Below are 57,671 nucleotides of genomic sequence, written 5' to 3' on the forward strand. Positions count from 1 at the left end.
GCTCTCCCACGGGCTTGGTGTCCCAAAGGTGCATCGGTCTTCCATCCGCCACCGCAACAGGCATTACAGCGCCAGGAGCGGGTAAAGGGAAGTTACAAAGGTGCCCGTAGGGCGGATGAGGGGGCCGGCGAAGCTGGCCTTCCCGAGCAACGCTCATACGAGCTTCGACCGCGCTGTCGTCATCTCGACTAGGTTCAGGTAGCTGTGACGTGGCGCGGCGAATAGGATAATGGGACGGATGTGCCGCGCGGCCCCCTCATCCGCCTGCCGGCACCTTCTCCCCGAGGGGAGAAGAGGACATGCAGCAACCTCTCCGTTCCTCACGCGCCTTTTATAGCGCGTGTTCTGGCCTTCTCATTCTTCTTGAAGTTGACCTATTCGGAAAGCAACTCGTCCGTCTCAGGACCGTTCTCGGTCTTGCGCAAGGGCCTGAAGCTCATCCGGTGCAGGGAGCAGGGGCCGTGCTTCTCGATGCCGGCGCGGTGCTGTGCCGTGCCATAGCCCACATGCGCGGCAAAACCGTAATCCGGAAACACGCTATGTGCTCGCGCCATCATCCGGTCACGCGTCACCTTGGCGACAATCGAGGCGGCGGCGATCGAGACCGAACGGGCATCGCCCTTGACCACGGCCTGTCCGGGGCAATCGAGGCCGGGCGGCACGTCGAGCCCGTCGGTCAGCACGTAGCTGGCCGGAATGGCGAGGCTGCAGATGGCGCGGCGCATGGCGTCGAGGCTTGCCTTGCGGATATCCGTCTCGTCGATGCGCGTCGAGCTGGAGGAGGCGATGGAGACGGTCGCGGTCGCCAGAATCTGCACGAACAGTTCCTCGCGCCGTTGCGCCGACAGCTGCTTGGAATCGTTCAGACCCTCAGGGATGCGCTTTGGATCGAGAATGACGGCAGCAGCAACGACGGGTCCCGCCAGCGGCCCGCGGCCTGCCTCGTCGGCGCCGGCGACCGGCCAGTGGCCGGCCTTGCGGGCTTTGAGTTCCAGTCGGAAATCCGGCACGAGCGGAACTGTGTCGAAAAGCAGGGGAGAATCGGGTGACGTGCGAGGTTTCATGCGGCTGAACCTCGCACGCCAACCCGATTGCCCGCAAGTCCCCGGATCAGGGCGGCGGCCGGGGACGCTCCGGCGGATGGTGGCGGTCAGGGCCATCCGCGGGAATTGCGCTCGGGCTCGAAAACAGGCGGTTTCTCGAGAGCCGATGCGCAAGCTCAAAAATCAAAGAAGCGACAGCTGCACGCCGCTGCCATCGGGCGGCACGAACAGATCGTCGCGCAGCGGCATGCTGCGGCGCGTCAGCTCGAAACGTCGGGCGGCCATTTCAAAGCGCCGGGCGATCTGCCAGGCATAGGGACCGGCGCCCTTCATGCGCTTGCCGAACTCGGCATCGTAATCCTTGCCGCCGCGCATCGAGCGTACCAGCGACATCACATGCCGGTAACGATCGGGGTAGTGCTGCAGCAGCCAGTCGCGAAACAGTGGGCTGACCTCGAGCGGCAGCCTGAGGATGACATAGCTCGCCTCGGCAGCACCGGCAGCCTTCGCCGATTCGAGAATACGCTCCAGCTCATGATCGTTCAGTGCCGGGATGAGCGGGGCGGCCAGCACAGCCGTCTGGATGCCTGCTTCGGCAAGCGTGTGGATTGTCTCCAGCCGCCGCGGCGGCGTGGCGGCACGTGGCTCCATCGTCCGGGCAAGCTTGCGATCCAGCGTGGTCACCGAGATGCCGACGCGCACCAGGTTCTTGCTTGCCATCTCCTGCAGAATGTCGAGATCACGCAGGATCATCGCCGACTTGGTGACGATCGACACCGGATGGTTCGCCTTGTTCAACACCTCGAGAATGCCGCGCATGATGCGCCATTCCTTCTCGATCGGCTGATAGGGATCTGTATTGGTGCCGATCGCGATCACCCGCACCTTGTAGCCGGGTTTGGCGAGTTCCCGCTCCAGGAGTTTTGCCGCATCGGGCTTGGCAAACAGCTTCGTCTCGAAATCGAGCCCTGCAGAAAGCCCCATATAGGCGTGCGTCGGCCGGGCGAAGCAATAGATGCAGCCGTGCTCGCAGCCGCGATAGGGATTGATCGAACGATCGAAGGGAATGTCCGGCGATTCGTTGCGGGTGATTGTCGTGCGCGGTTTCTCGACCTGCACTTCCGTCTTGAACGGCGGCAGTTCTTCCCACGTCTGCCAGCCATCGTCGACGGTCTCCCGCTGCAGCGCCTCGAACCGCCCTGTCGGGTTCAGTCCCGCCCCACGCCCGCGCCGCCGATCGACCTCGACTCTCAGACCGGAGGAAACGATCATCGCATCGGCAATATCTGCCGTATTGGCAGGCGCGAATGCGGCCTGCCCTGCCAGGGACTGCTCTCTCATCGGATTCTCCCGCGGCGGAAAGCCATCGCTCCCGCCCGTTTTGCTGATTAAATTCCTATCCGCAAAATGAGAACAATGCAAGAACAAAATGAGGAAAACGGCGCTGGCAAAAATTTGTGCGGCGCATTATAAATAGTCAATGTTGACGGTTGTTCTCGAATGTCAGGATCAGGAATCTGAGCTGGCACAGACCTTATCGGTATTGGTGGCAGGCGCGGTGGAGGGGCTTGTGAGCGATGTGATCGTGCTCGATCACGGCTCGCGCGACGGCACCTCGCGGGTCGCCGACGCCGCCGGCTGCCGCTTCCATTCGCAATGGGATATCAAGGACATCGTCCGCGCCGCCCGCGGCGAATGGTTGCTTTTCGTCGAGCCGGGTGCAAGACCCCAGGCCGGCTGGATCGATGAGGTCGCCGAATATGTGGCGCTGAACAAACTGCCGGCGCGCTTCACCGCATCGCGTGGCTACCGGCGCCCGTTCTTCCAGCGTGTCGGCCGGGCCGTGCCGCCGCTGGAACTCGGCTTTCTCCTGCCGAAGAAGCAGGCACTCGCCATCGCCAAAAGCGGCATGCAGCTGACCGAATTCGTCAAGGGCCAGAAGCCGCGCCGGTTGGCGAGTGAACTCATTCCCTCCTGGGTCGCCCGCGCTGCGCGGTAGGTGTCGCGCCCCTCTCCATAGTTCGCGCAAAAGATGGCGCCCAATAGGATTTTGCGCTATAATTCAAACATGGCGCCGTCGAAGCGCCTCGCTTCGCAACGGAATGGCCATGGAATGCCGGTGAACGGCAGAACAGGTCAGCGAAAATCTCCTCTTCTGCCGGGGTCCCGGCGAAAGGAGGTGCGTCATGGTACGCAGTATGGTCTACGGCCTCATCGCCGTCATATTGCCGACATTGGTGATCGCGCATCCGCATTCGGCAGCATCGCAGATGATGCGCAGTTGCGCAGGCCGACCCGAAATCGTCAATTTCCTGGACAAGAACTTCGCGGAAAAGCTCACGGCAGTCGGACTGATCAACCAGAACGCCATTCTCGAGGTCTATGCCGCCGAAAGCGGCACCTGGACACTCATCGTCACGGATGTTCACGGGATAAGCTGCGTCCTGCTGTCGGGTGATAGCTGGGACACGATGCCCATCTTGCCGGGCCTCGCGACATAACGCATGTCGCGCAAAAGTGTGCGGCGGTTTTTGCGATAACGACATGCGTAAAAAAAAGACCTAAAGCGCAAGGAGCGAATCTGAAAGATTGCGACGCGCTTTAGGGAATGCCGTTGTTGCCGCAGTCTATTTCGTCGCGCCGCGTTTCAGGTGCTCGTCCAGACGCGGCATGATCTCGACGAAATTGCACGGCGCGCTGCGATAGTCGAGCTGTCCTTTCAGAATGCCGTCCCAGGCATCCCGGCAGGCGCCGGGTGAACCCGGCAGCACGAAGATGAAGGTGGCGTTGGCAACGCCTGCCGTGGCGCGCGACTGGATCGTCGCGGTGCCGATCTTCTCGTAGGAGATCCGGTGGAAGATGGCGGAAAAGCCGTCCATCCGCTTTTCGAACAAAGGCTCCAGCGCCTCGGGCGTCACATCGCGGCCGGTAAAGCCGGTGCCGCCAGTGGTGATGACGACGTCTATGTCTTCGTTCTCAGTCCAGGCCTTCACCCGCGCGGCAATCGCGGTGCGATCATCGGGCACGATTCCCCGGTCGACCAGCCTGTGGCCTGCCTCCGTGATCCGCGCCGCCAGCGTGTCGCCTGACTTGTCCGTCTCCGGCGTGCGGGTATCCGAGACAGTCAGAACCGCAATGCCGACCGCGATGAAGGGCCGCTTTTCGTCCAGACCTGCCATCATGCGCCTCCCGAAACCGTTTCCGTCGCCTGGAAATACCAGTCAGGGCGCGCGTCGTGAAGAGCTGCCGCCGCATCTTCCGCGTCAGTCATGGCCGCAAAGATGCCGAAACAGGTGGCGCCGGAACCGGACATGCGGGTCAGAAGCGCGCCGTTCGCTTGCAGCATCGCCGAGATCGCCGTGATCTCGGGCACGAGTTCGCGCGCCGGCGGCTCCAGGTCGTTGCGGGCAGCAGCAATTGCCGCGAGCCAGTCGGCAGTCTGAGGCCGGCTCGGTGCCAGGCGCAGAGCCGGATTGTTTTTCTCCGCCAGCCGGCGGAAAACCTCGGGCGTCGAGACGCCCTTCAGCGGATTGGCGAGCACCATGGCAAAGGCCGGCAGCTCCGGCACGGGCTCGAGCTCTTCGCCGATGCCGCGGGCAATCAGCGGCCGGCTCTCAAGGCACATCGGCACGTCTGCGCCGAGCTTCAGGGCGAGAGCTGCAAGCGCCTCCTCGGGCAACGTCGCGCCCCAGAGCCGCATCAGCCCGCGCAGCGTCGCAGCCGCATCCGCCGAGCCGCCGCCGATGCCGGAGGCGATCGGCAGGTTCTTTTCCAAATGGATGCGGATGGGGAAGGCGAGGGGACCGATCGCCCCGCGTAGGAGGTCGCGGGCCTTCAGCACCAGGTTGGTGCCGCCGTCGCCGGCAAGTGTTCCGCCAAAACGGCCCGACAGGGTGAACTCATCGGTCGGCGACGGCACGAAGTCCAGCCGGTCGCCGTGATCTGCGAAGGTCACCAGCATATCGAGCAGATGATAGCCATCCGGCCGCTGGCCCGTCACATGCAGGGCCAGGTTGATCTTCGCGCGAGCTTCCTCGGTGATGCTGGAGCATGATGCCGAAAAGTGTGAGCGGTTTTCGGACGACATCATGCTCTATTTCTTTGATCTGTATCCGGCCAAGTCCTTTTCAGGCATGCCTCCCGCCCGTCAGGATTTCTTGTCGACCGGCGGCGGGATAACGGGTGCCGGATCCGGCTGCTTCTTGTCGGCCGCCTTGGCATCGTCGCTGGCGGGGGGCAGGCCGTTGGCGACCTTGTCCTTGATCTTCGGGATCTCGGCAGCTTCGGGCTCGGAGCTGAGCGCCCGGTTCCACTGGTAGACGGCCTCGAGCTTGCGCCCGACGCGCCAGTAGGCGTCGCCGAGATGGTCGTTGATCGTCGCGTCGCCGGCCTTGATCTGTGCGGCCCGCTCCAGCTCGTCGACGGCATCGTCGAAGCGGTTGAGGCGGAAATAGGCCCAGCCGAGCGAATCGATGATGTAGCCGTCGTCAGGGCGAAGGTCGACGGCCTTCTTGATCATGCCGAGACCTTCGTCGAGGTTCCGGTTCATGTCGATCCAGGAATAGCCGAGATAGTTCAGCACCTGCGGCTGGTCGGGATTGAGCTCCAGCGCCTTGCGGAAGTTCGGCTCCGCCTGATCCCACTTCTTCAGCCGCTCATAGGCAATGCCGCGCTGGAAGAAGACGCTCCAGTTGGCGCGGCCGGGAATGGGGCCGATCGCTTCGACGGCCTTGTCGTAATTGGTGGCCATCGCCGCGTAGTCCTTGGCGTCGGAGAGCACGCTGCCATAGGCGAGGTAACTGCGGATGTCCTTCGGGTCGGAGGCGATCAGCGCCTGCAGGTGCTTGCGCGCCTCGTCCACCTTGCCGCCCTGGGCAAGGGCAAGGCCGAGCTGCAGCTCGGAGATGCGCCGCATCGGCGAATTCTCCGGCACCTTCTTGTAGAGCGCGATGGCGCGGTCCATCTGGTTCTGCTTCTCGGCGATGCCGCCGAGCAGCACCAGCGTATCGGCGCTGTTCGGATCGAGCGCATTGGCCGTCTGCAGGTACAGCGAGACGATGTCCTCGGCGCCGTCGCGGTTCAGCGCGCCGCCGACGGAGAAGAGCACGCCGGCAGCCCCTTCTTCGGCCGTCTTGACCTGCTGTTCCTGCTTCTCGTTCTTTTCGATGCTGTCGCGCAGCGCGTTCAGCGGCGCATAGTTCGGCAACAGGTTGTCGCCGACGGAAACGGCGTCGAGCGCCTTCTGCTTGTTGCCTTGTGTTGCTTCGAGGCGGGCAAGCGCCATCACCGCGCGCATGAAGGTATCCGGCGCCGTCGCGCCGCCTTCCTTGTCGAGCACGGCATCGTTCAGATGCTGGCGGGCGGATTTCACGTCGCCGGCGACGATGGCGATCGCGCCAGCATTATAATTCTGGAAGATGCGGAACCAGTCCGGCCCCTTCATCTTCTCGACCATGGAAAGCGCTTCCTTGCCGCGGCCGGCGCCGACACGGGCCCAGGCCAGCAGCAGGTCGTTCATCATCCGGTCGAGATCGTTCGGCCCCTTATATTTCAGGATGGACTCGGCGGTCTTGTAGTCGTCGCGGCGCACGGCATCCATGCCGCGCACGATCGTGGTGATGCGCTCGACGGAAGGATCGCCCTTCAGGTCGTTGGCGTATTTGACGCCCTCCTTGATGTCGCCATTGAGCAGCAGCGAGATCATCAGCCGCTGGCGAATCTCGGGATTGCCGGGCTCGATCTGCAGCGCCTTCTTGTAGAGTTCGATCGCCGTTTCGTAGTCATGGTCGACATCGGCGGTGCGCGCCGCGAGGAAGGCGCCGGAGAAAGTGGTCACGCTGTCCGCATCAAAGTGAGCGGCCGTGCCGGCATCGTCTGCCTTGGCCGCATCCTCGGCGTTCACGCCGCCGACACCGCCCAGCGAAAGGACAGCTGCAAGCGCTGCGCTCGTAAGAAGACGGATGGCAAGTCTCTGCCGCATTAGGAAACCTTTCTTCGACAGCGTCCCGACAAATGGTGTCGGTCGCAAAACCAGTTGCGATCACTGATTCACAACAGGATGGCTTTTTTGAAGCGGCGCTGCAAGAAAATCAGCCTGCGATCAAGGACGTTTGATCAATTGACGCGCTCGATGCAGAAGTCGATCACTTCCATCAGGGCGGATTTCCAGACCGTATCGGGAAGGGGCGCAAGCGCGTCCCGTGCGATCGTTCCGTAATGGATCGCGCGGCCGATCGTGTCGCTGAGCGTGCCATATTTGGTGATCAGCCCCAGCGCTTTTTCGAGGTTGGCGTCGGTGCTGTTGCCGGCTTCGATCGCATCGCGCCAGAAGGCGCGCTCGTCCTCGGTGCCGCGGCGATAGGCCAGAATGACGGGCAGGGTGATCTTGCCTTCGCGGAAATCGTCGCCGACATTCTTGCCGAGATCGGCCGCCTTGCCGCCGTAATCAAGCGCGTCGTCGACGAGCTGGAAGGCGAGCCCAAGATTCATGCCGTAGGATTTCAACGCATTGCGGCCGGACCGGCCGACCTCGGCGACGATCGGCCCGACTTCGGCGGCAGCGGCAAAGAGGGCCGCCGTCTTGGCGCGAATGACGGAGAGATAATCGTCCTCCGTCGTCTCCATGTTCTTGGCGACGGAAAGCTGCAGCACTTCGCCTTCCGCGATCACGCAGGCGGCGGAAGACAAGACGTCGAGCGCATCGAGCGAGCCGACATCGACCATCATGCGGAACGCCTGGCCGAGCAGGAAGTCGCCGACCAGCACGCTTGCCTGGTTGCCCCAGATCATCCGTGCCGTCGATTTGCCGCGGCGAAGATCGCTCTCGTCGACGACGTCGTCATGCAGCAGCGTCGCCGTGTGCATGAACTCGACTGACGTGGCGAGTTTGACGTGGTTTTCGCCCCTGTAGTCGAACAGCGAGGCGGAAGCCAGCGTCAGCATCGGCCGCAGCCGCTTGCCGCCCGATGAGATCAGATGGTTCGCCACTTCGGGGATCATCTGCACGTCGGAGCCGGCCTTGGACAGAATGAGCTGGTTCACTCGCTCCATGTCCGCCCTGGTGAGATCGACCAATGGCTTGATGGATGCCAGTTTGTTTTTGCTTTCTTCAAGCGGTATGACCACGCCCAACGACCCGGACTCCTGTTCATTCTTTGCACCTGACAATAGAAAGGGGCGATGGACGCGGCAAGGGGTGAATTGTCGCGCTGAGCGAAATTGGAAGGAAAACGACGGCAAATGCATGAGCTTATCCGCGCCAACGACCCCGTTCTTCTCTCCTATGCCGAGAGTTTGATGAAGGATGCGGGAATTCACTGCTTCATCGCCGATCAGGGCATGAGCGTGCTGGAAGGCTCGCTCGGCATGCTGTCGCGCCGCCTGCTGGTGGATGAGGAGATGGCCGATCAGGCGCGCCGCATCCTCATCGATGCGGGTCTCGGTGGCGAGTTGCGCGAGCGGAAGTGAGCTCCGATGACCGGGGAAACCACTGACACCATCGATGCCTTTCATCGCGGCGCCTTCCATGTGATGCAGCCGAAGGGCAGGGGCCATCGCTCCGGCATGGATGCGATGCTGCTTGCGGCTCTGGTCGCCGACGATCGCCCGGTCAGGGTTGCCGATCTCGGCGCAGGCGCCGGCGCCGCCGGTCTTGCCGTCGCCTCGCGGCTTGCCAATACGCAAGTGGTGCTCTTCGAGCGTTCGGCCGAGATGGCCGATTATGCCCGCCGCAGCATCCTCTTGCCCGACAATGCCCATGTCGCGGGCCGCGTCAGCGTCGTCGAGGCCGATGTGACGCTGACCGCCAAGGCGCGCAACGATGCGGGGCTCACCGATGAGAGCTTCCACCACGTCATCATGAACCCGCCCTTCAACGACGCCGGCGACCGGCGCACGCCGGATGCGCTGAAGGCAGAAGCCCATGCGATGACCGACGGCCTGTTCGAAAGCTGGATCCGCACGGCCGGCGCCATCATGATCCCAGGCGGGCAAATGTCGCTGATCGCCAGGCCACAGTCGATCGCCGAGATCGTTGCCGCTTGCGGCCGGCGTTTCGGCGGCATCGAGATCACCGCTATCCACCCGCGTCCGGGTGAAAATGCCGTCCGTATCCTGGTGACTGGTATCAAGGGATCGCGGGCGCGGCTGTCGCTGCGTGCGGCCCTCATCATGCACGAAGAGGGGAGCCACAAGTTCTCCCCTCTCGTCGATGATTTCAACAATGGCCGGGCGGCCTACGCCAGGCTCTAGACTGGCGCCACACTTTTCCTGGAATTGCTTCAGCCGGTGACGAAGTCGAAGAGCAGCTTGACGTTTAGCCCGGCGATGACGACCGCGATCAGATAGGCGATGCCGCTCAGCCAGCGGGGCGCCACCAGTTCGCCCATCTTGGCCTTGCTGGCGGTAAACATCACCAGCGGGAAGACGGCGAAGGAAAGCTGCAGGCTGAGCACCACCTGTGTCAGGATCAGCAGCTGTGCAGTGCCCTGATCGCCGTACCAGATGGTGACGATCGCCGCAGGCACGATGGCGATGGCGCGGGTGATCAGCCGGCGTACCCACGGCTTCAGCCGGATCTTGAGGAAGCCTTCCATGACGATCTGGCCGGCAAGCGTTGCCGTCACCGTCGAGTTGAGGCCGCAGCAGAGAAGCGCGATGCCGAAGAGCGTTGGCGCGATGGCGAGGCCGAGCAGCGGCGATAGCAGTGAATGGGCCTCGCCGAGTTCGACGACGTCGGTCTTGCCGTGCGCATTGAAAGCGGCCGCCGCAAGGATCAGGATCGAGGCGTTGATCAGCAGCGCGAAACACAGCGCCACCGTGGAATCGATCGTCGCAAAGGTCAGCGCCTCCCTCTTCTCGGGAACGGTATGGCCGTAGGCCCGCGTCTGCACGATGCCGGAGTGAAGATAGAGATTGTGCGGCATGACGGTCGCGCCGAGAATGCCGAGCGCCAGATAGAGCATCTCCGGATTTGTGACGATCTCGGTGGTCGGGAAGAAGCCGGTGAGGACGGCGCCCCATTGCGGGTCGGCAAGCAGGATCTGCACGCCGAAACAGACCGCGATGACGCCGAGCATCGCGATGATGAAGGCCTCCACCCAGCGGAAGCCGAGCTTTTGCAGGAAGAGGATCACGAAGACATCGAGCGCGGTGATCAGCACGCCGAGTTCGAGCGGGATACCCATCAACAGGTTGAGGCCGATCGCCGTGCCGATCACCTCGGCGATATCGGTGGCGATGATGGCGATTTCCGCAAGGGCCCAGAGCGGCACCGAGACATATCTCGGAAAAGCGTCGCGGCAGGCCTGCGCAAGATCGCGCCCGGAAGCGATCGCCAGGCGCGCACAGAGCGCTTGCAGCACGATCGCCATAAGGTTGGAAAGCAGCGCGACGGTGAGCAGCGCGTATCCGAATTTCGAGCCGCCGGCGAGCGATGTCGCCCAGTTGCCGGGGTCCATGTAACCGACGGCGACCATGTAGCCCGGCCCGGCGAAAGCTGCCGCCCTTCGCCATGTCGAGCTGTGACGCCCGGTTCCGACGGTGCGGTAGACATCGGAGAGCGATCCCTCTCCGCGTTCGTGCCGCCAGCCGCTCTTTGCATTCGGATTGAGGACGTCCATGCGATTTCCACCTGTTTTATCGTCAGCGCAATATGACGGATTAGAATGATAATGCAAGTCATTCGCAACAACAAAATCAAACCTGATGTTTTCAGGCCCAATGTTTTCAAGAACGCCGCCATTGCGTTTGCCGTTCCAGCGCATACATGGATGCCGATCGCAAACTGCGATCCTGCGACCCGAAGCGAAGGATGGAAAATGGCCGGATTCTTGAGAAAACTGATGCCGAAACGGTTCCGCAAGGACGGCATCACCATCCCGGTCGTCCGGCTGCAGGGGGCGATCATCAGCGGCGGCGGCCAGTTCCGGCCGACCCTCAATCTCGCCAATGTCTCTCCGGTTCTGGAAAAGGCCTTCGCCATGAAGGACGCGCCGGCGGTTGCCATCTCCATCAATTCGCCGGGCGGCTCGCCCGTCCAGTCGCGCCTGATCTTCACCCGCATTCGCGAGCTCGCCCGCGAGAAGCAGAAGAAGGTTCTGGTCTTCGTCGAGGACGTCGCCGCCTCCGGCGGCTACATGATCGCGCTCGCCGGCGATGAGATCATTGCCGATGCCACCTCCATCGTCGGCTCGATCGGCGTCGTCTCCGGCGGTTTCGGCTTTCCCGAACTCTTGAAGAAGATCGGCGTCGAACGCCGCGTCTATACGGCGGGCGAAAACAAGGTGATCCTCGATCCTTTCCAGCCGGAAAAGGAAAAGGATATCGAGTACCTGAAGAGCCTGCAGCTCGAAATCCACCAAGTCTTCATCTCGATGGTGCGCGAGCGTCGCGCCGGCAAGCTGAGGGATGATGCGACGGTCTTTTCCGGCCTGTTCTGGAGCGGTACGCGCGGCCTCGAGCTCGGCCTCATCGATGGCCTCGGCGACATGCGCCAGGAATTGAAGAGGCGCTACGGCCAGAAGACCAAGCTGGAGCTCGTCACTGCCGGCCGAGGCCTGTTCGGCCGCCGAATTCCAGGCGTGTCGCCGGTTTCGCTCGAGGGCGCTGCATCCGGTCTCGCGACAGGGCTTGTCGAAGCGGCGGAAGAGAGAGCATTGTGGAGCCGTTTCGGGCTTTGAAGGGAGCAAGAGAGGGGCATGCCGCAGTTAATTACCATTCTGATCCTAGTCTTCTCAGCTTGGTGGCTTTACCGCCGCTTCGTCTCTGATGCCCGCAAGCTCGCCGAAAAGTCGCGCCGTGCTGAAAAGGAGCGCCAGACCGGCGCGATCGGCACGCTGGTCAAGGACCCGGCAACCGGAGAATACCGGCTGAAGCGCGAGGGCGAATAAGAGGAGTCGCCATTGCCTCTCACCCAGCGCTTGCCCCTCATCCGGCGGCCGCCATCGACCGGGGTCGAGCCACGGGTCTCGACCCGTCCTTCGGACTCCCGCCTGCGGGGCGAGGGTTAGGTGAGGGGCAGCGGAATTCCTCTCCCCTATCGGCATTCGACGCTTCTCCGCCGCCGCAGGAGTCCGCTATAAGGTAGCAATTGCCACCAAACGCTGGTTTCTCGAGTTGTCAACGGCGCGGCCGAATCTAGCACCGCCCGAACCGTACCCATCGCCATCATCGTTGCGTCTCGACTGCCATGCGGCCTCAGCCTCACGCACCGTGTGAAAAAACGGAGCTGCGTCACGCTGTCGTAAACCGGTGAAGCAAACGGAAGACCAAGACCCAACTCCCTGGGATCGACTCTGCGGCCGCGCGTGAAACATGCGGCAAAATCATGTACATTGTTTAGCGCGGAATTCCTGTTGGGAGCTAAGACATGGAACGCAGATTATCTGCAATCCTGGCCGCCGACGTAGTCGGATACTCCGCGCTTATGGAGCAAGACGAAGCGGGCACCTTTGACCGCCTTCGAGCGCGACGCACTGAGCTTTTTGAGCCCGAGATTGCGGGGCATCATGGGCGGGTCTTCAAGCTCATGGGCGACGGCCTCCTCGCAGAGTTCGGCAGCGTGGTCGACGCTGTCGAATGTGCGGTGTCTCTCCAGCGCGGAATGGCAGAGCGCAACGCCTCTGTCGCAGAGGAGGAAAGGTTCAACGTCCGCATCGGCATCAACATCGGCGAAGTGATCGTAGATGGCGACGACCGCTATGGCGAAGGCGTGAACATCGCGGCCAGGCTGGAGCAACTCGCGCTTCCCGGCGGTATCTGTATTTCAGGTAAGGTGGCGAGGGAGGTCGACAAAAAGCTCGCGTTTCGCTTCGACTCCGCGGGGCGGCAGAAGGTTAAGAACATCGAGGAGCCAATCGACGTCTACCATGTGCGCATCGACGCCCCGTTCCGCCGACGCATTCTGCACAAGCGCGGGATCGGTCGACTGTGGTGGGCACTTGGAATCCCGGCAGCCGTGGTGGCCGTACTGGCCGCCTGGATGGCGCTATACTATCCGGTGACGATGACCTCTCATCCAGTCTCAAGTACGATCCCATCTGTCGCCGTGCTTCCCTTCAAGGATCTGAGTGCCGACAAGAGCCTAGGGTACTTGGGAGAAGGCGTGGCGAACGACGTCATCGCCATCCTCTCGCGCTTCTCTGACATTGCCGTGGTCTCGCGAACCTCGTCGTTTGCGTATGAGGACAAGCAAGGCGACATCCGCCAGATCGGCACGGAGCTGGGCGTTGGCTATGTCGTCGAGGGCAGTGTGCGCAAGGAAGGCGATAGGGTGCGCATTGTTGCGCAACTTATCAATGCCAAGACGGGGGACCATGTTTGGGCAGACCGCTTCGACAAGTCCGGAACCGACCCGTGGGCGCTCCAGGATGAGTTGACCGCCAAGATCGTGGGGGCGATGACTGGTGAATTCGGAGCCATCCGCAAAGCAGATTATAGTCAGGCTTGGGGGAAGGACAGCACCAACCTCGCGGAATACGACTACTACCTGCGCGCCGAAAGCCAGTTGAACCTTTACACGAAGGAAGGTCTCGAGCGATCAGGTGAAATTTCACGACAGGGATTGCAGGTGTTCCCAGGCTCCCCCTTGCTGACCGTGGAGCTAGGGTGGTCTCACTGGTTAATAGTTGCATTGCTCTACAGTTCTGACCCACAGAAAGATCTTCAGGAGGCGGAGCGGCTGGTCAATCAAGTCCTCGCAGACAAGAACCTTAGTCCGCAGGTAACGAGACTGGCAAACTGGCTTAACGCCTGGCTCCTAACGCTGAAGCGGGATCATGATGGGGCTGTTGTGGCGATGAACAAGGCTATCGCGGCGGCACCATATAACGCCTTCACGCTCACGGATGGAGCAAGTATTTTCCTACAGGCCGGCCAGCCGGAAAAGGCGCTGGAGTTGACCGACGCTGCCGCCGCGCGGGATCCGGGATTGTCGTGGTTCGTGAACTACGTGCGAGGTTTCATCTTTATCGTGCTTGGCAAAAACGAAGACGCAGTTGAGGTGCTGAAGACCACGGAATTCGCCGACGCTCCATTGCAGCTAGCCGTCGCCTATATGCGTCTTGGGCGCCAGGCAGACGCCCGAGCTGCCGTCGAGAAGATGCTCAAGTCAACGCCGGCTGCGACGATCCAGTCGTGGCGGCAGGCCTGGAACTTCCGAGATCCCTCCATTCTCGATCAAGCCGCCGCAGACCTTGCGCGCGCCGGTCTTCCAAGTGGCCGCGCTCAATAGCCAAACGGATTGATGTTCAGCATTCGACGCCCCTACGTCGGTTATGCATCTGGCTCTGCGATAAGTCCCCTTTCCACCCACGGCGTTCTCAATCAGCCCAAAAGGCGAAGCTGGTGGCTGTTGCTCCCGAATAGCGCAAAAGTCTTGACCCCTGCCGCCCTCCATGGCACCTGTCGCGCCGATAAATCCCATGCAATCGGTGCCGTTCGATGTCAGCTATCCCAGACCATATGAACCCGAAGCGCTCCTTCCAGGCGCTGATCCTGACCCTGCATAACTACTGGGCGGACAAGGGTTGCGCGGTGCTGCAGCCCTACGACATGGAAGTCGGCGCCGGTACCTTCCATCCGGCCACCACGCTGCGCGCCCTCGGCCCCAAGCCCTGGAAGGCCGCTTACGTCCAGCCATCCCGCCGGCCGTCCGACGGTCGCTATGGTGAGAACCCGAACCGGCTGCAGCATTATTACCAATACCAGGTCATCCTGAAGCCGAACCCGCCAAACCTGCAGGAGCTTTATCTCGGCTCGCTGGCGGCGATCGGTCTCGATCCGCTGCTGCATGATATCCGCTTCGTCGAGGACGACTGGGAAAGCCCGACGCTCGGCGCCTGGGGCCTCGGCTGGGAATGCTGGTGCGACGGCATGGAAGTCTCGCAGTTCACCTATTTCCAGCAGGTCTGCGGTATCGAATGCTCACCGGTCGCCGGCGAACTGACCTATGGTCTCGAACGCCTCGCCATGTATGTCCAGGGCGTCGACAATGTCTATGACCTGAACTTCAACGGCCGCGACGGCGACGAGAAGATCAGCTATGGCGACGTCTTCCTGCAGGCCGAGCAGGAATATTCGCGCCATAATTTCGAATTCGCCAATACCGAGATGCTGCATCGCCACTTCGTCGATGCCGAGAAGGAATGCCGGGCGCTGCTCGATGCCGGTGCCCCCGGCGACAACGCCAACCAGCGCCTGCACAAATGCGTCTTCCCGGCCTATGACCAGTGCATCAAGGCAAGCCACGTCTTCAACCTGCTCGATGCCCGTGGCGTCATCTCGGTCACCGAGCGCCAGAGCTATATCCTGCGCGTACGCACGCTCGCCAAGGCCTGCGGCGAAGCCTTCCTGCTGACTGATGCGGGCGGCATCAACCTGGGCAAAGAGGCGGCATAACGCAACAGCTCTCCAGCCGTATCGTCCATATAAACGGCTGGTCGGGCACCCCGAATCCTCGGAGATATCGGCGTTTGACGGCAGCCGGCAAAACCGCTTAGTGTCCGCCCGGACATTACTTCGCTGCGGGGGATTCGCGATGTATATTGCACTTGGCGTCATCGTTCTGGTCGCGCTCTATCTCATCTTCGTCTACAACGGCCTGGTTCGCGCGCGGCAGATGGCGGAAGAGGCCTGGTCGGGCATCGATGTCCAGCTCAAGCGCCGTGCCGACCTGATCCCGAACCTGATCGAGACGGTCAAGGGTTATGCCGCCCATGAAAAGACCACGCTCGAAGAGGTGGTTGAGCTCCGCAACAAGGCGCAAGCCGTGCCATCAGGCGATGTTGCGGGCAGGGCGCAGGCGGAAGGTCTGCTCGGCCAGGCGCTCGGCCGCGTCATCGCGCTCGCCGAGGCCTATCCCGATCTCAAGGCCAACCAGAATTTTGCCGAGCTGCAGGCTTCGCTGGAAACCATGGAAGGCGAGCTGCAAATGTCGCGGCGTTATTACAACGGCGCTGCCCGCGACCTCAACGTCAAGGTCGAAAGCTTCCCGTCCAATCTCGTTGCCGGCCAGTTCGGTTTTGCCAAGCGGGAATATTTCGAGATCACCAACGAGGCCGACCGCGCCGTCCCCACCGTGAAATTCTGACGATCCGGCATTTTGCCTTTGCCAGAAAGCGATTAAGAGCAAGGGCAGATCGCGACGCGCTTTAGGGTCGCCTTATGGACGGAAGAACAGCATGACACGCACAGCCAAACTCACGATCATCCCGCCGGGAAAACCGCTTTCGGGCCGCGCCATGCCGCCGGGCTCCAAGTCGATCACCAATCGCGCCCTGCTGCTCGCCGGCCTTGCGAAGGGCACGAGCCGGCTGACCGGGGCGCTGAAGAGCGACGATACGCGCTATATGGCCGATGCGCTACGCGCCATGGGTGTCGCGATCGACGAGCCTGACGATACCACCTTCGTCGTCACCGGCAGCGGTAGGCTTCTGCCGCCGAAGGCGCCGCTCTTCCTCGGCAATGCCGGCACGGCGACACGTTTCCTGACGGCCGCTGCGGCTCTGGTCGACGGCACCGTGATCGTCGATGGCGACGAACATATGCGCAAGCGCCCGATCGGTCCGCTGGTCGAGGCGATGCGCACGCTCGGCATCGACGTGACCGCAGAGACCGGTTGCCCGCCGGTCACCGTCAAGGGAACCGGCCGCTTCCAGGCCGACCGCATCCGCATCGATGGCGGCCTGTCCAGCCAGTATGTTTCGGCGCTGCTGATGATGGCGACCGGCGGCGACCGGCCGGTCGACATCGAACTCGTCGGCGAGGATATCGGTGCGCTCGGCTATATCGATCTGACCACGGCGGCGATGAAGGCTTTCGGCGCCAAGGTCGAGAAGACCAGCCCCGTCACCTGGCGCGTCGAGCCGACCGGCTACCGCGCCGCCGATTTCATCGTCGAACCGGATGCCTCGGCTGCGACCTATCTCTGGGCCGCCGAAGTGCTGACCGGCGGCGCGATCGATCTCGGTGTTCCCTCCGACGCCTTTTCGCAGCCGGATGCGCGCGCCTACGACATGATCGCCAAATTCCCGCATCTGCCGGCAGAGATCGACGGCTCGCAGATGCAGGATGCCGTTCCGACCCTTGCCGTGCTTGCCGCCTTCAACGAGACGCCGGTTCGCTTCGTCGGCATCGCCAATCTGCGCGTCAAGGAATGCGATCGCATCCGGGCACTCTCGACCGGCCTCAACCGCATTGTTTCAGGGCTTGCCCGCGAAGAGGGCGACGATCTGATCGTGCAGTCGGATCCCGCACTTGCCGGCAGGCATCTGCCGGCGGAGATCGACAGCTTCGCCGACCATCGCATCGCCATGAGTTTCGCGCTGGCGGGGCTGAAGATCGACGGCATCACCATTCTCGATCCCGATTGCGTCGGCAAGACCTTCCCCGCCTATTGGCGGACGCTGGCGGCACTCGGCGTGACCTATCAGGACAATGATTGACGAAACGCAGCCGAGGCTGCCGGCGGGGAGACAGGGATGGGGCGTCGGTTTTTCGGATTTTGCTTTGCGCTGCTGTTGATGCTCGCGGCTCCGGCGGTGTTTGCCGCCGAGGTTATCGACAGCTTCGCCTCCGATATCACGCTCGAAAAGAGCGGAGCGATGACGGTGACGGAAACGATCACCGTTAATGCAGAGAACAACCAGATCAACCACGGCATCTTCCGTGACTTCCCGCTCCATTTCACCGATGCCGCGGGCCGCCGCCGCAGCGTCGATTTCGATGTGGTGTCGGTCCAGCGCGATGGCGATAACGAGCCCTGGCACACCGAATCGATATCGGGCGGCATCCGCATCTATGCCGGTTCTGCCGATGTGACGGTGACGCCGGGCCGTCATCGATATGTCTTCACCTACAGGACCAACCGCCAGATCCGCTATTTCGACGATCATGACGAACTCTATTGGAACGTCACCGGCAATGGCTGGATCTTCCCGATCCGCTTGGCAACCGCGACGGTGAAGCTGCCGCCTGCCGTCGGCGCGGCGGAGACGACCTTCTTCACCGGCCCCCAAGGCGCGACGGAAAAGAATGCCCGCGTCAGCGAAACCGGCGCTGGCCTGGTCTTTTCCACCACCGCGCCGCTCGATGCCCACGAAGGCCTAACCTTCGCGATCCGCATGCCGAAGGGTTCGATCGATCCGCCGAGCGCGGATATGGAAAGCACCTGGTGGTTGAAGGACAACCGCAATTATTTCATCGGCTTCGGCGGCCTGATCCTCGTTTTCGCCTATTACACGCGCTCCTGGCTGAAGGTCGGCCGCGATCCTGCCCGCGGCGTCGTCGTGCCGCGCTGGGACGCGCCTGATGGTATCTCGCCGGCGCTGGTCAACTACATCGACAACAAGGGTTTCTCTGGCGAGGGCTGGACGGCGCTTTCCGCCACCGCGCTCAATCTTGCCGTCCGCGGTTACGTAAAGCTCGAAGATCTGGAGAATTCGATCGTCATCCAAGGCACCGGCAAGCCGCTCGGCAAGGAGAAATTCCAGGCCGGCGAGATCGAACTGCTGAAGGTTGCCGGCGGCGCCGGCTCGACGCTGACGATCGACAAGGCCAATGGCGAGCGGGTGAAGTCCGTCGGCCAGGCCTTCCGCTCGGCGATCGAGAAGGAACACCGCGGCAAATATTACAATTCCAACCTCGGTTATACCGCAGGCGGCGTCGTGCTCAGCGCCGCCGCCCTGGTGATACTGTTCGTCTTCGGTTCGCTGGAGCCCGACACGATCGCGCTCATGCTGATTCCAATCGCCATCTCGGTCTTCGTCGCGGTGTTCGTCGCCGGCCTCGTCAGATCGCTGCATCGCGGCAAGTCGCTGTTCGGCAAGATCATCGCCATCATCTCCGCCGCGATCGGCGCCTTCGTCGGCATCAGCATCCTGGCGATCTTGGTGATGGCGCTCACCTCGTCGCTGATGGAGCTGCATGAAACGCCGATGCTCTTTGCCGTCGGCGGCATCGTGCTTTTGAACATCCTCTATTTCTTCATCATGGGCGCGCCGACCCCGCTCGGCGCCAAGATGATGGATGGCATAGACGGCCTGCGCCAGTATCTGACGCTTGCCGAGAAGGACCGGATGAACACGGCCGGCGCCCCGAAAATGTCGCCGCAGCATTTCGAGACGCTGCTGCCCTATGCGGTGGCGCTCGGCGTCGAAAAGCCCTGGTCGCGCACTTTCGAAACCTGGCTTGCGGCAGCTGCCGCCGGTGCGGCCGCTGCCTATGCGCCTGCCTGGTATGCCGGCAATTTCAACAGTGGCAGCTTCTCCGATCGTATCGGCGGCTTTTCCTCTTCCATGGCCTCGACCATTGCTTCGACGATTCCCTCGCCGCCGCCATCGAGTTCTTCCTCCGGTTTTTCCGGCGGCGGCTCGTCCGGCGGGGGCGGCGGAGGCGGCGGAGGCGGGGGTTGGTAGCTTTCCCGCTTGACCTTTCGGTCCTTCGCCCTTAACCGCCAGACGAAACAGGAAAGGGTGGCGCATGAAGGTTCTGTTGATCGGATCGGGCGGACGCGAGCATGCGCTCGCCTGGAAGCTGGCGCAATCGCCGTTGATGACGGAATTCTACGCCGCACCCGGCAATCCCGGCATTGCCGAACACGCCGTGCTGGTGCCCGTTGACATCGAGGATCACCAAGCGGTCGCGACCTTCTGCAAGGACAAGGCGATCGATTTCATCGTCGTCGGCCCGGAGGCGCCGCTGGTTGCCGGCCTCGCCGACCGGCTGCGCGCCGATGGCCTGGCGGTTTTCGGTCCCTCCGCTGCCGCAGCCCAGCTCGAGGGTTCCAAAGGCTTCACCAAGGATATCTGCGCCCGCTACGATATTCCGACAGGCGCCTACCAGCGCTTCAACAATGGACCGAAGGCGAAAGCCTATATCCGCGTCGAGGGCGCGCCGATCGTCGTCAAGGCCGACGGCCTTGCCGCCGGCAAGGGCGTGACGGTTGCGATGACGCTCGATGAAGCTTTGGCCGCCGTCGACGACTGCTTCGAAGGCGCCTTTGGCGCTGCCGGCGCCGAAGTCGTCGTCGAGGCCTATCTCGATGGCGAGGAGGCGAGCTTCTTCTGCCTTTGCGATGGCAAACATGCGCTACCGCTCGCAACCGCCCAGGATCACAAGCGGGTGGGCGAGGGCGATACCGGCGTCAATACCGGCGGCATGGGCGCCTATTCGCCGGCGCCTGTGATGACCGCCCAGATGGTCGAGCGCACGATGAAAGAGATCATCGAACCGACGATGCGCGGCATGGCCGAGAGCGGTCATCCTTTCTCCGGCGTCTTTTTCGCCGGGCTGATGATCACCCAGAAGGGGCCGGAGCTGATCGAATACAATGTCCGCTTCGGCGATCCCGAATGCCAGGTGATGATGATGCGGTTGAAGAGCGATCTCCTGCCGCTGCTGCTTGCCACCGCCAATGGCACGCTCGATCAGGTCAACGCCGAATGGAACGACGATCCGGCGCTGACGGTGGTCATGGCTTCGAAGGGCTATCCCGGCGCCTACGAGAAGAATACGCCGATCCTCTCCCTGCCTGATGCAGGCGAGGGCGAGAAGGTGTTTCATGCCGGCACGGGTCTGAAAGACGGTGCACTGGTTGCGACCGGCGGCCGCGTGCTGAATGTTACCGCGTCGGGCGGCACGGTCGCCGAGGCCAAGGACCGCGCCTACGCGCTGCTCGACAGGGTGAGATGGGAAAACGGCTTCTGCCGGCGTGACATCGGCTGGCGGGCGATCGAGCGCGAAACCGGCTCGGAATGAGTATAAACCGGCCCGTTCTTTAAATTTTTACCCTTTCCCCTGACGGGATAGAAACAAAGCTGCGCTAATTTGCTCCCAAGATGAGACGGAGTAGCGTTGATGCGTCAGATTTTCCTCGGTGCGGCAATCCTGCTGATGGCAGGTTCTGCGATGGCGTCCTCGATAGAGGTGGTCGGCAAGACTGCGCCGCGCGATGATGGCAGCATCGTTACCGAAACCTGCGCCCATTGCCCGCCGCTCCAGGCCGAGCTGACCAAGAAGGACTATACGGTGCCGGAGCTGAAGCCCGGCGTCCTCCAGGCGAGTGAAATCCGCGATGTCGGCGGTGAAAAGAAGATCTATCGCACCGAAGGCTGGATGGGCGGCTCGCCCGTCGTTTTCGTCAGCAAGGCGACGCCTGAATCCATGATTGCGGCCGCGCCGGCGGCGGCGCCGGTAGACGGCATCGACATGAATGCAACCACCGCGGCCGTCATTGGCGGCGACGCCAAGCCCGTTGTGGCAGGTATGGCGGAACAACCGGCAGCGCTTAACGCTTCCGAATTCAAGCTGCGTTTCTAGGAGCAACTTCCAGGAAAGCGCGTAGCGGCTTTCCGCCTGGAATTGCGTAAACAACAAATTCCCTGCCCCCGCCTGATCAAGATTTCGATCGTTTGGGGGGCCACCACTGGTGGGCCGAATGCACCCTCGATGAGCAGCGGGGGTGCATTCATGTTTTGATGCACCGGGCAAGCTGAGAATTCGAAAAAGAAATGATATTAGGCCTGCGGATGAAAATCCGTCGGTGTGCCTAACTCTACCCCCTGATTTTCAGGGAAGTTCACATCGCGAACAATAAAATTAAAGCTTTCTTATAGGGTGAGCATCAATTGTCACTTTACCCGGTCGCAGCATGTTTATTTTAGCAGCGGTAGACGCGTCCTCTTTTTCGGCGCGCTCGCACAGGCGGTAGAAAACCGCGCCGGAATGCAGCTATCCATTCCCGTTGCGAGGCGTCATGAAAAATTTGAAGATATCGAAGCAGCTCATATTGCTTGTCGTCGGCCTGATGATCGCCTTTGCGATTGCCACCTCCCTGCAGATCCGCTCCTCGGTGGATGCGATCTACAAGGAGCGCTATGACATGCTGCGGGCGGAGGTGCAGTCTGCAGTCTCTGTTCTCAAAATCTACCAGGCCAAGGTGACTGCCGGCGAAATGACGCTGGAAGACGCCCAGAAGCAGGCCTACGCCACGGTCAATGCGATGAAATACGACCCCGATGGCTATTTCTTCGGCTATAGCTACGACATCCAGATGATGTTCCATTATGATGCCGCGAAAGTCGGTCAGGTCAACAAGGGCCAGCCGGACAGCAAAGGCAAGCTCTATCGCGAAGAGCTGGTCAAGCTCGGGCAGCAGGGCGGCGGTCTCGTCGAATATTATTCCACAGCCAAACCGGGCCAGCCCGCTGGCGATTTTCGCAAGACGGCCTATGCACAGGCCTTCGATCCCTGGAAGGTCGTCGTCGTCACCGGCGTCTACATGGACGATCTCGATGCTCAGATAAACAGCACGATCCTGACCGCGCTCTCCGGCAGCATCGTTCTGTTCTTCCTTGCCATGACAGCGGCATATTTCGTCATCCGCGGCATATCGGGACCTCTCAACAACGTCCATGCCGCCCTGCAGTCGGTCGCCGAAGAGGATGTTTCGATCACCATCCCGCATACCGGGATGAACAATGAAGTTGGGATGATGGCCAAGGCGACGCAGTCGCTGCAGGAAAAGATCAGGGAACGCCATGCGATGTCGGATCGCGAGGCGGCCCAGCAGCTGGCGCTGGAAAGCGAGCGCGAAAACAATCTGCGCCAGCAGCAGGATGAAGCAACGTTGCAGGCGCGGGTGGTGACGACGATCGGCCAGGCGCTGGCGATGATTGCCCGTGGCGATCTCACCGTCCGCTGCGCCGATCTCGGCCAGAAATACGCCGCCCTTCGCGACAACTTCAACGATGCGTTGTCGCATCTCGAAGCCGCCATGGCCAAGGTCAGCGCCAAGGGCACCGACATCGGCACCAGCAAGGAAGAGATCCGCCGCGCCTCCAACGAGCTGTCGCAGCGCACCGAGCGCCAGGCCGCCAGCCTGGAGGAAACCTCAGCCGCTCTCGATGAGCTCACCGTCGCCGTCCGCCAGACGGCCGATGGCGCCCATGAGGCGAGCAAGCGCGTCCATTCGGTCAGCACCGAAGCCACCCATAGCGATGCGATCGTCACCCAGGCGATCGAGGCGATGAGCGGCATCGAGAAGTCGTCCTCGGAGATTACCAAGATCATCGGCGTCATCGACGAAATCGCCTTCCAGACCAACCTTCTGGCGCTGAATGCCGGCGTCGAGGCAGCCCGCGCCGGTGAATCCGGCAAGGGTTTTGCGGTCGTCGCTCAGGAAGTGCGCGAACTCGCCCAGCGTTCCGCCGCTGCCGCCAAGGAGATCAAGGACCAGATCGCCCGCTCCTCCAGCCAGGTCGACCATGGCGTCCGCCTGGTCGGCGAGGCAGGCGAGGCGCTGAAGCGCATCTCCGACCAGATCAAGGCCGCCAACGAGATCGTCGCCAAGATCGCCCATAGCGCCTCCGAACAGGATACGACGCTGCGCTCGATCTCCTCGTCGATGAACCAGCTCGATGCCGCCACCCAGCAGAATGCCGCCATGGCCGAGGAGACCACGGCATCGGCCGAGACGCTGGCCAGCGATACCGACGAGCTGATCGATCTCATCCGCGGCTTCCGCGTCAGTGGCGAAAGCGCTGCCCCGGCCATGCATCAGGGTCGCCGCGCCGCCTAGCGCAATTCCAGGAAAAGTGTGTAGCGGTTTTCCGTCAGGAATTGCGTAAAAACAAAAACGACGCGGGGACAAAAGCGTTTTTATCACCAAATTTTTAGCGGCCGTCGGTTCTCCGGCGGCCGTGCCTTTTGAGGCTCATTGCCCGATACGCTCGATCAGCTGTTCGATCTCGCGATCGGAAAACACCTCGACGCCATCAGCTTTCAGCGCCGCCGCCGTCACGCCGGCGCCGGCCTGCTTGCGGCCGGAAAACGTGCCGTCATAGATGAAACCGGATCCGCAGGAGGGGCTGCCGTCGATGAGCAGCGCATAGTGGCAGCCGGCCTGCCTTGCGAGCGCCACGGCATTTTCCGCCGCCAGCAGGAACTCTTCCGTTACGTCGGCGCCCGTCAGCTCGACAACCCGCGCCTTGCCGGCCAGCACCTCTTCGCCGCTTGCCGCCTCAGCAATCTCCGCCGGCGGCCGCGGCACCGTCATGCCCGCCGACATCTCCGGACAGATCGTCACCAACCGGCCCTCGGCCCGCCATGTCTCGATTACCGGATGAAGCAACGGCTTCGCCCGCCCGTCATAGCGGACGGCGTGCCCCATGAGACAGGCGCTGACGAGAATCTTGCTCTGCATGTCTGCTTGAATACAGCCGGAGCCGCGGCAATGCCAGACCGCCGATGGCGGCCGAACATCACCCCGAAATCTTCGAGAAATCCGCAACCGTTCCCGTCGCCTCGCGGATCAGTCGCAGCAAAGCGAGACGGTTGGCGCGGATGGCGGCGTCCTCGTCGTTGACGAGCACGTCTTCGAAGAAGCGGTCGACCGGGCCGCGCAGTTTGGAAAGCGCTTCCATCGCCGAGCGGAAATCTTCCCCGGCAACCGCGTCCGAGGCATCCTTCGAGGCGCTTGAGATTGCGGCGAAGAGCTCTTTCTCGGCATCGAGCTTCAGAAGCGCTGGCGAAACGCCGTCGGCGATCACGGTGCCTTTCTTTTCCTCGGCGGCGAGCAGCTGCGTCGCGCGCTTGGTGCCGGCGAGCAGGTTCTTGCCGTCCTCCGAGGTGATGAAGGCGGTCAGCGCTTCGACGCGGCGCGCCACCATCAGCAGGTCGTCGGCATCGGGTGTCAGCACGGCGTCGATGAGATCGTGGCGGGCGCCCTGGTCGCGCAGATAGACCTTGAGACGATCGTGGAAGAAGGAGAGCAGGTCGCCATCCCTAGTTGTTGCCAGCAGCGGCAGGCGGATCCTTCGCTCCAGCAGGATCCTGACGACACCGAGGGCGGCCCGCCGCAGTGCAAACGGATCCTTCGACCCCGTCGGCTTTTCATCGATCGCCCAGAAGCCGATCAGCGTATCGAGCTTGTCGGCAAGGGCGGTGGTGATCGCCACCTTGTTTTCCGGCACACGATCCGACGGACCCTGTGGCTTGTAGTGGTCCTCGATCGCTGCGGCAACGGAGGCATCCTCACCCTGCAGCACCGCATATTTGCGGCCCATCAAGCCCTGCAGTTCCGGGAATTCGCCGACGGCCTCGGTGCGCAGATCGGCCTTGGCGAGCACGGCGGCGCGATCGACCAGAGCCGGGTCGGCGCCGGTGATGTCAGCCAATTCCTTGGCCAGCGTGCGGATGCGGGCGACACGCGCGCCCTGTGTGCCGAGCTTGGCATGGAACGTCACGTCAAGCGCATCGAGCTTGGCCATGCGCTGGTCGAGCGACTTGTTGATGTCGAGGCCGAACTTTGCCGCCGAAGCGGTGAGCGTTTCGAGATCCGGCAGGTTGCCCTGGTCGCGCTTCCAGAAATGCAGCGCATCCGAAAGCCGGGCCCGCACCACCTTGCCGTTGCCGTGAACGATTTCCTTGCCGCCATCGCTCGCCTGGATGTTGGAAACGAGGATGAACTTGTTCGAAAGCGTCTCCTCACCCTGTTTGCGGGTAACGAAGCACTTCTGGTTGGTCTTGATCGTCAGCCGGATAATCTCGGAGGGGATCGAGAGATAATCCTCCTCGAAGCTGCCCATCAGCACCTGCGGCCATTCGACGAGGCCGGAGACTTCCTCCAGCAGGCCTTCGTCTTCCACCAGCTCCAGCCCGTTGGCAAAGGCGATGTCGCGGGCGTCGTGCAGGATGATGTCCTTGCGCCGCTCGGCATCGAGGATCACCTTCGCCTTTTCCAGGTTCGCCGCATAATCGTCGAAGCGCCGCACCGTGATCGCCTCGGGCACATGGAAACGGTGGCCATAGGTGATGTTGGACGCAGTGATGCCGTCGATCTCGAAGGGGATAACGGTGGTCTCCTCATGCTCCGGCCCGAAAGTGCAGACGATCGACTGCAGCGGCCGCACCCAGCGCAGCGCGCCGGGCTTCGACGAGGCCTTGCCCCAGCGCATCGATTTCGGCCAGGGAAAATCGCGGATGATGCCGGGCATCACATCGGTGACGATCTCTTCCGCCGCGCGGCCGGGCTTGGAAATGACCGCGACGTAGAAATCGCCCTTCTTCGGATCGCTCACCACCTGCGCCTCGGAGACCGAGGAAAGGCCGGCGCCGCGCAGAAAACCTTCGATCGCCTTTTCGTTGGCGTCGGTGCGCGGTCCCTTGCGTTCCTCGCGTACATCGGCCGAGCGGGCCGTCAGGCCATGGATGTCGAGCGCAAGCCGCCGCGGCGTCCAGTATTCGCGTGCGCCCTCGTAGGACAGACCCGCTTCGACAAGCGCATCGGTGACGAGCTTCTTCAGGTCGCCGGCAGCCTTGCGCTGCATGCGGGCCGGAATCTCTTCGGAGCGGAGTTCGAGAAGAAGGTTTGGCATGTCGAATTTCCTTGCCTCCCGCGACAGGGGAGGGATGGCATGGGCGCCGGGTCAAAACGTTGCTTCTGCTAGCAAAGAATGGCGCATCTGCACAACCGCAAAATCGCCGCCTTTCCGGCATGCTTATCCTGTGGATCGGCGCTCGGCCGTAAACTCCAACATTGCCTTGCCGCTTTTCGCCGCTATGGTCCCGCCACCTCTGTCGAAACAGGAAATCCCATGGCCGCAGACCTCCGTTTTCTCGCAGCCCGCATCTCCGCCGAAATCAACGCCCGGCCCGAACAGGCCAAAGCCGCCATCGAGCTGCTCGACGAGGGCGCAACCGTGCCCTTCATCGCCCGCTACCGCAAGGAAGTGACGGGCGGGCTGGACGACACGCAGCTGCGCAATCTCGCCGAGCGGCTGGTCTATCTGCGCGAACTCGAAGCCCGGCGCGACGCGATCGTCGAATCGATCACCGGCCAGGGCAAGATGACCGACGAGCTGATGACCAAGGTCGCAGGCGCCGAAACCAAGGCCGAGCTTGAAGATCTCTATCTGCCCTACAAGCCGAAGCGCCGCACGCGGGCCGAAATCGCCCGTGAACGCGGCCTCGGCCCGCTCGCCGAGATGATCCTCGCCGACCGCGCCAAGGAACCGGCGGTGCTGGCCGAAGGCTTCGTCAACGCTGATGTGCCCGATGTGAAGACGGCGCTGGAAGGCGCGCGCGATATCATCGCCGAAGGCATTGCCGAAAATGCCGACCTGCTCGGCAAGTTGCGCGCTCATATGCGCCAGGCCTCTCTGCTGAAGGCGAAAGTCGTCGACGGCAAGCAGGCGACCGGCGAGAAGTTTTCCGATTATTTCGATCATTCCGAACGCTGGGCGACCGCCCCCGGCCACCGCGCGCTCGCCATGCTGCGCGGCTGGAACGAGGAGGTGCTGACGCTGACGATCGAGGCCGACGCCGAGACCGCCTCTCCGAACAAGCCGGTCGAGCGCATGATCGTGGCGGCCTACGAGATCGGTACCAGCCGTCCCGGCGACCGCTGGAGGTCGCAAGCTGGACCTGGCGCGTCAAGCTTTCCATGTCGCTCTCGCTCGACCTGATGCGGGAACTGCGCGAAAGGGCCGAAGAGGAGGCGATCCATGTCTTCGCCCGCAATCTCAAGGACCTGCTGCTGGCTGCACCCGCCGGCTCGCGCGCGACGATGGGTCTCGATCCCGGCATCCGCACCGGCGTCAAGGTCGCCGTCGTCGACGGCACCGGCAAGGTGGTGGCGACATCGACCGTCTATCCCTTCCAGCCGAGGAACGACGTGCGCGGCGCCCAGGTCGAGCTCGCCTCGCTGATCCGCAAGCACAATGTCGAGCTGATCTCGATCGGCAACGGCACCGGCAGCCGCGAAACCGAAAAGCTGGTGGCCGACATGCTCGCCGAGTTGCCGGCGCCGAAGCCGACCAAGGTCATCGTGTCGGAAGCCGGCGCTTCGGTCTATTCCGCCTCGGCGACCGCTGCTGCTGAATTCCCCGATCTCGACGTGTCGCTGCGCGGCGCCGTCTCCATCGCCCGGCGCCTGCAGGATCCACTGGCCGAACTCGTCAAGATCGAACCGAAGTCGATCGGTGTCGGCCAGTATCAGCATGACGTCGACCAGCAGAAGCTGTCGCGTTCGCTCGATGCCGTGGTGGAAGACGCCGTGAATGCCGTCGGTGTCGATCTCAACACCGCGTCTGCGCCGCTGCTATCTCGAGTCTCCGGCCTCGGTCCGTCGATTGCCGACGCCATTGTCCGTCACCGCGACAGCGAAGGCCGTTTCGAGAGCCGGCGGGATCTGTTGAAGGTCGCGAGACTCGGCGGCCGCACCTTCGAGCAATGCGCCGGTTTCCTGCGCATCCCCAACGGCAAGGAGCCGCTCGATTCCTCCTCGGTGCACCCGGAGGCCTACGGCGTCGCCAAGAAGATCGTCGCTGCCTGCGGCCGCGATCTGCGCGCGCTGATGGGCGACAGCGCCGTCTTGAAATCGGTTGATCCGCGCCAGTTTATCGACGAGAAATTCGGCCTGCCGACGGTCAGGGACATCATCGCGGAGCTGGAAAAGCCTGGTCGCGACCCGCGTCCGAGCTTCAAGACCGCGACCTTCGCCGAGAGCGTCAACGAAATTTCCGACCTGACGCCTGGCATGGTGCTGGAAGGCACGGTGACCAATGTCGCCGCCTTCGGCGCCTTCGTCGATATCGGCGTGCACCAGGATGGTCTGGTGCATGTGTCCCAGCTTGCCGATCGCTTCGTCAAGGATCCCCACGAGGTCGTCAAGGCGGGCGATGTCGTCAAGGTGCGGGTTGTCGAAGTCGATGCCAAGCGCAAGCGCATCGGTCTTTCGATGAAGCGCGATGACGGCTCCTCAGCGCCGCCGCCGCGTGGTGATTCTCGTCCAAACCAAGGGTCGCGGCCGCAGAACGAACGCCGGCCTGCGGCTCAGAAACCGGAGAGCCAAGGCGCCTTCGGTGCGGCGCTTGCCGAAGCGATGAAGCGAAAATAAGGGTTTAGCCGGTATTTCGGCAAAAATGCAACAGTTTGGCAGCGTTCTGAACGGAGTGCTAAATCCGGCGCTTGTATGGCGAAAGAGAGCCACTAAGTTGATGTGACCATCCTGTCACATTTGCGAGGCGTCCATGGCGTCGGCATTCTTATCGATCGTCCAGCAAATCGTCCGCAAGGGTTCGTTGAAACTTACCCTTGCCAATGGCGAAACCCACACTATCGGCGACGGCACGGGTGAACCCGTTGTGGCCCGCCTTGCCGATCAGGAGGCCGAGGACGCCATCCGGCGCGACCCGGCCATGAAGCTCGGCGAAATGTACATGCAAGGCCGGTTCATTCTCGAACAGGGCAACATCTACGATTTCCTGTCGCTGGTGAAACAGAACACCACCAATGAAATCTTCGATTTCAAGATGGCGGCACTGCTCCTCGGCCGCATTGCCTGGCAGCAGCTGAAGAGCCGCATGCCGGTCAATCGCAACAAGCACAATGTCGCCCATCATTACGACCTGTCGGCCAAGCTCTTCGATCTTTTCCTCGACGAGGACTGGCAATATTCCTGCGCCTATTTCGAACCGGCCGGCATCAGTCTCGATGAGGCGCAGCTCGCCAAGAAGCGCCATATCGCCGCCAAGCTTCTGCTTGAGCCGAACCAGCGCATCCTCGAGATCGGCTCCGGCTGGGGCGGCATGGGCATGTACCTGACGGAGGCGACCGACGGTGCCGATTTCACCGGCATTACGCTGAGCGAAGAGCAGCTCAAGGTCTCCCGTGCGCGCGCTGAAAAGCGCGGCCTTGCCGACCGTGTGCGTTTCGAACTGCAAGACTACCGCACCATGACGGGCAGGAAGTTCGACCGCATCGTCTCGGTCGGCATGTTCGAACATGTCGGTATCGGCAATTACGGCAATTTCTTCCGGAAGGTATCGGATCTCCTCGACGACAACGGCGTCATGGTGCTGCATTCGATCGGCCGTCCGAAGCCGAGCTTCGGCACCAATGCCTTCATCGAGAAGTACATCTTCCCGGGCGGCTACATCCCTTCCGTCGGCGAGGTCGTGCCGCCGCTCGAGAAGGCCGGGCTGCTGGTCAAGGATATCGAGATCCTGCCGCTGCATTATGCCTATACGCTGCGCCATTGGCGCGAGCGTTTCGTGGCACGCAAGGCCGAAGCGGTGGCGCTTTACGACGAGCAATTCTTCCGCATGTGGGAATTCTATCTGGCGGGTTCGGAAATGGGTTTCCGTTGGGACGAGCTCTTCATCTTCCAGATCCAGATCGCCAAGAACCAGTTCGCCGTTCCCGACAATCGCAACTATATTGAGCGGAACGAAGCCAAGCTGAAGGAATTCGAGGCGACACGCGCACCGCTGGAAAAGGTGACGTTCTGATTCCGCGGAAGTGCCGCTTCCGCTGGCGGTTTTGCCGGGGGACCGATTTTCATGAAAGGACGTGCCGATGAGCAGTGCGTTTCCCGAGATCTATCTGGTCCGCCACGGTGAAACCGAATGGAGCCTGTCCGGGCGCCATACCGGACGCAGCGATATTCCCCTGACGGCGAATGGCGAGGAGGCCGCCCGCAAACTCGCCGACCGGCTGGCGGGCCTTACCTTCTCCGCCGTCTGGTCGAGCCCGTCCGAGCGGGCCCGCAAGACCTGCACGCTCGCCGGCTTCGGCTCGGACGCGGTGATCAAGGACGATCTCGCCGAATGGGATTATGGCGCTTATGAAGGCATCACGACCAAGGCGATCCTTGCCGACCGCCCCGGCTGGCAGCTCTTTCGCGACGGCTGCCCGAACGGCGAGTTTGCCGCCGATGTCGGCGCCCGCGCAGACGCCGTCATCCATGCGCTTCGCCAAGCGGCCGGCACCATCCTGATCTTCTCGAGCTCGCATTTCCTGCGGGTGCTCGCTGCCCGCTGGCTCGGCCTTCCGCCGGAAGGCGGCGCGCGTTTCGTGCTCGATACCGCGAGCATCAGCGTGCTCGGCTATGAGCACGACCTGACCGAACCCGTCATCCGCCGGTGGAACCAGAGATAGGGAAGCTGCGGCAGCGGGTTTGCGGAGTTCGATAGCAGATGCCGCCAGCCGTGTCTCATCCGACCCTTCGGGCCACCTTCTCCCCGAGGGGAGAAGAGGCAGCAAGGCGCGCCGTCACTGCCAAACGAACCCGCCTGCTCAACGGCACTGCCAAACAATGGGGTCGGTGACGAAGCGGCATTTTCCCTCTTCTCCCCAGCGGGGGTCCGAAGGACGGGTCGAGACCCGCGGCTCGACCCCGGTCGGTGCCCGTAGGGCGGATGAGCATCTGTGTTTGGTGTCAAGGTGGATTTGGTGTCCAGATACGGTTTTTAGTGATGAGGGTATTTGCGAGCACGATGAGCTTTCGCATGACGGCGACGAGGACGACCTTGTTGGGTTTCCCGGCCTTCTTCAGTCTTTCGGCGAAGTGCGCGAGGTCGGGGTTGTGACGGGAGGCGGACAGGGCAGCCATGTAGATGGCGTTCCTGGGTGCGGGGCGTCCGCCCCTGATGGCGCGATGTCCGGCCCGCTCGCCACTTTCGCAGGCGAGCGGCGCAAGGCCAGCCAGCATGGCCGCCTGCTTGCCGGAGCAGGCGCCAAGTTCGCAAAGGCCAGCGATCAGGCTTGCGGCGGTGACGGCACCGATGCCGGGAATGGAGATGAGGATGTCGAGGCGGCGGCGCATCTCGGGCTCGGCGCCGATGCTGCGCTCGATCTCGGCATCCAGTCTTGCGATATGGGTATCGAGCGCGGCAAGCCGGCGCGTCAGTTCCTTGCGCAGGAAGGCGGTCACGGCCGTCTTCATCCGGTTGGACAGGGCGGTGCGTTCGCCGTTGGCCGCAGATCGCGCATTGACCAGTTCCTGCAGGGCTTCCAGCGCTTGGTCCTGCGGTGGGGTCTGTGCGGGCTTGAGGGCTTCTCCCATGATGGCCAAAAGCCGCGCATCGAGCCGATCGGTCTTGGCGAGAAAGCCGCAAGCTTTGGCAAACAGCCGGGCGCGCAACGGATCGACGACCGACACGTAAAAGCCATCGGCATGCAGAGAACGCTGAACGGCGCGATGCCACTTGCCGGTCGCTTCCATGACGATGTGCAGCGCCGAGCGCGGCATCTGGTCAAGCGCATCGAGCTCCCGCTTGAGGCGGCGCAGACCGGCCGTGCCATTGGTCACCCGAAAACTGCGGCCGAGAGGATGCAAATGAATGTCCAGCCACTCTTTACAGACATCGATACCGACATAAACTGTCGCCATCGCGGTGCGTTCGGACGATACCTTGCCTTGCATACGGGACCTGCTCCCCACTATCTGTTCAGGACAAACGCGAAGGACGGGCGGACCAGGCTCATCCCCGGTTCAAGCCAAGGGGGTTACGGTCCCGCCCGTCCGACCCCTGGGGGATGGCCATCCCCCAGGGGTCGCACCCATCATCAAACAATGAATGCAGTTTGAACATGCAAGGGGGCCGCACGGCACGCCTTTCATTAGCGCCCGTCGTTTCGCCGTGGTTAACATTGGGGTAACGAGATCAGGATAGATGTAACGAGCGCCGCCCTCCGCGGCTTTGTTTTTGCGTTTTCTGGAGTGCGGACGTGTCTCATCGATCAGTCGTATCGATCTCTCTGGCTATTGCCCTTTCTTCTTTTGGTTCGGCCGCCGCGCAGGAAAGTGGCCAGCACTTCTGGTCCGGCGACTGGTATCTGAGCGTCGGCGTCGCCGGCTTCTCCGCCCCGAAATTCGAGGGCTCGTCGCACAATGAATTCAAGTTCAGCCCGTTGATCTCGGTTGGCCGCCAGGGCGCCGGCCCGCGTTTTGCCTCGCGCAACGACAACCCTTCTTTCGCCCTCATTGACAAGGGTGCCTTTCGTGCCGGCATCGTCGGCAGGTTCGTGCCGTCGCGCGATGACAGCGACGGCAGCGAGCTGAAGGGCTTGAAGAAGGTCAAATGGGGCGCGGAAGCCGGCGCTTTCCTAGAGGTTTACCCGACCGATTTCCTTCGCGCCCGCGCCGAAGTCCGCCAGGGCATCCGCTCGCATGACGGCATCGTCGCCGATCTCGCGGTCGATGCCTTCACCGATATTGCGCCAGACCTGCAACTATCAGGCGGTCCGCGCGCGACCTTTGCCACCAGCGGCTACTACGACGCCTATTACGGCGTCAACGCCAAGCAGGCGGCGGCAAGCGGCCTTGATCCTTACAAGCCCTCATCGGGCATCCAGTCCTATGGCGCCGGCACGGCGCTCACCTGGAAGGCGACGGAAAACCTCTCGGCGAGTTCCTTCCTCGAATATAAGCGGCTGGCGGGTCCTGCCGCCGACAGCAGTCTCGTGCGCGAGCGCGGCTCGAAGAACCAGGTCCTGATCGGGGTCTCGGCGACCTACAAGTTCAATTTTTCCCTGCAGTGATTGACGGCGCCACGGGCCTTTCCGCGTACGCGGCGCTGTAACGCTTTGAATTTGCACATAATTCATCCCTGGATCGATTCCAGTCTGAGGAATGATGCAAGTGGCATTGCAATGATCGCTTCTTGACCGGATCGGCGGCCCGCCGCTAGATGAGCGGCATGCACGATACCGGCGATTTCAACGATCGCGTCTCCGACGCACCTTCCGACAACTGGGTCTACCGGATCCTGCCGCCATGGCTTTGGCCCTATGCGCAGCTCGCGCGCTGGGATCGCCCGATCGGCTGGCAGCTCTTGATGTGGCCGTGCTTCTGGTCGGCAACGCTTGCCGCCAATGCGGCGATCGGTGAGGGGATCTATTCCGGCAGTGTGCTGGTGTCTCACCTGTTCCTCTATTTCATCGGCGCTGTCGCCATGCGCGGCGCCGGCTGCACCTATAACGATCTTGTCGACCACGAGATCGACATGGAAGTGGCGCGCACGCGGTCGCGTCCGCTCCCCTCCGGCCGCGTCACGCGCCGACGGGCGAAGATCTTCATCGGTTTGCAGGCGCTGGTCGGCCTGTTCGTGCTGCTGCAGTTCAACTGGCTCAACGTCTTCCTCGGCGTGCTCTCGCTCGCGATCGTGGCACTTTATCCCTATGCCAAACGCTTCACCGACTGGCCGCAATTTTACCTCGGACTTGCCTTCTCCTGGGGCGCGCTGATGGGCTGGGCCGGCATTTTCGGCAGTCTCTCCTTCGCCGCCATCCTGCTCTACGCCGCCTCCGTCGCCTGGACGATCGGTTATGACACGATCTACGCGCATCAGGACAAGGAGGATGACGAGCTCATCGGCGTCCGCTCCACCGCGCGCCTGTTCGGCGATAGGACTCGGCAATGGCTGATCGGCCTTTATGGACTGACGCTGGTGCTGATGTTTATCGCTTTCGCTCTCGCCGGCGCCAATCTCATCGCTTTCCTGGCCTTGCTCGGTGCGGCCGGCATGTTCGCCTGGCAGATCGTCCGGCTCGACATCGACGATGCCGCCCAATGCCTGGCGCTCTTCAAATCGAACAATCGCGTCGGCCTGATCATCTTCTTTGGCCTCTTCGTCTCGCTGCTGTTTGCCATTCCCTGATTGGGACGAACCGGGCGCGGGCGATTGTCCCCAGACAGCAGGATTGGTCTAGCAGGCATTCGTGTTGTGCTTTATGGCAGATGGAAGCCATGCCTCGATCTGTTGATCCGTGAGGTTAGCACCACACAACATAGTCGCTACACGGCAGCCTTTCAGAGCAGATGCCTGCGCAAGAATAGCAGCGAGCCCCGCCGCTCCGGCTGGTTCGACGAGACGCTTCCATGTGTCATGAGCAAACCGCATTGCATCGAGAAGCTGATCGTCATCCACGAGAACGACGTCATCGATCGCGTCCTTAAGCCAGCCGACGGCCGACGGGACGGGAATCCGCACAGCAATTCCATCGGCAATCGTGCGTGCCTCCGGCGTTGAGATCACGTCACCCGCATTGTAGGAGAGAGCCATGCAAGGTGCGCCCTTTGCGGCGACGGCGACGACCCTTGTTCGCGGTGATCGTGATTTGAACCAGCACCCTATTCCGGCCGCCAGAGCACCGTTGCCAAGCGGAATGAAAACGGCGTCGATATCTTCGACCTCTTCCGTCAGCTCCGCCGCAATCGTTCCTGCTCCTTCGGCAATGGCGGCACTCGCTCCGTCCTCGACGAACTGCAGCTTCCGTTCGGCGGCGTAGATTTTGGCGGCCTCCTTTGCAGCGTCAAAATCTTCTCCGGCGAGAAAGACTTCTGCCCCAAACCGGCGCATGGCTTCGATCTTCAACGGATTGGCGTTGATACTGGCGAACACGACCAGAGATCGCCCATGCCGCGCGGCATTGTAAGCAAGCCCCTGACCGAAATTCCCGGCTGATGCCGTGATCAGAGGCGTTCTATCGCCGGCGACGTCGGCGAGAAAATACCCCGTGCCGCGCCCCTTGAAGCTGCGGATCGGATTTTCCGTTTCGTCCTTGGCGACGAGCGACAGCGCGAGCCTGTCAGAACGCAACAGATTGGTGTTGAGGAAAATCGGATCGATTTTCTGGCGAGCATCGTCGATTTTGACGGCTGAAAGAGGTGCTTGTTTTGTCATGGAGAGATGGTATGAGTTTTCGACGCGGGAAAACCGCGCCGATAGAAAAATTATAGCGGATTTTCCGCATAAATCTTGGCTATACGCTGTGGATGATATTGATCGCACCATTCTGTCGATGCTGCAGGAGAATGCCGACATTCCCGGCAAGGTCATTGCTGACGCGGTCAATCTCTCACCCTCGGCCGTCGAACGGCGCATCAGCAAACTGAAGCAGGATGGGATCATCGAGAAGATCGTGGCGGTGGTCAGTCCGAAAGCCGTTGATCGCACCCTGTCCGTTCTGGTTGAGCTCGAAATCCAGAACGAACACCGACACACGCTGGAGCAATTCCAGCGATGGCTGGACCGTGCGCCTGAAGTTCAGTCATGCTGGTATGTCACCGGCGACATGGACTATGTCCTGCTCGTGGCCGTCCGCAATCTCGAGGAATACAATGCCTTCATTGAGCGGCTTATGGGCGAGCAACAGGCGCTCGTGCGAAAATACAAGAGCCTGATCGCACTCAAAACGGTCAAGCACGGATTGGGACTTTCCGTCCTTGAATGAGAGGCTTTTCACTGGTGGCCACCGCAGTGATCCTGTCAAAATTCATCCTGCGGTGCCAACCGAGATTAAAGCGACAGTTTTGCGGCCGACTTCGACAGCGTCGCAGAAACGGGCATTCCGCGACAGTTGAGTGCGCAGAATGCCCGGCAATGATATGTCCGGTGTAGCGATTTCGCTCAATTGCGGGCGATGATTTCCTTGCCTTCGATCTTCATGGCGACGCCCAGCCGGCCGGTGGTGCGGCGCACGAGGAAGCGCGGACGGCGATTGGCGAAGTAGGAATGACGGCGGCGCGGCTTGAGATCGCTGGTGCGTAAGGCACCAATATGGTCTTCGAGCGGCCGGGCGACGCCATCGGCCTCGACCATCAGCATCGGAATACGGAAGGCTTCGGACCAGCTGCGCCAGTCGGCAGCGATATCGCTGAGATCATGGGCGACGAGCAGCGGAATGCAGAGCTCGGGATCGGCGTGGTGAAGCTCGAGCGTGACGGTGACATCGCCGTCGCCATGGTCGATGGCGCGGGCGGCGACACCCTTGAAAACGCGCTTCGGCAGCGCAATCGAGAGCGGCAGGCCGCTGGACGGGAGGACCTTGCGCAGGACCGCACCGCGTTCGTCTATCGTGATATTGACGTCATCCGAACAATCGTGGATGGCGTAGCTGACCTGCTGGGGAAAGCGGGACGGATCGAGGCGTAACGTCGTGCCAGCCCAGGCGGGCTTCATAACGGGATTGTTCATTTCATTCTACCCTTGTCTTACCTGAGAGCCGATTTCCGGTCTTCTCCTTGGGACTTTTCGTCCTCTATGGCCGACAATAGGCAGCCGCCGTTCCGTACAGCTTAAAAATTGCGGTTAAGAAAACTTTGCCTCCTCTGATGGTTATCAAAACCGAATCCGGCAGGGTTTCCGGAAGGTGAACGGCGTGGTGTCCTGAAATGATGCATCCAGAGGTAAGCCTCAGGTAAGCTTTCCATGGCAAAATGTGCTCACCAGCAGTTCGTCTTTCTTTTAGAAATTTGGGTGAAAAGGGCGCTTTTCATGATCTCGGCTTCCCTCGCTTACACGATCCTGTCGCGGGATATGACGTCCAGCCTCAACAAGGTTGCGTCGCAGGCGACGGTCAAGAAGGATGCTCAATACTACGCCGACCATATTAACAAGGTCGAAAACGTCGACGATTTCCTCGGCGACTACAAGCTCTACAGCTATGCAATGAAGGCCTATGGTCTCGAGGACATGACCTATGCCAAGGCCTTCATGAAGAAGGTGCTCGAAAGCGACCTCACAGACCCCGACAGCTACGCCAACAAGCTTTCCGATACGCGTTATCGCGAGTTCGCCGCCGCCTTCAATTTCAACGCGCCGGCCAAGGATGTGCAGACGGACGCGCAGGAGGACGACCTGATCGGCCTCTACAAACAGTCCTTCGTCGATGCCGACAAGGCCGCCAGCGCCGAGAGCACCTATTACAGCAACAATATCGATAGCGTGCAGACCGTCGACGACCTGGTCAACAACACGCGGCTGCGCACCTATGTGCTTAAGACCTTCAAGATCGATCCGACCTATGCGTCGAAGGATTTTCTGCGGCAGGTGCTGACGAGCGATCTCAGCGACCCCACGAGCGTCGTCAACACGCAAGGCGGCGACAAGTACAAGGCGCTTGCCGCCCAGTTCAGCTTCAATGCCGACGGCACCGTCACCGGCACGGCGCAGACCGCCGCGCAGAAGGCCTCGGTCATCGAATCCTACACCCTGAATTCCCAGTCCGTCATCATCGACAATTCGGTCGGTTCGGACGTCTATTACGTCGGCCAGACGGCGGCGGACTACAACAAGGCCTATTACACGGCGAAGATCGGCACGATCACCAATGTCGACGATCTGGTCGCCGACAAGCGCCTGACCTCTTATATCACGACGGCCTACAGCATGGGCGCCGACTTCACCGCGGCAGCGTTGCGCACGGTGCTGACCGACCCCGGCTACGCCCAGCTGATGGGCTTTACCAATGTCTACAATGCTTTCAATTTCAAGGCTGACGGGTCGGCCTCCAGCACGGCGCGCGTCCAGACGGTCGATCAGGCAAATAGTCTGAAGAACGCTGCCGCGATGACCGGCAACTACTATACCACGACGTCGCAGTCGACCGGCATCACCAACGTCGATGACCTGCTCGCCGACAATGTGCTGGCGCGCTACATCAAGGATGCCTATGGTCTCGGCACGAGCTTCAGCAATGCCGACCTGAAGAACATCCTGACCGATTCGGCCTATGCCGCGGCCCAGGGCCATGCCGATCTCAATGCCGACTTCAACTTCCAGGCAGACGGTTCGATCAACGGTTCCGTGATCCAGACGGCGGCGCAGCGGAAATCGACGACCGACAAGTCGGCGGCGAATGCAGCACATTTCAACAGCATGATCGGCAACGTCACCAATGTCGACGACATCATGTCGGATGCGGTTGCGGTCAGCTATATCAGAAACAGCATGCAGATCGCAGACAGCGTCTCCGATGCGACATTGAGGACTTTCCTCGTCGACCGCACGGCTGCCAGCGCCCAGGGCTACAGCGACGTTCACGACCTCTTCAATTTCAAATCGGACGGTTCGATCGCGACCCTTTACGCCTCGCAAACGGCGACGCAAAGTGCCAGCACCACCAGCAAGGCCGACAATGCGGCAGTCTACTACCAGTCGACCATCGCCGGCATCTCAAACGTCGATCAGTTGCTGGCGGACCAGAAGCTGAACAATTTCGTGCGCAACGCCTACGGCATCCCGTCGACGGTCAGCGACGTCGCTCTTCGCGCTATCCTGACCGATCAAAGCGGCACCGGCACCTATGCCGACGTCGCCGCGGCCTTCAATTTCAAGGCGGACGGCACGCTTGAGGACGGCATGGCGGCGCAGACGGCGACCCAGATCAGCAGCACGAAATTTGCCGCCGCGGCGCGCACGGATGATTATTCCGCCAGGATGTCGACGATCAGCAATGTCGATGATCTGCTTGCCGACAGCGCCATTACCAATTTCCTGAAGAGCACCTACAATCTGCCGTTCGATATTTCGGACGCCGATCTGAAGAGCATCCTGACCGATGCGACGGCCGCTGCCGCAGCCGGCCATGCCGATCTCAATGCCGACTTCAATTTTGCCGCCGACGGATCGCTTCCTGTCGTCAGCTCGGCCCAGACGGCCGATCAGGCACAGACCACCAACGACAATTATGCCGCGCGCTACGACGACGAACGCGACGAGGCGATCGACGAGGTCGCATCCAACTACCAGAAGCTTATGGCCGACAGCAGCAGCCTGCTGAATTTCTCCGACGTTAACAGTGTCAATGATTTCCTGCGCAGCAATTCGTCGGCCGATTTCAGCAAGAGCAACGACAATCTGCCGGATCTCTTCCATGTGGCGCTGCAGGCCTTCGGTCTGACCGACCAGGAGGTCTCGCGCTCGATGATGCGCAAGATCCTGACGAGCGATGCCTATGATCCGAATGGCTATGTCGCCTCGCTCAAGGATGAACGTATCACCAATCTTGCCCGGGCCTTCAATTTCGGCCCCGACGGCAAGGCGGCATCACCCTTCCAGGCGCTGCCCGACGCGACCCTGGCCAAATACGCCACCGACTATAGATCGCATATCACTATGCTGATGAAGGACGGTCCGCTGAAGGACAAGGCGGCGAAGGACGCGACGGCTGAAGTCAACTATTTCGCCAAGGGCATGGCGAAGGTGAAGTCGCTCGACGATTTCCTCGACGACAGCCGCCTGACCGACCTGGTGCTGAAGGCAAACAACCTTGATCCGAAGGATTACGACAAGGCGACGCTGAAGAAGATCTTCACATCCGATCCCGACGACAAGAAGAGCTATCTCAACACCACCGCCGATGCACGTTTCAAGGATATCGTCGCCGCCTTCAACTTCGACAAGGACGGCAATCTGACCCGTGCCAAGATCGGCACCATCCAGAACAAGGCGGCCGAGGAGCACACCCAGGGGCTCTACGTCCAGCAGACGATGGAAACCCAGGAAGGCGAAAGCAACGACGGCGTGCGCCTGGCGCTCTATTTCGGCCGCAAGGCCCCGAGCATCACCTCGATCTATTCGATCCTCGGCGACAAGGCGCTCTATCAGGTCATCACAACAGCCTACAGCCTGCCGTCGCAGATCTCGGGCATGGATGTCGCCAAACAGGCCGATCTCATCAAGCGCTTCGTCAAGCTCGAGGATCTCCAGGATCCGAAGAAGGTCGACAAGCTGCTGCGCCGGTTTACCGCGATGTACGACGTCCAGAACGCCACCCAGCAGTCACCGGCGCTGATGATCCTGACCGGCGGCGGCACACAGTAGTCCTGAGGCAATTCCCGGCAAAGCGGTTGGCGCGGATGGCCGCCCCTCACCCTAACCCTCTCCCCGTAAACGGGGCGAGGGGACGTGCCCCGCGAAAGGTTGGTGGGGACCGAGAGGTTGCATCATATTCCCTTCGCCCCGTTTAAGGGGTCCGAAGGACGGATCGAGACACGTGGCTCGACGCCGGTTGGTGCCGGCAGGCGGATGAGGGGCAAACGTCGGCGATCTCACTGATCGCCAGCCTCAAGGATCGAGGCTGACAACCTTTCCCGGGTTCATGATATTGGCGGGGTCGAAGGCGCGCTTGATGCGGCGCATCAGCTCGATTTCAATCGTTGGGCGGATCGCCGCCAGTTCGTCGCGCTTCAGCTGGCCGATACCGTGCTCGGCCGAGATCGAGCCGCCATGCGCCAGCACCAGCCCATGCACGATGTGGTTCATCTCGCGCCAGCGAGCGATGAAAGCGGCCTTGTCGGCACCGAGCGGCTGGGAAATATTGTAATGAATATTGCCGTCGCCCATATGGCCGAAGGCGCAGATGCGGGCGCCCGGCATCGCCGCCATGACCGCTTCTTCGGCCTCAGCCATGAAATGCGGGATCTTCGACACCGGCACGGAAACATCGTGCTTGATCGACCCGCCTTCTGGCTTCTGAGCATCCGACATGCTCTCGCGCATATGCCAGATCGCTTTCTGCTGGGCCACGGATGCGGCGATAGCAGCATCAAGCACCAGCCCCGCCTCGAAGCCCTGTTCCAGCACTCCGTTCATCATCCGCTCCGCCGTCTCGGCCGAATCCGACGTCGAAATGTCGATCAACACGTACCAGGGATAGGCCGCGTCTAGCGGATCGCGCACGCCGTCGATGTGGCGCGTGGTGATCTCGACGCCGAAACGCGGCATAAGCTCGAAACCGGTGAGCGAGGCGCCGCAAAGGCTGGAGGCGAGGTTGAACAGGGCAAGGGCATCCGCCACCGAATTCAGGCCGGCGAATGCCACCTGATGGCCGAGCGGCTGGGGAAAGAGCTTCAGTACCGCGCCGGTGATGATGCCGAGCGTGCCTTCGGCGCCGATGAAGAGATCGCGCAGGTCGTAGCCGGTATTGTCCTTCTTCAGGCGGCGCAGGCCGTCCCAGATCTCGCCGGTCGGCAGCACCACCTCGAGGCCGAGGCAGAGCTGGCGCATATTGCCATAGGCAAGCACGGCCGTGCCGCCGGCATTGGTGGAAAGGTTGCCGCCGATGCGGCAGGAACCCTCCGAGCCGAGCGACAGCGGAAACAGCCGCCCATGCGCCTCGGCCGCCTTCTGCACGTCGGCCAGGATGGCGCCGCCATCGGCCACCAGCACGTTCGCCACCGGATCGACATCGCGGATCCTGTTCATGCGCTCGAGCGACAGGATGACATCGGACTTGCCCTGACGCGGCGTCTGGCCGCCAACGAGCCCGGTATTGCCGGTTTGCGGCACGATCGCCGTTCCGGTCTCCGTCGCAAGCTTCATGATATCTGAGACTTCCTCGACCGAGCCGGGTTTCAAGAGGAGAGGGGAGGAGCCGTGATAGAGTCCGCGGTTTTCGATCAGATGCGGCGCAAGATCGGCCTCGCTGCGCAGCGCGTACCTGTCGCCGACGATGGCCGTAAAGCGGTTGAGGAGTTCGGTAGAAATGCTGGAATTGTTCATTCGGGCTCGGTCCTCCATCGTCATCTACAGCGCCGCGCGTCTTTTCAGGCGCGCAAAGGACGCTGTAGCACTTTGAATTGCTGCATTATGCAGCAGGTCTTTTCAGTCGCGGGGTGCGGCCGCCCGCTGCAGGCGGTCGTTGATCGCTTCGCCCAGCCCCTCCTCGGGAATCGGGGAAAAGGCGATGCTCGAAGCCCCGCTGGCATCGGCCCGCTTCATGTAGTCGAAAAGATTGGCGGCCGCCTCTGCCAGGTCGCCGCGCGGGCTGAGATCAAGGACGATCCGGGCACCGTTCGCGCCGGAAACCGCAGCGCTGCCGAAGGCAATCAGTGCCTCGCCGGGTTCCACCGCCGTGGCATTGAGGCGCACGGAAGCGCCCGGCGCGTAATGCGAGGCGAGCATGCCCGGCGCCTCCATCGCCGCCGATGCCGTTTTCGGCCGCAGCAGCGGCTGGCCCGCGACGCGCTCGATCTCGCGCGCCGCAAGTCCCCCTGGCCGAAGCAGCCGCAGCCGGCCGCCCTCTGCCTTGACGATCGTCGATTCGACGCCGACAGGACTTGGTCCCGCATCGAGGATCAACGGGATCCGCGCCCCGAGATCGGCCTCGACATGGGCAGCACTCGTCGCACTGATCCCGCCCGAGGTATTGGCGCTGGGGGCTGCGAGCGGCCGTCCGAAGGCGCCGATCAACGCGCCCGCGAAGCCCTTCGGCACGCGGATGCCGACGGTGTCGAGCCCGGCGGTCGCCAGCGAATGGATCGGGCTTTCCGGCTTCAACGGCAGCACGAGGGTCAGCGGACCGGGCCAGAAGGCTCTGGCGAGTGCCCGCGAGACGGGGTCGAACTCGGCGTGCTCTTCGGCCATCGCGAGATCGGCCATGTGGCAGATCAGCGGGTTGAAGCGCGGCCGTCCCTTTGTCTCGTAGATTCGGGTGATGGCTGCCGGATTGGTAGCGTCGGCCGCCAGGCCGTAGACGGTCTCGGTCGGAATGGCGATGGCAAAGCCGTCGGCAAGAGCGGCTGAGGCCGCCTCCAGCGCTGCCTGCCTGTCTGCCGTGATATCGATTATGCGTGCCATATCCTGCCCGGTATTTGCTACTCGCCCTTTGAGCGTCTGAAAAGACGCGCGGCACTGTAATCCCGGCAGTCATTAGGCTTTCCGCCGTCCGCGATCAATCGCTTTAGAGCTGGCGGATGATTTCGCGCAGCTGTTCGTTGCGGGCGCCGAGCAAGAGGATGTTGCGGATCGCCGCTTGCGGATCATGGGTGCGGAAGAGCAGGCCGTTGCCGCGTACCGACCGGTCGATGGTCATCTTTTCCGCGGAGTTCTCGCCAGGCTTGATGGCGACGGCGAAATACATGCGGGAATAACCGACGTCGATGCGCTCGAAGAAATTATCGTTCTCGCCGATGTCGGAATAGAAATTCGAGATGTAGAAGGCCCAGCTTACCTCTTCGTAGTGGGCGAATTTCGTCCGCGCGGCGGTGACGTGGCAATAGCCGAGATGCGGGCTGTCCTCCAGCGTCCGGTGGAAGATCATCTTCGGAAACTGGATCGAGTGGTGAAAGCCGTTGATGTGCTGATGCGTCTTTTCGCCGGCGACCTGCAGCTTGCGGCCGGTCTTTGCGGCGACCTCATCATGGCTGAAATAGCGTTTTTCCTCGGCCAGCCAGTGCCGCCGCTCGCGGGGGATGCGGCCGGTGCGCAAAAATTCGGAATGCGCGGCAATCAGCTGCGGCTCTTGCAGTTTACCTGCTTCTTTCGCGTCGAAATAACGGAGTTTGGCCATGGTTCGCGTTCTTCGGTCGGTCTGAATCAACAGTAGGATAGGACGGTATGCTTAAGGCGATGTTAAAAAATCGCCATGGCGGCCGGCCGGCTGAACGGCAAATGCCGGTAGATGTCGCAAACACGACTGACATCGATATCAGGCAGTCGACCTCTTTGCGCAACGGGTCTTTACGCCATGTCGCAATTGAGGATAATTGCCGGGAGAGTCGGGCGAGGTGATCGACCGGGATGGGCTGCTTCAAGCCTTGCCGCATCCTGTCGTCAATTTCGAAGCCGATGTCGCATTACAACCAAGCGGCAGCCATGCTCGGTGATTAAATGACGCCATGAACAATTCTCCCGAAGGAGAAGGAAGCGGGCGCGCTTCCGCCGGCCTTCTTGCCAGAAGGCGGTAGCCGGGTGCACGAGGACATGAAGATGGATATTCGCAGCAACGTTTTGCGTCAGCTCAAGAGCCGCCGTGAGGGCTTCAGCCTCGAACAGCCGTTCTACATTGACGAGGATTATTTCCAGCTCGACATGGAGATGATCTATTATCGCGACTGGCTGTTCATCGGCCATGATTGCGAACTGCCGAAGCCGGGCGCCTATTTCACCGTTCAGATCGGCAACTATCCCGTCGTCATCGTCCGCGGCCGCGACAATGTCATCCGCGCCTTCCACAATAGCTGTCGCCATCGCGGCTCGCGCGTCTGCACCAAGGAGCACGGCTCCTCCGTGCGTCTCGTCTGCCCCTACCATCAGTGGACCTATGATCTCGAAGGCAAGCTCGCTTTCGCCCGCCACATGGGCGATGATTTCGACAAATCAGGTTTCAACCTGAAGCCTGTCCACTGCGAAACCGTCGCAGGCTTTGTCTTCATCTGCCTTGCCAACACCGCCCCGGATTTCCAGACGGTGCGCGACAAGATCGAACCCTATGTCGCGCCGCACAGGATCAGCGAGAGCAAGGTCGCCTTCCAAAGCACGATCATCGAGAAGGGCAACTGGAAGCTTGTCTGGGAAAACAACCGCGAGTGCTATCACTGCGCCGCCAATCACCCCGAACTTTGCCGCACCTATCCCGAAGCGCCGAGCGTGACCGGCACGGATGGCGGCGCCGACGATCCCGAGATCGCCGGCCATTGGGCGCGCTGCGAGGCCGCCGGCCTGCCGAGCAAGTTCCAGATTTCGCCGGACGGTCAGTTCCGCACCGCCCGCATGCCGCTGATCGAGGATGCCGAAAGCTACACAATGTCGGGCAAGCGCGCCGTCAAGCGTCCGCTCTCCGACGATATCTCGATCGGCCATATCGGCACCATGCTGCTCTTCCACTACCCGACGACGTGGAACCACCTGCTCGGCGACCATGCCATCTCCTTCCGCGTGCTGCCGCTCAGCGCCAACGAGACGGCGGTGACGACCAAGTGGCTCGTCCACAAGGACGCCGTCGAAGGCGTGGATTACGATCTCGAGGAACTGACCCACGTCTGGACCGAAACCAACGATCAGGATCGCCGCATCGTCGAGGAAAACGCCTTCGGCATTCACTCGCCCGCCTATGAGCCCGGCCCCTATTCCGCCTTGCATGAAGGCGGCGTCATGCAGTTCCTCGAATGGTATTCGAACTTCATGGTGAACCGTCTGCAGGGCGACCAGGCGAAGTTCTCCGTCGTTGCCTAGATCCGGATGAATCCGGATCTAAATCAAAGAAGCAGAGCATGATGTCGTCCGAAAACCGCTCACACTTTTCGGCATCATGCTCTAGCGCTCTGCTGCACCGGTTAATGTCCGGTTCAGTTCAGTTGATATAAAAGGGAAAAAGCAGCCGGCTTCGGCCGCTTTCGGAACCCATTCAGGCGCGAAGGCGTTGCAGGGCAGGCGGTGATCGCTGTTGAATGGGAGAGAAGCAATGATCGGGCTGAGAAACAAGATTGCAACCGCAGTTCTGGCTGCTGCGGTGGTCCTCACGGGCTTTGCGCCGTCGCAGGCAATCCAGATGCCCACCGCCCCGCAGGTGGAAAAATCCTCCGCTGTCGAGAACGTCCAGTACCGCCGCTATTATCGCCCCGGTTACCGTCCGGGCGCCTATTACCGGCCTGGCTATCGTCCCGGCGCCTACTACCGGCCCGGCTATTACGGCGGCTATCGCGGATATTCCTATTACCGCCCGGGCTATCGGCATTATAATGGCTACTGGTATCCGCTCGCCGCCTTCGGCGCCGGTGCAGTCATCGGCGGCGCCATTGTCGCGCAGCCGCGTTACGTTGCGCCGGCCCCCAGCATGGGTTCGAGCCACGTCACCTGGTGCGCAAACCGCTACCGGTCCTATCGCGCCTACGACAACACCTTCCAGCCCTATAACGGCCCACGCCAGCAGTGCTATTCGCCGTATTGATAAACGTGCTGTTCTCGAGAAACGTCTGCCCCTCACCCTAACCCTCTCCCCGTAAAAACGGGGAGAGGGGACGTGCCAAATGTGCAGCGTCGAGGTTGAGGAAAACGGTGCGGCATGTCCCTTCTCCCCGCCTGCGAGGGGTCCGAAGGACGGGTCGAGACCCGTGGCTCGACCCCAGTGGTGCCGGCAGGCGGATGAGGGCCGGTGCGGGTTGCTCCCCATCGGATCGAGGCGTAGGTCCGCGAACCTAAGCCTACCCCGACAGTCACGTCGAACCTTCACCCTCAAAGAATATCCACGCGCCTCAGCAGCCACCAGGCAAAGGCGATGGAGGCGACGATGAGGGCGACGGCGTATTCGGTGCCGTAGTCGCCGACGGCGAAGGGCAGGTTTGCCGTGTTCATGCCGAAGAAGCCGGTCACCAGCGTCGGCGGCAGCAGGAAGGCCGTCATGATCGACAGCAGATAGAGGTGGCGGTTGGTTTCGGAGGATTGTTTCGAATCGATTTCTTCGTGCAGCAGGCGTGCTCGGTCCTGCAGCGCATAGATGTCGTGGTCGACCGTTTCCAGCCGGCTCGTCAGCCGCCGCGCTACATCGTCGAAGCCGAAGGGCATCTCGTCGTCGTCGGCCGCCGCCGCCCGGCGCATCAGCGCCAGCACGGTGCGCAGATGCCGATGCAGCCTGACCACGGTGCGCCGCACCGGCGCCAGACGCCGGCGCTCGTCGCGCTGCGCACTGTCGTAGACGATATCCTCGATCTGGTTCAGCTCTTCCGTGAGTTCGATGACGATCGCGATCAGCGTGCGTTGGAACTCGATCACCAGCAGTTCGAAGAGATCGACCGGCCGGGAAAATTTGCCCGGGTTTTTCTCGATCAGCGCCCGCGCCCGTTCGACGCTGCGCAGCGGCTGCAGCCTTGTGGTGATGATGAAGCGGTCGGACATGGCGAAATGCAGCCAGCCGAGATTGTTGGTATCCTGGGCGAAATCGCGCTGGCAATCAATGAGCGTGCCATAGAGCATCTGCTCGTCGACGGTGATGGCCGCATGCGTGTCGCGCGTCGTCAGCGCCGATTTCGCGTCCTCCGTCAGCCCGTCCAGCGTATCGAGCAAGGCCGGCACGCGGGCGTCGACAACGTTGAGGTGCAGCCAGTAGAAACAATTGTCGGCGGTCAGTTCCGCCACCGTCGCACCATTGTTCAGTCGCACCGCGGTCTTTTCTTCGGGCGAGAAGCGATAGGCCCAGACGAAACCGGGTATGTTGACGGGCAATGTATCCATTGTTCGCCGGTCCTTTGCGAAGGCGATGTCTTCCCTTAGAGATTGTTCATGACGTCCATTTGTCCAAAGGTGCAAGAGCAAAGCGCCATGTCAGGCGATTTATCGCATGGCGGCTGAGGAAATCGAAATTGACGTTTACGTAAAAATCAATTAGCCCTTGCCTCGGAGGGGCTTGCCCAAGTGCAGGCCGGTCTGCGGAGGAGAAACCATGTACAAGGCGCCGGTCGAGGAAATCGCGTTCACGTTGAAGCACGTAGCGGGCATGGGCGAGGCGATTTCAAACGGGCTGCTCGGCGATCTCGGCGAAGATCTGGTCGATGCGATCCTCGCCGAAGCGGGACGTTTTGCCACAGAGGAAGTGGCGCCTCTCGCCGAAATCGGCGACCGCCAGGGCGCCCGTCTGATCGATGGCGAGGTCAGGCTGCCGGATGGTTGGCGCGATCTCTATCGCCATTGGATCGCCGGCGGCTGGAACGGCCTGACGGCGCCGGAGGCCTTCGGCGGCCAGGCCTTGCCGCATATGCTGAATGTCGCAGCACTCGAAATGTGGAATTCCGGTTCCATGGCCTTCGCGCTCGCTCCGACGCTGACGATGGGGGCCATCGAAGCGGTCAGCACCCATGGCAGTGCTGCGCTGAAAGACAAATATCTGGAAAAGATGGTCTCCGGCGAATGGACCGGCACCATGAACCTGACCGAGCCGCATGCCGGCTCGGATCTCGGCGTGCTGAAGGCCCGCGCCGAGCGCCGCGATGACGGCAGCTACCGCCTTTTCGGCCAGAAGATCTTCATCACTTGGGGCGAGCATGACGCGGCCGACAATATCATTCATCTGGTGCTGGCCCGCCTGCCGGATGCGCCGGCCGGCACCCGCGGCATCTCGCTCTTCCTGGTGCCGAAATTCCTGGTGAACGACGACGGTTCGCTTGGGCCCCGCAATGATCTCTTCTGCCATTCGCTGGAGCACAAGCTCGGCATCCATGGCTCGCCGACCTGCACGATGATCTACGGCGACGGAAAATTCGGCGGTGAAAAGGGCGCTGTGGGCTGGCTGGTCGGCGAGGAGAACAAGGGACTGGCCTGCATGTTCACGATGATGAACAATGCCCGACTTGCCGTCGGCATGCAGGGCGTGGCGATCGCGGAGGCCGCCACCCAGAAGGCGCTCGCCTATGCCAGGGAACGCACCCAGGGCAGGGCGCCGGGCGCAAGCGGCGCCGGCATGAGCCCGATCGTCGAACATCCCGATGTCGCCCGCATGCTCCTCACCATGAAGGCGCTGACCCAAGGGGCACGCGCCATCTCCTATGCCTGCGCCCATGCGATCGACATGTCGCACCGGGCAGGTGACATCAGCCGCCACTGGCAGGAGCGCGCCGCCCTTTTGACGCCAATTGCCAAATCCTTTTCGACCGATGCCGGTGTCGACGTCGCCTCGCTCGGCATCCAGGTGCATGGCGGCATGGGCTTCATCGAGGAGACGGGTGCGGCGCGTTATCTCCGCGATGCCCGCATCGCCCCGATCTATGAGGGCACCAACGGTATTCAGGCGATCGACCTCGTCACCCGCAAGCTGCCGCTCTCCGGCGGCGAGCAGGTGAAGGGCTTCATCGCCGAGCTCAGAGAGATCGCCGACGGCGTCCGCCGCTCCAATCATAATGGTTTCGGCGAGACCGCTGTGAGGCTCGACGCTGCGATCGCCGACCTTGAGCAGGCGACCGGCTGGCTGCTGAAGACGCTTGCCGATGAAAAGGCGGCCGAGGCGCTCTCCGGCGCCACGCCTTACCAGCGTCTCTTCGGCCTCGTGCTCACCGGCTGTTATCTTGCCAAGGGCGGTCTCGCCGAGAGCGCCGATGGCGCGGCCGAAAACCGTATCGCGCTCTGCCGCTTCGCCGCCGAAAACCTGCTTGCCGAGACCGCAGCCCTGCGCGACCGGGTCGTCAATGGCGCGGCAAGCCTTGCTGCCGCCCGCATCCTGCTTGCCTGAGGAGACCTTATGACCGATCACATCGTCGTCGAGCAGCCTTCCGCCCATCCTGGTGTCCAGCTGATCCGCTTCAATCGGCCGGAAAAGAAGAATGCGATCACCCGCCCCATGTACCGCATCATGGCCGATGCGCTGAATGCGGCCAATGCCGATCCCGGCATTCGCGCCACCGCTTTCCTCGGCACCGAAGGCTGCTTCTCGGCCGGCAACGACATGAACGATTTTCTTGCTGCCGCGATGGGCGGCCGCGGCCTGGAGCAGGAGATCCTTGATTTCCTCTATGCGCTGGTGAAGGCCGAAAAACCCGTCGTCTCCGGCGTCGACGGCCTTGCGATCGGCATCGGCGCGACGATCCATCTCCATTGCGACCTGACCATCGCCTCTAGCCGCAGCCAGTTCCGCACACCGTTCGTCGATCTGGCGCTGGTGCCGGAGGCAGGTTCCAGCCTCGTCGCGCCGCGCCTGATGGGGCATCAGCGCGCCTTCGCCATGCTGGCCGCCGGCGAAGCATTTTCGGCCGAGGAGGCGAGGGAAGCCGGTCTGGTCTGGAAGGTCGTCGAGCCAGGCGAGGTCGATTCACTGACGCTTGGCCTGGCGGCAAAGCTCGCGGCCAAGCCGCCGGAGGCGCTGCGCATCGCCCGCGATCTCATTCGTGGCGATCGTGGCGAGATCATCGCCCGCATCGACGAGGAGGCCCGCTATTTCTCCGCGCGGCTGAAAAGCGCCGAGGCCCGGGCGGCCTTCGAAGCCTTCATGCGCCGCTGAGCGCCGCTTCGCGGCGATCTCGGTCAGCAGGGCGACCAACACCGGGAGCAAACGGATACCGATCAGGCCGCCGGCACGTTGAATACCTCGCCGGCCATGAGCGGCCGGAACCGTTCCGGGGGAATATCATGCTCGCTCATGGCGTCTTGCAACGCTCTTGCCGGCGCGTCGACCGCTTCATTTGTCAGTTGGAACGTGGCGAAGTGGTGCCCGGCGACATAGGTCGCATTTGCCAACTTCATCCCGATCACCGCCTCCTGCGGATTCTGGTGCTGCCCTTTCATGAACCAGCGCGGCTCATATGCGCCGAAGGGTAAAATGGCCAGGCGAAAGCCGCCATGCTTCTGCTGTGCCGCTTTGTAATTGATGCCGTGGTGAAAGCCCGTATCTCCGACGTGATAAATTTTTCCGGCCGGAGTCGATAAAACGAACGACGCCCAGAGTGCCATCCGGCGATCGGCGGTTCCGCGGGCGGACCAGTGGTGTGCAGGCTCGGCATCAATGCTTATTCCGGCGTGCGAAATGCGCTCGCCCCAGTCCATCGATGTCGTCTGTATATCGGGCACGGCACGGCGTATGATCGTGTCATTGCCGAGTGGCGTCACGACACGCGGCCGATGCTTCGCACCCAACCGCCTGAGCGTTGCGATATCGAGATGATCATAATGATTGTGCGATACCAGCACGAGATCAATTGGCGGCAGATCATCGAACGCGATGCCCGGTTGGACGACGCGCTTGGGTCCAGCAAAAGCGAAGGGACTCGCGCGCTCTGACCACACCGGGTCGGTGAGGATATTGAGCCCAGCGACCTGCACGAGCATTGTTGCATGACCAACCATGGTCACCCTTAGATCCTCGCCGTCTACGCATGGATCCGGCTTGGCCGCCGCGTATGGACTTGGGACCGATTGCGGCCAACGCTCACGGCCGCCGCCGAATTGCCACCGCAGCAGATCACGGAAACCAAGGGGCTCAATACCTTCGGGATTGAAGAAATGCGTGCCGTCGAAGTGATCGGACACTGGACCGTTATAGTAGGGGTTGCGTCTTTTGGTCTTTCCGACAGGCACGCCTATTTCTCCAGCGTCGCCACCACCTCGACATGCGAGGTCCAGAGGAACTGGTCGATTGGCGTCACCCCGGTGATCCGGTAGCCGCCCTCGACGAGGATCGCGAGATCCCGCGCCAGCGTCAGCGGATTGCAGCTGACGGCCACGATCTTCTTCACGCCTGAGCGGGCAAGCTCCTGGCACTGGAACTCGGCACCGGCGCGCGGCGGATCGAAGACGACAACGTCATAGGGCTTGAACTCCTGCGTCATCAGGGGACGGCGAAAGAGATCGCGCTTTTCGACGGTGACCGGCTTCAGCCCTTGCGTGTTGCGGGCGGCATGGTCGAGTGCGGCGAGCGCCTTTGCCTCGGCTTCGACGGCGTGCACGCGGCCGATCCGCGCCAGCCGCAGCGAAAACGTGCCGGCGCCGGCAAAGAGATCGGCGATCCGCTTCGCCTTGCCGGCATGAGCCGTGACCAGCTCTGCCATCGCCTCTTCCGCCGGCTTGGTCGCCTGGGTGAAACCGCCCGGCGGCGGCGAAACCTGGACGCCGCCGAATTCGACCATCGGCTTCGACGGCTCGACGAGGATTTCGCCGTTCAGCGAAACACGGGCGATGCCGCGCAGGCTAAGCGCGGTCTCGATTGCCTTGCGCCGCTGCGGGTCGGAGAGTTTCTTCACCTCGTCGACTGATATGTCCAGGCCGGAAAGCGTTTCGAGCACCGCGACGCGGAAGGGTTCGGCGCTGGTCGCGAGCGATGCAGCAATCGCCCTGATCGCCGGCAGTCGGGCGATGATCCCTGCCGACGAGATCGGACATTCCTCGATGGCGACGATATGGTGGCTTTCGGCCTGGTTGAATCCAACAAGCATGTCCTTCTCGGTCTTGCGCGCCGCAAAGACGACACGCCGGCGCTCGCCCGGCCGGGCCGGAACGATCTCGCCGACCTCGGGTGTCAGCCCCTTCGATTTCAGCGCATCGATGACCAGCTGGCGCTTGAAGGCGCCGTAGGGCGCATCTGCCATATGCTGCAGCGTGCAGCCGCCGCAGGTGCCGTTGACGCCATCCGGGCCGAAATGCCGGCAGGGCGGCTCCTGCCGGTCGGGCGATGGCGTTGTGATCGACATGATCGTGCCCTGGCTTTTGACGCGGGCGATCGCCACCGTTTCCCCGGGCAGGGAAAAGGGCACATAGACAGGTCCGCCGGCGCTGCTGGCGATGCCGTCGCCCTGGGCGCCGAGCTTCTCGATCGTGACGGTTTCGGTGCTCACGGTTTCAATCCTGCCAGAAGGAACTCCTGATTGCCGTCGCCGCCGGAAATCGGGGAGGGGATGAGGCCGAGGCTTTTCCAGCCCATATCCTCAATGAACCAGCGCTCCAGTTCTGCAGCAACAGTGGGAGCGGACGAGGGGTCCTTCAGCATCCCGCCCTTGCCGATCGCCTCGCGCCCGGCCTCGAACTGCGGCTTGACCAGCAGCACGGCGACAGCGCCCGGTTCGGCGATCTCGAGAGCCGGGGCAAGCGCCAGCCTCAGCGTGATGAAGGAGACGTCGGAAACGATGAAGGTGGCGGGATGGCCGATATCGTCTGCGGTCAGGTTGCGGGCGTTGAGGCCTTCCCTGTTGGTCACGCGCGGATCGCCTGATATGCGCGGGTGCATCTGCCCATGGCCGACATCGATCGCGGTGACATGCGCAGCCCCGCGCTGCAGCAGCACCTCGGTGAAGCCGCCTGTGGAAGCGCCGACATCAAGACAGTGATGGCCGGCGGGATCGAGCCGGAAATGGTCGAGTGCGGCGGCAAGCTTCAGTGCGGCGCGCGAGACGTAGTCCTGCGCCGGATCGTCGATCTCGATGGCCGCGTCCGCGCCAAACAGCGCGCCGGCCTTCGTGACCACCTGGCCGCCGATCCTGACAGTGCCGCGCTGCACGGCGTCGCGGGCGCGCGAGCGGCTGGCAAAGAGGCCGAGGGAGACGAGAAGCTGGTCGAGGCGTTGGGTGTTTTGATCTGACATCGGCTGTGCATGACCGGCAAAGCCGCCGGTTGCAAGCATTTTGTTCCCAAGACCGTCATTGACCCTCAAAAGCTTTCGGCGATAATCCTGCCGCGGCGATCGCGGGGCGGACCGCAGACACGGGGGTGTTCCATGCTGAAGCTCTTCACTCTGATTGTCGCGGTAGCGATCGCATCGCCCGCGCTCGCGAACGACACTATGGCCGAGGTCAAGACCGGCGGGCTGATCTTTGCCCAATCCGACGATGTCAGTATGGCGGAAGAGGATCTCTTCATCTCCGCTTCGGAAGTGCGCGTCGACTATGTGTTCGAGAATAGCTCCGACAAGGTTGTCGAGAGCCTGGTCGCCTTTCCGATGCCCGACATCACTGGCCAGGTCGACAACAATTCCGCCATCTCCGATTATGACAGCGATAATTTCCTGCATTTCTCCACCGTGCAGGATGGCAGGCCTATCACCGCCAAGCTGCAGCAGCGCGTCGTCTCGCTCGGCATCGATGTGACCGACGAGTTCGCCAAGCTGGGCATTCCCGTTCTGCCCTATAGCCAGAAGACGACCGAGGCGCTCGCCAAGCTTTCCGAAACCGTCCGCAAGGACTGGATCGCCCGCGGCCTCGTCTATCCCATGGCCGAGGGCGACGCCGACGGCACCGCCAAGGTGGATCTCGTGCCGCTGTGGACGCTGCGCTCGACCTATTGGTGGCGCACCACCTTCCCGGCGAAGAAGAAAGTCAGCGTCGAGCATCGCTACAAGCCGGCCGTCGGCGGCACCGTTGCCATCAGCTTTCTCGAAGGTGGCGAGCCGAAGGGCGAGCGTTTCGAGGACTATTCGCGCAAATACTGCCTCGACGGAGATTTCGTCAAGGTTGCCCAGCAGCGTGCTCGGGAAGCCGAGGCGGGAGGCGCCAACTATACCGAAAGCTGGATCTCCTATGTGCTGTCGACCGGCGCCAACTGGGCGGGACCGATCAAGCGCTTCCAGCTGACGATCGACAAGGGCAAGCCCGGAAGCCTCATCAGCTTCTGCGGCAGCAACGTTCGGAAGATCGGTCCGACGACCTTCCGGATGACATCAGAGGATTTCGATCCGACAAAAGATTTCGACATCCTGATCCTCAATCCTCCGGAAACGGCACAATAATCCGCCGGCTCGGCCGCTGTTGCGCTGCACAAATTTAAACAAATTTAAAGCCTGCCCATATAGGTTCGGCTTGATTGCAGCGGTTCGTCTGGACTGCTCGGCGCCATGAAGGCGCAAGCATTTCCGATCATGTTCTCAGGTTCAAACGTCCCTGCGGTTGCGCGTCTCGCGCGACCTGCCTCTCGCCGCGTCGACTGTCGTCAGGAGAAACCACCGATGTCCGCCAAAAACATATCCTTGAACGGTAAACTTGCGGCCACGTTCGCAGCCCTCATTCTCATTTTCGTCGCCGTTTCCGCTTTCGTTTATTCCAAGGCGACGGCGTCCGCAGCCGCTTCTGCCGAGCAGGAAAAGTCCGAGCTGCTCGTCAACCAGATCGACGATGCGCTGCAGGCGATGCTCGAACAGGCCGTCAACCTGCGTGGCTTCATCCTCTTTCGCAGCGACAGCACCTATGGCGACGTCTTCGCCAATCGCGAGCGGATGCTGAAGGCGATTGCCGCTGCCAAGCAGACGGCCGCCGGCGAGCCGCAGCTGGTCGAGATGATCGACGGCATGCAGAAGGCGGCCGATCTCTATTTCCATGAACTCGCCGAGCCGCAGACCAAGGCGCGCAAGGAAACCGACATGCCGATCGAAGAGGTCGTCAAGATCGGCGTTAATGCCACCAAGGGCCAGCTCGACGGTTTCCGCCAGGCCTCGGCCAAGATCAAGGCCACCGCGCGTGAAAAATCGAATGCGCTCGCCGCCATCCGGGCCGATGCCAACAGCGATCTGAAGATGACGCTGCTTGCCGGCGGTATCCTCGCCTCGCTGGCCGCCGCCATGCTCGCCTGGCTGATGTCGCGCATCATCGTCCGCCCGGTCGTTGGCATGACTGCGGCCATGGATCGCCTCGCCGGCGGTCAGAACGACATCGAGGTTCCAGCTGTCGAGCGCGGCGACGAAATCGGCCGCATGGCCCAGTCGGTTCTGGTCTTCAAGCAGGCGGCGATCGAGAAGCTGCGCCTTGCCGGCGAGACCGACCGTATGCGCGACGACGCCGAGCGCCAGCGCCGGGCAGGTGATGAGCAGAAGGCGCGCGAGGAAGGCGAGATCCGCTATGCCATCGACGCTTTGGCGGGCGGCCTTGCCGAACTTGCCAATGGCGATATGGCCGGTCGTATCCAGACGCCGTTCGCCTCGCAATATGACAGCCTGCGCAATGACTTCAACCATGCCGTCGAAAAGCTGCAGGCGGCACTGCAATCGGTCGGCCGCAACGCCTCGGCGATCAATGCCGGCGCCGGCGAAATCCGCTCGGCCGCCGATGATCTTGCCCACCGCACCGAGCAGCAGGCTGCCGCCGTCGAACAGACGGCCGCGGCACTCGAGGAAGTGACGACAACCGTCCGCGACAGCGCCAAGCGCGCCGAGGATGTCGGCAATCTCGTCGAGCGCGCCCGCCTCGGCGCTGAAAAGTCAGGCGAAGTCGTCCGCAAGGCCGTCTCCGCCATGCAGCAGATCGAGAAGTCGTCTGGCGAAATCTCCAACATCATCGGCGTCATCGACGACATCGCCTTCCAGACCAACCTTTTGGCCCTGAACGCAGGCGTTGAAGCCGCCCGTGCCGGCGATGCCGGCAAGGGCTTTGCGGTCGTCGCCCAGGAAGTGCGCGAGCTCGCCCAGCGCTCGGCCAAGGCCGCCAAGGAGATCAAGGCGCTGATCACCACCTCGGGCGAACAAGTCGTTGCCGGCGTCGGCCTCGTCGGCGAGACCGGCAAGGCGCTGGAGGTCATCGTCTCTGAGGTGCAGGAGATCAACCACCACGTCAGCGCCATCGTCACCGCCACGCGCGAACAGTCGATCGGCCTGCAGGAGATCAACACCGCCGTCAACAACATGGACCAGGGCACGCAGCAGAACGCCGCCATGGTCGAGGAGCAGACCGCCGCCAGCCATGCGCTCGCCCAGGAAGCCAGCGCCCTCGACGACTTGCTGCGCCAGTTCAAGCTCGGCCAGGTGGCCCCGGCGCCGCGCGCAGCCGTTGCCGGCACCAACGCCCGCCCGGTCGCCTCTCCGGCCCACGCTTTGACCCGCACCGTCGCCAAGGCTTTCGGCGGAAGACAGGCGAGCGCCGCGGCCGTGAAGGAAGACTGGACGGAGTTCTGAGGGGGGCCCTTCACAGGGACGTTAAATGAAAAGGGCGGTGCAGTAATGCGCCGCCTTTTTTATTGAGAGGACCTGCCGGGCGGCCCCCTCATCCGCCTGCCGGCACCTTCTCCCCGAGGGGAGAAGAGATTTGCGGCGACGTCTCGATTCCCTCTTCTCCCCTCGGGGAGAAGGTGCCCGTAGGGCGGATGAGGGGCTACACGGCACCCCTCACAAATTCACCTACCCAGCAACCCCAACCGCAACGCCGCGGCCCAGCGCCTTGAACACCGTCGAGACGATGCCGGCGCGGTTGAGGCCGGCGTGGGCGTTCATCGCTTCGGGCTTGGCCTGCTCCATCCAGATGTCGGGCATGACGAGCGAGCGCAGCTTCAGGCCGTTGTCGAGCAGGCCTTCGGTGGCGAGGAAATGCATCACGTGGCTGCCGAAGCCGCCGATCGAGCCTTCTTCGATGGTGATCACCATCTCGTGGTGGCGGGCAAGCTGGCGGATCAGGTCGTGATCGAGCGGCTTGGCGAAACGCGCATCGGCGACCGTCGTCGAAAGCCCGGCGGCATCGAGATCCTCGGCGGCAAGCAGACAGTCGGCAAGCCGGGTGCCGAAGGAGAGCAGCGCCACCTTGGTGCCTTCCTTGACGATGCGGCCCTTGCCGATCTGCAGGATTTCGCCGCGCGCCGGCATGTCGACGCCGACGCCTTCGCCGCGCGGATAGCGGAATGAGATCGGCCCGCCATCATAGGCCACAGCCGTGCGCACCATGTGCTTGAGTTCGGCCTCGTCGGCCGCCGCCATCACCACGAAGCCGGGCAGGGTGGTGAGGAAGGTGGTGTCGAAGGAGCCGGCATGCGTCGGCCCGTCGGCGCCGACGAAGCCGGCACGGTCGATCGGAAAACGCACCGGCAGGCCCTGGATCGCCACGTCGTGCACGACCTGGTCGTAGGCGCGCTGCAGGAAGGTGGAATAGAGGGCGGCGAACGGCTTGTAGCCTTCGGCCGCAAG

At 62.2% G+C, this 57,671-nt stretch carries 46 protein-coding genes and 1 pseudogene (1 of these 47 running past the window's edge); 27 read left to right on the forward strand and 20 right to left on the reverse strand.

Annotated elements, in window-relative coordinates:
- Positions 1 to 374: 374 nt before the first annotated feature.
- Positions 375 to 1,064 carry a ribonuclease HII gene (rnhB, locus tag C3Y91_RS18430; protein ID WP_018070119.1) on the reverse strand — a complete coding sequence of 230 codons (690 nt, stop codon included), beginning with the start codon at positions 1,062 to 1,064 and terminating at the stop codon, positions 375 to 377.
- Positions 1,065 to 1,226: 162 nt separating this feature from the next.
- Positions 1,227 to 2,384 (reverse strand): PA0069 family radical SAM protein, encoded by a 1,158-nt coding sequence (locus C3Y91_RS18435; protein WP_130664142.1) that lies wholly within the window; start codon positions 2,382 to 2,384, stop codon positions 1,227 to 1,229.
- A 139-nt stretch (positions 2,385 to 2,523) separates the two neighbouring features.
- Here C3Y91_RS18435 and C3Y91_RS18440 point away from each other — a divergent pair, with 139 nt between their 5' ends.
- Together C3Y91_RS18440 and C3Y91_RS18445 are read left to right on the forward strand one after the other, a co-directional pair.
- Positions 2,524 to 3,042, forward strand: a complete 519-nt coding sequence (locus C3Y91_RS18440; protein WP_024321297.1) for a glycosyltransferase family 2 protein — start codon at positions 2,524 to 2,526, stop codon at positions 3,040 to 3,042.
- 187 nt (positions 3,043 to 3,229) lie between these two features.
- On the forward strand, positions 3,230 to 3,544 hold the full coding sequence (locus C3Y91_RS18445) for a hypothetical protein (RefSeq protein WP_018070116.1): 315 nt from the start codon (positions 3,230 to 3,232) through the stop codon (positions 3,542 to 3,544).
- Positions 3,545 to 3,670: 126 nt separating this feature from the next.
- Here the strand turns inward: C3Y91_RS18445 and moaB are convergent, their stop codons facing one another.
- The 4 genes from moaB to C3Y91_RS18465 all read right to left on the reverse strand — a co-directional run bounded on the left by moaB (position 3,671) and on the right by C3Y91_RS18465 (position 8,174).
- Positions 3,671 to 4,222, reverse strand: a complete 552-nt coding sequence (moaB, locus tag C3Y91_RS18450; protein WP_130682748.1) for a molybdenum cofactor biosynthesis protein B — start codon at positions 4,220 to 4,222, stop codon at positions 3,671 to 3,673.
- On the reverse strand, positions 4,222 to 5,133 hold the full coding sequence (locus C3Y91_RS18455; protein ID WP_130681060.1) for a 4-(cytidine 5'-diphospho)-2-C-methyl-D-erythritol kinase: 912 nt from the start codon (positions 5,131 to 5,133) through the stop codon (positions 4,222 to 4,224). Before C3Y91_RS18455 ends, moaB begins: the two co-directional genes overlap by 1 nt.
- 57 nt (positions 5,134 to 5,190) lie before the next feature.
- Positions 5,191 to 7,023: a tetratricopeptide repeat protein gene (locus C3Y91_RS18460; RefSeq protein ID WP_168575667.1), complete on the reverse strand. Its 1,833-nt coding sequence runs from the start codon at positions 7,021 to 7,023 to the stop codon at positions 5,191 to 5,193.
- A 134-nt stretch (positions 7,024 to 7,157) separates the two neighbouring features.
- Positions 7,158 to 8,174, reverse strand: a complete 1,017-nt coding sequence (locus C3Y91_RS18465; protein ID WP_018070111.1) for a polyprenyl synthetase family protein — start codon at positions 8,172 to 8,174, stop codon at positions 7,158 to 7,160.
- A gap of 108 nt (positions 8,175 to 8,282) precedes the next feature.
- On the opposite strand from C3Y91_RS18465, the gene C3Y91_RS18470 reads away from it, so the two are divergent.
- Both C3Y91_RS18470 and C3Y91_RS18475 read left to right on the forward strand, forming a co-directional pair.
- A complete protein-coding gene (locus C3Y91_RS18470; protein ID WP_024321294.1) occupies positions 8,283 to 8,510 on the forward strand; it encodes a putative signal transducing protein in 228 nt (75 codons plus the stop codon).
- A 6-nt stretch (positions 8,511 to 8,516) separates the two neighbouring features.
- The gene (locus C3Y91_RS18475; RefSeq protein WP_130666618.1) at positions 8,517 to 9,293 is read left to right on the forward strand and encodes a tRNA1(Val) (adenine(37)-N6)-methyltransferase; all 777 of its coding nucleotides are present in this window, start codon (positions 8,517 to 8,519) and stop codon (positions 9,291 to 9,293) included.
- Positions 9,294 to 9,322: 29 nt separating this feature from the next.
- On the opposite strand, the gene C3Y91_RS18480 is transcribed toward C3Y91_RS18475, so the two are convergent.
- Positions 9,323 to 10,663 (reverse strand): Nramp family divalent metal transporter, encoded by a 1,341-nt coding sequence (locus C3Y91_RS18480; RefSeq protein WP_075224753.1) that lies wholly within the window; start codon positions 10,661 to 10,663, stop codon positions 9,323 to 9,325.
- Between the two features lie 198 nt (positions 10,664 to 10,861).
- On the opposite strand from C3Y91_RS18480, the gene C3Y91_RS18485 reads away from it, so the two are divergent.
- The 10 genes from C3Y91_RS18485 to C3Y91_RS18530 all read left to right on the forward strand — a co-directional run bounded on the left by C3Y91_RS18485 (position 10,862) and on the right by C3Y91_RS18530 (position 23,619).
- Complete coding sequence (locus tag C3Y91_RS18485) at positions 10,862 to 11,722, forward strand: S49 family peptidase (RefSeq protein ID WP_018495057.1); 861 nt, start codon at positions 10,862 to 10,864, stop codon at positions 11,720 to 11,722.
- An 18-nt stretch (positions 11,723 to 11,740) separates the two neighbouring features.
- Positions 11,741 to 11,932, forward strand: a complete 192-nt coding sequence (locus tag C3Y91_RS18490; protein ID WP_003556931.1) for a membrane protein — start codon at positions 11,741 to 11,743, stop codon at positions 11,930 to 11,932.
- Between the two features lie 479 nt (positions 11,933 to 12,411).
- Entirely contained in the window at positions 12,412 to 14,274 is a 1,863-nt protein-coding gene (locus C3Y91_RS18495) for an adenylate/guanylate cyclase domain-containing protein (RefSeq protein ID WP_130664143.1), read from the forward strand.
- A 209-nt stretch (positions 14,275 to 14,483) separates the two neighbouring features.
- Positions 14,484 to 15,440, forward strand: a complete 957-nt coding sequence (locus C3Y91_RS18500) for a glycine--tRNA ligase subunit alpha (RefSeq protein WP_130664144.1) — start codon at positions 14,484 to 14,486, stop codon at positions 15,438 to 15,440.
- Positions 15,441 to 15,579: 139 nt separating this feature from the next.
- On the forward strand, positions 15,580 to 16,131 hold the full coding sequence (locus C3Y91_RS18505) for a LemA family protein (protein WP_130664145.1): 552 nt from the start codon (positions 15,580 to 15,582) through the stop codon (positions 16,129 to 16,131).
- 91 nt (positions 16,132 to 16,222) lie between these two features.
- Positions 16,223 to 17,485, forward strand: a complete 1,263-nt coding sequence (locus C3Y91_RS18510; RefSeq protein WP_131589413.1) for a 3-phosphoshikimate 1-carboxyvinyltransferase — start codon at positions 16,223 to 16,225, stop codon at positions 17,483 to 17,485.
- A gap of 36 nt (positions 17,486 to 17,521) precedes the next feature.
- Positions 17,522 to 19,456: a DUF2207 domain-containing protein gene (locus tag C3Y91_RS18515; protein ID WP_168575668.1), complete on the forward strand. Its 1,935-nt coding sequence runs from the start codon at positions 17,522 to 17,524 to the stop codon at positions 19,454 to 19,456.
- 64 nt (positions 19,457 to 19,520) lie between these two features.
- Positions 19,521 to 20,798, forward strand: a complete 1,278-nt coding sequence (gene purD / locus C3Y91_RS18520; protein ID WP_130770174.1) for a phosphoribosylamine--glycine ligase — start codon at positions 19,521 to 19,523, stop codon at positions 20,796 to 20,798.
- A 99-nt stretch (positions 20,799 to 20,897) separates the two neighbouring features.
- Positions 20,898 to 21,359, forward strand: coding sequence for a plant virulence effector HPE1-like domain-containing protein (locus C3Y91_RS18525; RefSeq protein WP_024321287.1), 462 nt, complete (start codon positions 20,898 to 20,900; stop codon positions 21,357 to 21,359).
- Positions 21,360 to 21,795: 436 nt separating this feature from the next.
- The gene (locus tag C3Y91_RS18530) at positions 21,796 to 23,619 is read left to right on the forward strand and encodes a methyl-accepting chemotaxis protein (protein ID WP_024321286.1); all 1,824 of its coding nucleotides are present in this window, start codon (positions 21,796 to 21,798) and stop codon (positions 23,617 to 23,619) included.
- 135 nt (positions 23,620 to 23,754) lie between these two features.
- On the opposite strand, the gene C3Y91_RS18535 is transcribed toward C3Y91_RS18530, so the two are convergent.
- Together C3Y91_RS18535 and glyS are read right to left on the reverse strand one after the other, a co-directional pair.
- Complete coding sequence (locus C3Y91_RS18535; protein WP_024321285.1) at positions 23,755 to 24,243, reverse strand: 2-thiouracil desulfurase family protein; 489 nt, start codon at positions 24,241 to 24,243, stop codon at positions 23,755 to 23,757.
- Between the two features lie 58 nt (positions 24,244 to 24,301).
- A complete protein-coding gene (gene glyS / locus C3Y91_RS18540) occupies positions 24,302 to 26,416 on the reverse strand; it encodes a glycine--tRNA ligase subunit beta (RefSeq protein ID WP_018070098.1) in 2,115 nt (704 codons plus the stop codon).
- A 161-nt stretch (positions 26,417 to 26,577) separates the two neighbouring features.
- On the opposite strand from glyS, the pseudogene C3Y91_RS18545 reads away from it, so the two are divergent.
- The 3 genes and pseudogenes from C3Y91_RS18545 to C3Y91_RS18555 form a co-directional block, all read left to right on the forward strand.
- Positions 26,578 to 28,935 (forward strand): annotated as a pseudogene (locus tag C3Y91_RS18545) (Tex-like N-terminal domain-containing protein); the annotation flags it as partial.
- A 136-nt stretch (positions 28,936 to 29,071) separates the two neighbouring features.
- Complete coding sequence (locus tag C3Y91_RS18550) at positions 29,072 to 30,331, forward strand: cyclopropane fatty acid synthase (RefSeq protein ID WP_024321283.1); 1,260 nt, start codon at positions 29,072 to 29,074, stop codon at positions 30,329 to 30,331.
- Positions 30,332 to 30,398: 67 nt separating this feature from the next.
- Positions 30,399 to 30,980, forward strand: coding sequence for a histidine phosphatase family protein (locus tag C3Y91_RS18555; protein ID WP_018070095.1), 582 nt, complete (start codon positions 30,399 to 30,401; stop codon positions 30,978 to 30,980).
- Between the two features lie 280 nt (positions 30,981 to 31,260).
- On the opposite strand, the gene C3Y91_RS18560 is transcribed toward C3Y91_RS18555, so the two are convergent.
- Positions 31,261 to 32,247 carry an IS110 family RNA-guided transposase gene (locus C3Y91_RS18560; RefSeq protein WP_168575669.1) on the reverse strand — a complete coding sequence of 329 codons (987 nt, stop codon included), beginning with the start codon at positions 32,245 to 32,247 and terminating at the stop codon, positions 31,261 to 31,263.
- A gap of 305 nt (positions 32,248 to 32,552) precedes the next feature.
- Between C3Y91_RS18560 and C3Y91_RS18565 the strand changes: the two genes are divergently transcribed.
- Together C3Y91_RS18565 and ubiA are read left to right on the forward strand one after the other, a co-directional pair.
- On the forward strand, positions 32,553 to 33,365 hold the full coding sequence (locus tag C3Y91_RS18565; protein ID WP_018067927.1) for a MipA/OmpV family protein: 813 nt from the start codon (positions 32,553 to 32,555) through the stop codon (positions 33,363 to 33,365).
- Positions 33,366 to 33,523: 158 nt separating this feature from the next.
- Positions 33,524 to 34,483, forward strand: a complete 960-nt coding sequence (ubiA, locus tag C3Y91_RS18570) for a 4-hydroxybenzoate octaprenyltransferase (protein WP_024321282.1) — start codon at positions 33,524 to 33,526, stop codon at positions 34,481 to 34,483.
- Between the two features lie 48 nt (positions 34,484 to 34,531).
- Here the strand turns inward: ubiA and C3Y91_RS18575 are convergent, their stop codons facing one another.
- Entirely contained in the window at positions 34,532 to 35,509 is a 978-nt protein-coding gene (locus C3Y91_RS18575) for a threonine ammonia-lyase (protein WP_024321281.1), read from the reverse strand.
- A 118-nt stretch (positions 35,510 to 35,627) separates the two neighbouring features.
- Between C3Y91_RS18575 and C3Y91_RS18580 the strand changes: the two genes are divergently transcribed.
- A complete protein-coding gene (locus C3Y91_RS18580) occupies positions 35,628 to 36,059 on the forward strand; it encodes an Lrp/AsnC family transcriptional regulator (protein WP_024321280.1) in 432 nt (143 codons plus the stop codon).
- A gap of 176 nt (positions 36,060 to 36,235) precedes the next feature.
- Here the strand turns inward: C3Y91_RS18580 and C3Y91_RS18585 are convergent, their stop codons facing one another.
- Positions 36,236 to 36,802: a DUF6101 family protein gene (locus tag C3Y91_RS18585; protein ID WP_017990459.1), complete on the reverse strand. Its 567-nt coding sequence runs from the start codon at positions 36,800 to 36,802 to the stop codon at positions 36,236 to 36,238.
- A 300-nt stretch (positions 36,803 to 37,102) separates the two neighbouring features.
- Here C3Y91_RS18585 and C3Y91_RS18590 point away from each other — a divergent pair, with 300 nt between their 5' ends.
- On the forward strand, positions 37,103 to 40,432 hold the full coding sequence (locus C3Y91_RS18590; protein WP_168575670.1) for a DUF1217 domain-containing protein: 3,330 nt from the start codon (positions 37,103 to 37,105) through the stop codon (positions 40,430 to 40,432).
- 243 nt (positions 40,433 to 40,675) lie between these two features.
- Here the strand turns inward: C3Y91_RS18590 and C3Y91_RS18595 are convergent, their stop codons facing one another.
- The 3 genes from C3Y91_RS18595 to C3Y91_RS18605 all read right to left on the reverse strand — a co-directional run bounded on the left by C3Y91_RS18595 (position 40,676) and on the right by C3Y91_RS18605 (position 43,901).
- Complete coding sequence (locus C3Y91_RS18595; protein ID WP_168575671.1) at positions 40,676 to 42,112, reverse strand: FAD-binding oxidoreductase; 1,437 nt, start codon at positions 42,110 to 42,112, stop codon at positions 40,676 to 40,678.
- Positions 42,113 to 42,214: 102 nt separating this feature from the next.
- Positions 42,215 to 43,189, reverse strand: coding sequence for an L-threonylcarbamoyladenylate synthase (locus C3Y91_RS18600; RefSeq protein WP_130689417.1), 975 nt, complete (start codon positions 43,187 to 43,189; stop codon positions 42,215 to 42,217).
- A gap of 103 nt (positions 43,190 to 43,292) precedes the next feature.
- Positions 43,293 to 43,901 (reverse strand): DUF6656 family protein, encoded by a 609-nt coding sequence (locus tag C3Y91_RS18605; RefSeq protein ID WP_018068400.1) that lies wholly within the window; start codon positions 43,899 to 43,901, stop codon positions 43,293 to 43,295.
- A gap of 419 nt (positions 43,902 to 44,320) precedes the next feature.
- On the opposite strand from C3Y91_RS18605, the gene C3Y91_RS18610 reads away from it, so the two are divergent.
- Positions 44,321 to 45,565: an aromatic ring-hydroxylating oxygenase subunit alpha gene (locus C3Y91_RS18610; protein WP_026170620.1), complete on the forward strand. Its 1,245-nt coding sequence runs from the start codon at positions 44,321 to 44,323 to the stop codon at positions 45,563 to 45,565.
- A gap of 229 nt (positions 45,566 to 45,794) precedes the next feature.
- On the forward strand, positions 45,795 to 46,280 hold the full coding sequence (locus C3Y91_RS18615; RefSeq protein WP_024321275.1) for a BA14K family protein: 486 nt from the start codon (positions 45,795 to 45,797) through the stop codon (positions 46,278 to 46,280).
- A gap of 284 nt (positions 46,281 to 46,564) precedes the next feature.
- Here C3Y91_RS18615 and C3Y91_RS18620 read toward each other — a convergent pair whose 3' ends face one another.
- Positions 46,565 to 47,560, reverse strand: coding sequence for a transporter (locus C3Y91_RS18620; protein WP_024321274.1), 996 nt, complete (start codon positions 47,558 to 47,560; stop codon positions 46,565 to 46,567).
- A 208-nt stretch (positions 47,561 to 47,768) separates the two neighbouring features.
- Here C3Y91_RS18620 and C3Y91_RS18625 point away from each other — a divergent pair, with 208 nt between their 5' ends.
- Together C3Y91_RS18625 and C3Y91_RS18630 are read left to right on the forward strand one after the other, a co-directional pair.
- On the forward strand, positions 47,769 to 49,547 hold the full coding sequence (locus C3Y91_RS18625) for an acyl-CoA dehydrogenase family protein (RefSeq protein ID WP_130654760.1): 1,779 nt from the start codon (positions 47,769 to 47,771) through the stop codon (positions 49,545 to 49,547).
- Positions 49,548 to 49,556: 9 nt separating this feature from the next.
- Positions 49,557 to 50,312, forward strand: coding sequence for a crotonase/enoyl-CoA hydratase family protein (locus tag C3Y91_RS18630; RefSeq protein WP_130654761.1), 756 nt, complete (start codon positions 49,557 to 49,559; stop codon positions 50,310 to 50,312).
- Positions 50,313 to 50,374: 62 nt separating this feature from the next.
- Here the strand turns inward: C3Y91_RS18630 and C3Y91_RS18635 are convergent, their stop codons facing one another.
- Genes C3Y91_RS18635 through C3Y91_RS18645 form a run of 3 tightly spaced genes read right to left on the reverse strand, consistent with a single transcriptional unit; the run spans position 50,375 to position 53,420 of the window.
- The gene (locus C3Y91_RS18635) at positions 50,375 to 51,385 is read right to left on the reverse strand and encodes an MBL fold metallo-hydrolase (RefSeq protein ID WP_130685986.1); all 1,011 of its coding nucleotides are present in this window, start codon (positions 51,383 to 51,385) and stop codon (positions 50,375 to 50,377) included.
- A gap of 2 nt (positions 51,386 to 51,387) precedes the next feature.
- Positions 51,388 to 52,638: a class I SAM-dependent RNA methyltransferase gene (locus tag C3Y91_RS18640; protein WP_027689621.1), complete on the reverse strand. Its 1,251-nt coding sequence runs from the start codon at positions 52,636 to 52,638 to the stop codon at positions 51,388 to 51,390.
- Positions 52,635 to 53,420: a TlyA family RNA methyltransferase gene (locus tag C3Y91_RS18645; RefSeq protein ID WP_174827069.1), complete on the reverse strand. Its 786-nt coding sequence runs from the start codon at positions 53,418 to 53,420 to the stop codon at positions 52,635 to 52,637. Before C3Y91_RS18645 ends, C3Y91_RS18640 begins: the two co-directional genes overlap by 4 nt.
- Positions 53,421 to 53,513: 93 nt before the next feature.
- Between C3Y91_RS18645 and C3Y91_RS18650 the strand changes: the two genes are divergently transcribed.
- Both C3Y91_RS18650 and C3Y91_RS18655 read left to right on the forward strand, forming a co-directional pair.
- Entirely contained in the window at positions 53,514 to 54,521 is a 1,008-nt protein-coding gene (locus tag C3Y91_RS18650; RefSeq protein ID WP_024321268.1) for a DUF4424 domain-containing protein, read from the forward strand.
- A gap of 216 nt (positions 54,522 to 54,737) precedes the next feature.
- Positions 54,738 to 56,672, forward strand: a complete 1,935-nt coding sequence (locus tag C3Y91_RS18655) for a methyl-accepting chemotaxis protein (RefSeq protein ID WP_168575672.1) — start codon at positions 54,738 to 54,740, stop codon at positions 56,670 to 56,672.
- A gap of 222 nt (positions 56,673 to 56,894) precedes the next feature.
- On the opposite strand, the gene dxs is transcribed toward C3Y91_RS18655, so the two are convergent.
- Positions 56,895 to 57,671, reverse strand: the 3' end of a protein-coding gene (gene dxs, locus C3Y91_RS18660) for a 1-deoxy-D-xylulose-5-phosphate synthase (protein WP_168575673.1). The gene runs 1,140 nt beyond the window's last position; only the last 777 of its 1,917 coding nucleotides appear in the window; its start codon lies beyond the right edge, outside the window; its stop codon occupies positions 56,895 to 56,897.

The sequence above is a fragment of the Rhizobium ruizarguesonis genome, from assembly GCF_012349115.1.
In the GTDB taxonomy this organism is placed as follows: Bacteria; Pseudomonadota; Alphaproteobacteria; order Rhizobiales; family Rhizobiaceae; genus Rhizobium; species Rhizobium ruizarguesonis.

Bases quoted from the DNA above. Each gene is read 5' to 3' on its own strand.
- C3Y91_RS18625 (WP_130654760.1), top strand. From the start codon at position 47,769: ATGTACAAGGCGCCGGTCGAGGAAATCGCGTTCACGTTGAAGCACGTA.
- C3Y91_RS18580 (WP_024321280.1), top strand. From the start codon at position 35,628: ATGCTGCAGGAGAATGCCGACATTCCCGGCAAGGTCATTGCTGACGCG.
- C3Y91_RS18495 (WP_130664143.1), top strand. From the start codon at position 12,412: ATGGAACGCAGATTATCTGCAATCCTGGCCGCCGACGTAGTCGGATAC.
- C3Y91_RS18595 (WP_168575671.1), bottom strand. From the start codon at position 42,112: ATGAACAATTCCAGCATTTCTACCGAACTCCTCAACCGCTTTACGGCC.
- rnhB (WP_018070119.1), bottom strand. From the start codon at position 1,064: ATGAAACCTCGCACGTCACCCGATTCTCCCCTGCTTTTCGACACAGTT.
- C3Y91_RS18575 (WP_024321281.1), bottom strand. From the start codon at position 35,509: ATGACAAAACAAGCACCTCTTTCAGCCGTCAAAATCGACGATGCTCGC.
- C3Y91_RS18600 (WP_130689417.1), bottom strand. From the start codon at position 43,189: ATGGCACGCATAATCGATATCACGGCAGACAGGCAGGCAGCGCTGGAG.
- C3Y91_RS18515 (WP_168575668.1), top strand. From the start codon at position 17,522: ATGGGGCGTCGGTTTTTCGGATTTTGCTTTGCGCTGCTGTTGATGCTC.
- C3Y91_RS18535 (WP_024321285.1), bottom strand. From the start codon at position 24,243: ATGCAGAGCAAGATTCTCGTCAGCGCCTGTCTCATGGGGCACGCCGTC.
- purD (WP_130770174.1), top strand. From the start codon at position 19,521: ATGAAGGTTCTGTTGATCGGATCGGGCGGACGCGAGCATGCGCTCGCC.
- C3Y91_RS18480 (WP_075224753.1), bottom strand. From the start codon at position 10,663: ATGGACGTCCTCAATCCGAATGCAAAGAGCGGCTGGCGGCACGAACGC.
- C3Y91_RS18505 (WP_130664145.1), top strand. From the start codon at position 15,580: ATGTATATTGCACTTGGCGTCATCGTTCTGGTCGCGCTCTATCTCATC.
- C3Y91_RS18470 (WP_024321294.1), top strand. From the start codon at position 8,283: ATGCATGAGCTTATCCGCGCCAACGACCCCGTTCTTCTCTCCTATGCC.
- C3Y91_RS18525 (WP_024321287.1), top strand. From the start codon at position 20,898: ATGCGTCAGATTTTCCTCGGTGCGGCAATCCTGCTGATGGCAGGTTCT.
- C3Y91_RS18650 (WP_024321268.1), top strand. From the start codon at position 53,514: ATGCTGAAGCTCTTCACTCTGATTGTCGCGGTAGCGATCGCATCGCCC.
- C3Y91_RS18555 (WP_018070095.1), top strand. From the start codon at position 30,399: ATGAGCAGTGCGTTTCCCGAGATCTATCTGGTCCGCCACGGTGAAACC.
- C3Y91_RS18630 (WP_130654761.1), top strand. From the start codon at position 49,557: ATGACCGATCACATCGTCGTCGAGCAGCCTTCCGCCCATCCTGGTGTC.
- C3Y91_RS18615 (WP_024321275.1), top strand. From the start codon at position 45,795: ATGATCGGGCTGAGAAACAAGATTGCAACCGCAGTTCTGGCTGCTGCG.
- C3Y91_RS18605 (WP_018068400.1), bottom strand. From the start codon at position 43,901: ATGGCCAAACTCCGTTATTTCGACGCGAAAGAAGCAGGTAAACTGCAA.
- C3Y91_RS18530 (WP_024321286.1), top strand. From the start codon at position 21,796: ATGAAAAATTTGAAGATATCGAAGCAGCTCATATTGCTTGTCGTCGGC.
- C3Y91_RS18475 (WP_130666618.1), top strand. From the start codon at position 8,517: ATGACCGGGGAAACCACTGACACCATCGATGCCTTTCATCGCGGCGCC.
- C3Y91_RS18645 (WP_174827069.1), bottom strand. From the start codon at position 53,420: ATGCTTGCAACCGGCGGCTTTGCCGGTCATGCACAGCCGATGTCAGAT.
- C3Y91_RS18620 (WP_024321274.1), bottom strand. From the start codon at position 47,560: ATGGATACATTGCCCGTCAACATACCCGGTTTCGTCTGGGCCTATCGC.
- C3Y91_RS18560 (WP_168575669.1), bottom strand. From the start codon at position 32,247: ATGCAAGGCAAGGTATCGTCCGAACGCACCGCGATGGCGACAGTTTAT.
- C3Y91_RS18610 (WP_026170620.1), top strand. From the start codon at position 44,321: ATGGATATTCGCAGCAACGTTTTGCGTCAGCTCAAGAGCCGCCGTGAG.
- C3Y91_RS18435 (WP_130664142.1), bottom strand. From the start codon at position 2,384: ATGAGAGAGCAGTCCCTGGCAGGGCAGGCCGCATTCGCGCCTGCCAAT.
- C3Y91_RS18585 (WP_017990459.1), bottom strand. From the start codon at position 36,802: ATGAACAATCCCGTTATGAAGCCCGCCTGGGCTGGCACGACGTTACGC.
- C3Y91_RS18510 (WP_131589413.1), top strand. From the start codon at position 16,223: ATGACACGCACAGCCAAACTCACGATCATCCCGCCGGGAAAACCGCTT.
- C3Y91_RS18445 (WP_018070116.1), top strand. From the start codon at position 3,230: ATGGTACGCAGTATGGTCTACGGCCTCATCGCCGTCATATTGCCGACA.
- moaB (WP_130682748.1), bottom strand. From the start codon at position 4,222: ATGGCAGGTCTGGACGAAAAGCGGCCCTTCATCGCGGTCGGCATTGCG.
- C3Y91_RS18460 (WP_168575667.1), bottom strand. From the start codon at position 7,023: ATGCGGCAGAGACTTGCCATCCGTCTTCTTACGAGCGCAGCGCTTGCA.
- C3Y91_RS18455 (WP_130681060.1), bottom strand. From the start codon at position 5,133: ATGATGTCGTCCGAAAACCGCTCACACTTTTCGGCATCATGCTCCAGC.
- C3Y91_RS18485 (WP_018495057.1), top strand. From the start codon at position 10,862: ATGGCCGGATTCTTGAGAAAACTGATGCCGAAACGGTTCCGCAAGGAC.
- C3Y91_RS18655 (WP_168575672.1), top strand. From the start codon at position 54,738: ATGTCCGCCAAAAACATATCCTTGAACGGTAAACTTGCGGCCACGTTC.
- ubiA (WP_024321282.1), top strand. From the start codon at position 33,524: ATGCACGATACCGGCGATTTCAACGATCGCGTCTCCGACGCACCTTCC.
- glyS (WP_018070098.1), bottom strand. From the start codon at position 26,416: ATGCCAAACCTTCTTCTCGAACTCCGCTCCGAAGAGATTCCGGCCCGC.
- C3Y91_RS18500 (WP_130664144.1), top strand. From the start codon at position 14,484: ATGTCAGCTATCCCAGACCATATGAACCCGAAGCGCTCCTTCCAGGCG.
- C3Y91_RS18590 (WP_168575670.1), top strand. From the start codon at position 37,103: ATGATCTCGGCTTCCCTCGCTTACACGATCCTGTCGCGGGATATGACG.
- C3Y91_RS18550 (WP_024321283.1), top strand. From the start codon at position 29,072: ATGGCGTCGGCATTCTTATCGATCGTCCAGCAAATCGTCCGCAAGGGT.
- C3Y91_RS18440 (WP_024321297.1), top strand. From the start codon at position 2,524: ATGTTGACGGTTGTTCTCGAATGTCAGGATCAGGAATCTGAGCTGGCA.
- C3Y91_RS18490 (WP_003556931.1), top strand. From the start codon at position 11,741: ATGCCGCAGTTAATTACCATTCTGATCCTAGTCTTCTCAGCTTGGTGG.